The sequence below is a fragment of the Duganella rhizosphaerae genome, from assembly GCF_040364205.1.
In the GTDB taxonomy this organism is placed as follows: Bacteria; Pseudomonadota; Gammaproteobacteria; order Burkholderiales; family Burkholderiaceae_D; genus Rugamonas; species Rugamonas rhizosphaerae.
Map to the genome: position 1 here is coordinate 279,549 of NZ_BPWK01000004.1, position 55,533 is coordinate 335,081.

Consider the following 55,533-nt stretch of genomic DNA (forward strand, 5'->3'; position numbering starts at 1 on the left):
ACTGCGCGCCGCCAGGCCGAACTCAATGCGCTGGTCGCAGACATCGAACGTGACGGCGGCGAAGCAATCGCCATCGCCGGCGACGTCCGGGAAGAACAACTCGCGCGCGCACTAGTGGAAACAGCGGTCGGCCGCTTCGGCGGACTCGATATCGCCTTCAACAACGCCGGCACAACGGGCGACGCCGTACCAGTGTCCGACACTTCCATCGACTCCTGGCAGGCCACGCTCGACATCAACCTGACCAGCGCCTTCCTCGGTGCGAAATATCAGCTGCCGGCCATGATCAAGCGCGGCGGCGGCTCCATCATCTTTACCTCGACCGTAGTCGGCAGCACGATAGGCTTCCCGGGAATGGGCGCCTATGCCGCCAGCAAGGCTGGCTTGATCGGCCTGATGCAGGTCATCGCCGTCGAGTATGGAGTCCATGGCATACGCGCCAACGCGCTCCTGCCTGGCGGCACCGACACGCCGATGGGCCGCGCCACCGCCAACACGCCCGAAGTACGCGCCTTCGTCGAGGGCCTGCACGCGCTCAAGCGCCTGGCACTGCCGGAGGAGATCGCCCGCTCGGCGCTGTACCTGGCCTCGGACGCATCAAGCTTCACCACGGGATCGAACCTGAGGGTGGATGGCGGCTCGTCTGTCAACCGGACGTGAGTTGCACCGCCGAGTGATTGCGCAGGCAGGGGCAATTTGGGAATCCCGGCAAGTGGCACGTTGCCGGAACGGCCCCCGAAACTCCCGATTGATTTCCCGGCTAGTGGATGCTCCCATGCCCTTGAGTCACGGTTTGCCAAATTTCTCAGCAATTAATCTAATGACCAAAAGATAAACCACTACTATCAATAAAACAATAGTCCAATGAGGAGCCGCATCTTTCAAAACATCTTTAAAAAGACCAAGCAAGAAGATCCCGAAAGCATAGATGTAAATTTTTCTCATGATTATTTCTCACACCCACAACTATCGCCACCGGTAAAAGCTTTCGCGCCGGCAGAACCGGCCACATAGGCGGCTTGTGTTATAGCAATATCCCTCGCTGCAGCCTTGTGGCCAGCAACACGCCCCGCTATTTTTGCAGCTCGATTGGCAGTATTGGCACTTTGGGATGATAACGCTTTGACTGCGCCATGGGCTTTTAACCCCGCCTTCCCAACAGCAAGCAATCCAGGAGCAAACGCACCAGCGAGACCCGCGATTCCCACATCCAACCACTCATAATTGTCCAGATCTAAGACGTCGCAACCGTTCCGATAATTCTTGTATCCTTGGGTGGCAAGTTCCCCCCCCATACCGACTATGCCGCCAATACGGGGCATGGGGTCAGTTCCGGCAACGCGCCAAATGGCACTTTGCCGGAACTGACCCCGAAACGAGTTGGAATGTCGGTTAATCTCACTGCCAGCTAGGATATCTGCACCGCCGAGTGATTACGCGGCGTGGCGTCTTCATGGAACAGATCAGCCAGGTACTCGCACAGCTCATGCTCCGCAAGCTCGCCCGGCACGACGAAATCCGCCGGGCGGCGCTTGCCTTCGGCGCCGAAGTAAAACGCCCGCCACGCACCCTGCTCGCCGCTGACGGCGATCAGCCGGCCGAACACGTTGAAGCGCAGCTCCTTCACAGCGTCAGCGGCAGGCTGCGCAGGCGCTTGCCGGTCAGCTTGAACACCGCGTTGGCCACCGCCGGCGCGATCGGCGGCGTGGCCGGTTCGCCCATGCCTTCGGGATGCTCGGCGCTCGGCATGATGATGGTCTCCACCTCGGGCGCCTGATTCATGCGCACCACCGGATAGTCATGGAAGTTGGTCTGCTCGACCTTGCCGTCCTTGATCGTCACCGCGCCAAACAAGGCCGCCGACAGCCCGAACACCACCGCCGACTCCACCTGCTGCGCGATGATATTGGGATTGACGGCGATGCCGCAATCGACCGCGCACACCACCCGGTGCACGCGGATCTCCGCGCCTTCGACCGACACCTCCGCCACCTGCGCGACGATGGTGCCGAACGACTGGTGCAGCGCCACGCCATGCGCGCGGCCCGCCGGCGCCACGCCGGCCCTGGCCACCGCCGCATCCAGCACCGCCAGATGGCGCGGGTGCCGCTTCAGCAAGCCGCGCCGGAATTCCACGCTGTCCTTGCCCGCCGCATGCGCCAGCTCGTCGATAAAGCTCTCTTTGAAAAACGCGTTGTGCGAATGTCCGACCGAACGCCAATACCCCAGCGGCACCGGACTGTCGACGATCACATGGCGGACGCGCTGGTTGGCGAACTCGTACTGCATGTCGAACTCGCCCTCGGCCGTGGTCTTGTCCGGCCCACCGGCCGGCAAACCCAGGTTGCGCTTGAAGAACTGGTGCGACACCGAACCGCTGGCCGACTTGTTATCGTAGCCCAGCACATTGCCCGCCGCATCCAGGCTGGCGCTGAAGCGCGCCAGCGCCGCCGGGCGGTACACGTCGTGCGTGGTGTCGTCCTCGCGCGACCAGATCATCTGCACCGGCAAGCCGCCGGTCTGTTTGGCCAGCGCCACCGCCTGCGCCACCATGTCCACGTCCAGCCGCCGTCCGAAGCCGCCGCCCAGCAGGGTCACGACCAGCACCACCTTGTCCGCCGGGACGCCGGCCACTTTCGCCGCCGTCTCCACCGCAAAACCTGGCGACTGCGTCGGCGCCCACAGGAACACGTAGCCGTCCTTGATCTGCGCGGTGCAGTTGACCGGCTCCATCGCCGCATGCGCCAGATAGGGTGCGCGATATTCCGCCGTCAGGGTCTTGGAGACGCCGGCCACCTTGCCCTCCACCGCGTCCATGTCGCCGTCCTTGTAGTAGGCGTGGCCCGATTCCGCATCCAGCCTGGCCGCGAACTCCGCGTAGATGGCGGCGCTCGACATCTTGGCCCGCTCGTCGGTGGACCACTGCACCGGCAAGGCCAGCGCGGCCTGCCTGGCCTGCCACCAGGTCTTGGCCACCACCGCCACGCCGGCGCCGGCGCCGGTCCTGGGCTGCAGCGCGCTGGAAAAATCGACCACCCGCATCACGCCCGGCATCTTCAGCACCGCATTGGCATCGACGCTGGCGACGGTGCCGCCGATCACCGGCGACATGCGCACCGCCGCATACACCATGCCCTCGGGACGCACGTCAAGGCCGAACACCGCCGTGCCGTTCACCTTGGACGGCGTGTCGCGGCGCGGCTGCGCGCGGCCGATCAGCTTGAAATCCTTGGGCGACTTCAGGCGAATCTCGCCCGGCGCCGCGGTGGCGGCGGCCACCGCCAGCGCGCCGTAGCCCAGGCGCCGGCCGTCGGCATGGATGACCACACCGTCTTCGGTGCGGCAGTCCTGCACGCGCGCATTCCATTGTTTGGCGGCGGCGGCGACCAGCATCGCGCGCGCGGCGGCGCCGGCTTCGCGCATCGGCTGCCACGCATCCTTCACGCTCGACGAGCCGCCGGTGATGACCAGCCCCAGCTCGCGCGCCACCTTGCCGACGGTCCAGCTGACCACCGCCTTCAGGTTGCCCTTGTCGTCCGGGTGGAACGGCAAACCGTCCTTGAGCATCGCGATATTGCCGTAGATTTTATCGGCCGGCGCCTGCACCAGCCGCACCGCCGACAGCGGCACGTCCATCTCTTCGGCCACCAGCATCGGCAAGGCGGTATGCACGCCCTGCCCCATCTCGCTGCGCGCCATGGCCACGCTCACCGTGCCGTCGGGCGCCACGGCGACCCAGCCATTGAGCGCGATCGAGGCGCCCAGCTGCATCGGATGCGAAGCATGCAGGCGCTGCCTCGGCGGCAGCGCGCCCCAGCCCACCACCAGCGCGCCGACTGCGGCCACGCCGCCGAAAATAAAACGCCTGCGGGTTTTTTTTAACGATGGCACTGGGGTGTCCCTTGTTTATGGTTGATGCCAGCGTGTCAGCAGGTCTTGCGCTGCCACCGGCTTGCTGTAGAAGTAGCCCTGCGCCAGGCGGCAGCCATGGCGCAGCAGGAAGGCCGCCTGTTCTTCGGTCTCCACGCCCTCGGCGATCACCGACAGGTTCATGCTCTTGCCCAGCTGGATAATCGCGATGGCGATCGCCTCGTCGTTGACGTCGGTCGAAATGTCCTTGATGAAGGAACGGTCGATCTTCAAGGTCTGCACCGGCAGCTGCTTCAGGTAGGCCAGCGACGAATAACCGGTGCCGAAATCGTCGATCGCCAGGCCCACGCCGATCGAATGCAAATCGTTGATGAAGACCATGGCGTCGCCGGTGTTCATGATCACCGACTCCGTCACCTCCAGCTGCAGGCGGTCCGGCGCCAGCCCGGTCTCGTGCAGGATGTCGGCCACCATGTTGACGATGCTGCCGCGCTCGAACTGCTTGGCCGACAGGTTGACCGCCATCTTCGGCACATGCAGGCCGGCCTCCTGCCAGCGCATCATCTGGCGGCAGGCTTCTTCCAGCACCCACTTGCCCAGCTGGTTGATGAAGCCCGTGTCCTCGGCCAGCGGGATGAAGCGGATCGGCGGGATCAGGCCCAGTTCCGGGTGGTTCCAGCGCACCAGCGCTTCCACGCCGATCAGGCGGCCGGTGTCGATTTCCACCTGCGGCTGATAGTTGAGGAAGATCTCGTCCTTCTCGATCGAGCGGCGCAGGAAGGTCTCCAGCCGCAGGCGCTCGACGCCCTCGCCCGTCATCGACGGCGTGTAGAAGCTGTAGCCGTTGCGGCCGCGCGCCTTGGCCTGGTACATGGCCACGTCGGCATTGCGTATCAGCATGTTCAGGTCGACCGCGTCCTCCGGGAACACGCTGATGCCGACGCTGCAGGTGACGAACAGCTCGTGGCCGGCCACCATGAACGGTTGCTCGAACATCTGCACCAGCTTCTCGGCGACCTGGCTGGCGCCGAACTGGTTCTCGATATTCTCCAGCAGCACGATGAATTCGTCGCCGCCCAGGCGCGCCAGCGTATCGCCCTCGCGCAGGCGCTCGAGCAGGGCCTTGGCGACCTGCTTGAGCAGCTCGTCGCCGATGTGGTGGCCCAGCGTGTCGTTGACGTTCTTGAAGCGGTCCAGGTCGATGAACAACAGCGCCAGCTGCTCGCCGTCGCGCGCGGCGCGCAGCAGGGCGTGCTGCAGGCGGTCGTGGAACAGCAGGCGGTTCGGCAGCGCGGTCAGCGGATCGTGGTGCGCCAGGTGGTCCAGCTTTTCCTGCGACTCCTTGGCCTTGGTGATGTCGCTGAACACGCCGACGTAATGCGTGGTCTCGCCGCGGGTGTCGCGCACCGCGCTCACCGTCAGCCATTCCAGATACAGCTCGCCGTTCTTGCGCCGGTTCCAGATCTCGCCGCGCCAGAAGCCGGTTTCCACCTGCTCGGTCCACATGTCGGCGTAGAAGTCGGCATCGTGGCGGCCGGAGCGCGTCAGCGTGTGGTCGTGGCCGAGCGCCTCCTCCTCGGTGTAGCCGGTGATCTGCGTGAAGGCCGGATTGACCGCGACGATGGTGCCCTTGGCGTCGAGCACCACCACGCCGTCGGCGATGTGCTCGATCACGGTGGCCGACAGGCGCAGCTTCTCTTCCGCCTCCTTGCGCGCGGTGATGTCGGCATACACCCAGATGCTGCCCTCGTCGGCGCGCTTGTTGTCGAGCGCGTAGCCGCTGACCATGCACCAGAACAGACTGCCGTCCTTGCGGCGGTAGTGGCGCTCTTCGTTGAAGTAGTCGCCTTCCGACAGCGACGGATACTGGCGCGCGCCGGCCGATTCGAAATCGAAGGCGTTGGGGAACACGATGGCGGTCGAGGCGCCGGTCATGGCGCCCGGCTCGTAGCCGAACAGCTCTTCGCAGCGGCGGTTGACCGAGACGATCTGGCGGTTACGCACGAACATCACGCCGAACATCACGTTGTCCAGGATCGCGCTCTGCTCGGCCAGCAGCGCCTCGATGCGCATCTCGTTGTGCTTGCGCTGGCTGATGTCGGAGATGATGCCGTCCACCCAGGGCGCCAGGCCGACGCCGTCATGCGGCTGCGGCTGGCCGTTCTCGGCCACCCAGCGCTCGGTGCCGGAGGCGTCGAGAATGCGGTACTCGACCTCGTAGGACTGCGCTCCGCGGATCGCCTCGGACACGGCGCGGCGCTGTTTCTTGCGGTCTTCCGGCGCGATCAGGTTGGTCCAGGAATGGGTGGTGCTGCGCATGAACTGCGCGGCCGAGTAGCCGGAGATCTCTTCGATGGCGTCGGAGACGAAATCGATCGGGCCGTCGGGACGGAAGCGGAACACCGCGCCCGGCACCTGCGTGACGATGGTGCGGAAGCGCTCCTCGCGCTGGCCGATGTCCTCGAACAGGCGCTTGATCGCCACCCGCATCTGCTCCAGCTGGCCGGCCAGGCGGCCCAGCTCGTCGCTGCCGACCAGGTCCAGCCGGGTTTCGAAATCGCCGTGCGACAGGCGGTCGGAGAAGCGCATCAGCTTGCGCAGCGGCTTGATCAGGCGGGAATTGAGGAACAGCACGATCAGCAGCAGCGACACCATCAGCTGCCCGGCCAGCACGAACACATAGGACAGCTGCTTCTCGCGCAGCTCCTGCTGGCTGCGGGCATCGTCCATCTCGACCGTGATGCGGCCGATGCGCTCGCCGCGCACCAGGATCTCGCGCTCGGCGCGGAACACATTGCCGGTCGCCCGGCGCGGCGAATGCACGCTCATGAACTGGGTGTCGGCCTGGCCGACCACCTCCACCTGCAGCACCGACTGGTCGCGCATCACCGATTCGACCAGCGAATGGGCCGACTCGGCGTTCATATTCCACAGCGATTCCTGCATGCCCAGCGCCAGGATGTCGGCGTTGCGCTGCAGCGACTCCTTCAGCGTGGCGCGCGCCGACTGCTGCTCGTGCACGCCGATCAGCAGGTAGCTGCCGATGATGGCCGGGATCACCAGGCCGCCGAACACCACCAGCAACAGCGCACCATAGATCGATAGACCGTACAGGGCGCTGAGCCGGGTACGCATCCGCTGATAAAGGGTGCTAGTCATGCACCGGTACGTAGTCGTGATAAGTTTGCATCATCTGTCTAAAATTGGTTAGTCGCGCAAACTCTAAGCTTACTAACTGGAATTATGCACGGAAATGCATCGAAAAGTCATGGTCCAAGCAAAAAACCCACAGGCAGGCTATCATCGCGGCTCAATTCAACAGAGGGCCTTGCCATGACCACTTTCTCCATGTATTCCGCTTCCATTCCTGTGTTCAAGCAAATTCTGAACAGCCTGCTGGTCATCCTCGACAAGGCTGAAACCCACGCCGCCGAGAAAAAAATCGAACCTAACGCGCTGCTGCAATTCCGCCTGTTCCCGGACATGCTGCCGTTCACCCGCCAGATCCAGATCGCCTGCGACTTCTCGAAAGGCGCCGCAGCCCGCCTGGGCGGCCTGGAAGTGCCGTCGTACGAAGACACCGAAACCAGCTTCGCCGAACTGAAAGCGCGCATCGTCAAGACCCTGGTCTACATCGACAGCGTGCCGGCCAGCGCCATCGAAGGCAGCGAGACCCGCGAAATCACCACCGGCAGCGGCGAGAAGACCAAGCACTTCACCGGCCAGACCTATCTGTTCCACTACGCGCTGCCGCACTTCTTCTTCCACGCCACCACGGCCTACGACATCCTGCGCCACAACGGCCTGGACATCGGCAAGAAGAACTTCATCGGCACCTATTAATACCCACCCCCGAGCCACACCGGGGTCAGACCCCGTACGGGGTCTGACCCCATGCTTGCGGGGTTTACGTGTTCCGGCGCGGGTAGCCCTGCGCCAGGATGCGCTGCCACACCAGCTCCTTCTGCTCGGCGTTCATCGACACCCAGTGCGCCACCTCGACCACCGACCTGCCGCAACCGCGGCAGATCTCGTCGAAGGTGGTCGAGCACACCGCCACGCAGGGCGTATCCGGCCGTACCGGCAGGTCGGCCATCATTTCACCTGCATCAGCTTGTCCCAGCCGTCATGGCCGAGGGCGCGCAGCGTCTCGATGTTCTTTTCGAAGATGTCGCCCGCTTCCGGGAAAGCCTCCACCGCGCGTTCCACGCTGTCCTCGCGCAGCAGGTGCAGCGTCGGGTACGGCGCGCGGTTGGTGTAGTTCTCGATGTCGTTCTTGTGGGTGTCGGCGAACTGGTAGTCCGGGTGGAAGCTGGCCACCTGCAGGATGCCGTCCAGCTCCAGGTCTTCCAGCGCGGCGTCGGCCACGTCCAGGAACTCGTTGTAGTCCTCGAAGTCGGCCAGCACGTTGGGATGGATGATCATGGTCGTATCGACCTTTTCCGGCGAGGCCTCGGCCAGGTATTCCAGCTCTTCTATCAGCTTTTCCAGCAAGGCCTCCGGCGTGTCCGCCTCGCACACCACGTAGCGGATCTGCTGCTTCACATGCACGGCCTTGGCAAACGGACACAGGTTCAGGCCGATGACGGCCTTCTCCACCCAGTTGACGGTCTCGGCGACGACGGCGTCGTGATCGATGGCGGGCTTACTCATAGTTCAATTCCTTGGTGACTGCTCAAAAGCAGAATTGTACGCATTCTTTGCGGGAACTCATACTTCAGCCATTTTGCGGCGATCTCCGCCTTATTTACATGGAATTATTGCGGAAAAGAATTAGTCATCCAGCTGACATATTTCTTGACTCGCTAACCCGACCTTCGTACACTCCACGTTTATTCATAGTCCGCTCGATGTTGCTCGTCGATAACAATGGAAAACTATGCAAGCACGTATTTCTAAATCCGCCGCCTTGGCGACCCTGCTGGCCCTGATGGCGCCGGCGATCAGCCAGGCCTACGATGAAGCACCGGGCCTGCCGCCGGCGGCGCCGCTGCCGCTGTCCGCCCTGCCCAACGCCCTGCCCAAGTCGTCCGCCCTCGATGTCTCCTCCCTGAAAGTCAACAAACCGGCCAAAGCAGCCGAGGATGACGCTTTCCGCGAAAAAGACGTCTGGGGCCGCATCCGCAGCGGCTACGCCATTCCGGACATCAACAACGAGCTGGTGGCCAAGCACGTCAACTGGTACGCCGCCCGTCCCGAATACATCAGCCGCACCACGGCGCGCGCCTCGCGCTACCTGTTCCACGTCGTCACCGAGCTGGAAAAGCGCGGCATGCCGACCGAGCTGGCGCTGCTGCCCTTCATCGAATCCGCGTTCAACCCGCAAGCCCTGTCCAGCGCCAACGCCGCCGGCATGTGGCAGTTCGTGCCGGGCACCGGCCGCGACTACAACCTCAAGCAGGACGCCTTCAAGGACGAGCGCCGCGGCGTGCTGGCCTCGACCGACGCCGCGCTGAGCTATCTGCAGCGCCTGTACGACATGTTCGGCGACTGGCAGCTGGCGCTGGCCGCCTACAACTGGGGCGAAGGTTCGGTGCAGAAGGCCATCAAGCGCAACCAGGCCGCCGGCAAGCCGACCGACTTCGAAAGCCTGGCCGAGCTGATGCCGGCCGAAACCCGCAACTACGTGCCCAAGCTGCAGGCGGTGAAGAACATCATCGCCAATCCGGCCCAGTACGGCCTGAACCTGCCGGCCATCGACAACACGCCCTACTTCACCGCCGTCGACAAGACCAGCGACATCGACCTGACCATCGCCGCCCACCTGGCCGAGCTGTCGGTCGACGAGTTCAAGGCGCTGAACCCGCAGTTCAAGCGTCCGGTCATCACCGGCGACGAGCAGACCAAGATCCTGCTGCCCAAGGAAAACGCCGCCAAGTTCCACCTGAACCTGGCGCAATGGGGCAAGGAGCTGTCGACCTGGACCACGCACAAGATCACCACCGCCCGCGAAAGCATCGGCACCCTGGCGTCGCGCTTCCACACCACGCCGGAAGTGATACGCCAAGCCAACAACATCCCGCAAAAGACCCTGTTGAAAGCCGGCTCCACCATCCTGGTGCCGAAGATTTCGACCTCGGCCAGCATCGACATCTCGCCCGAAGTGGAGCGCAACGCCACCGTCGCCTTCGAGGCCGAGCGCGAGCGCACCACCAGCAAGTCCGGCTACAAACTGGCCAAGGGCGGCAAGGCCGCCAAGTCCAGTCCGGTGGCGCTGGTCAAGGCGCGCGTCTCGCGCGACGCCGTCAAGGGCAAACACCACAAAAACCGCGATTAAGCGAGGCCCGGCCCCGGTTTGAGCGCATGCCGCCGGGGCTGCGGCTGCGATCAAAGGTTGCAGTCGCGGCCTACTCGCCCTACAATCTTGGTCTTGCAGCGGCCGGCAACGCGCCTCTCACACACACACAACCCCACTGACGTCGCCAGCCAGCCCACCAGGGCAAGCCACGGCGCGCAGTTGCAATCGGAGTCACTATGGCGTTCTTGCAAGGCAAAAAAATCCTCATCACTGGTTTGCTGTCGAACCGTTCCATCGCATACGGTATCGCCAAGGCTTGCCATCGCGAAGGCGCCGAACTGGCGTTCACCTACGTTGGCGAACGCTTCAAGGACCGCATCACCGAATTCGCCGCCGAGTTCGACAGCAAGCTGGTCTACGACTGCGACGTCGGCAGCGACGAGCAGATCGCCGCGCTGTTCGCCGACCTGGGCCAGAGCTGGTCGCAACTGGACGGCCTGGTGCACGCGATCGGCTTCGCGCCGCGCGAAGCGATCGCCGGCGAGTTCCTGGACGGCCTGACCCGCGAAAACTTCCGCATCGCCCACGACATCTCGGCCTACAGCTTCCCGGCGATGGCCAAGGCCGCGCTGCCGCTGCTGAAGGAAGGCTCGTCGCTGCTGACGCTGTCGTACCTGGGCGCGGTGCGCGCCATCCCTTACTACAACACCATGGGCCTGGCCAAGGCATCGCTGGAAGCGTCGGTACGCTACCTGGCGGAAAACCTGGGCAAGCTGGGCATCCGCGCCAATGGCATCTCGGCCGGTCCGATCAAGACCCTGGCCGCGTCCGGCATCAAGGACTTCGGCAAGCTGCTGGGCTTTGCCTCGTCGCACGCGCCGCTGCGTCGCAACGTCACCATTGAAGAAGTGGGCAACACCGCCGCCTTCATGTTGTCCGACCTGGCCTCCGGCATCACCGGCGAGATCACCTACGTCGACGGCGGCTTCTCGCACGTCATGGGCCTGAACGCGGAAGACTACACCTAAGCCGCATCCTGCCCCGCCCAAGCAAAACGCCCTGCATGCAGGGCGTTTTTCATTGGGGGTCAGATCTGACATTCGGACACGGGCTCCGCCGTAACGGCCGCTACGGCGGAGCCCGTGTCCGAATGTCAGATCTGACCCCCGCGATTTTCAGGCGCGGCGGCGACGCAGCCAGGCCGCCATGCCCAGCAAGCCGGCGCCCAGCATCAGCGCCGACGAAGGTTCCGGCACCGCAGCCGTTACGCTGACGTTGTCCAGGCCGATGTACCACACAGCCTGGCCGCCGGCGAACGAGACGTCGGTGGTCGCGCCGCCAGCCACGAAGGACATCGTCACATGGTCCCAGGAGCTGGCCAGGTTGGAGGTCGACGTCCAGACCTGCTGACCCACCACGTTGCCGGCCGTCACGAACAGGCTGTCGTTGCTGCCGAAGTTGTAGTTGCTCGAATTGCCGATGTCGAAGCTCAGCGTGTAAGAAGCGCCCGCCGTGGTGGCGATGGTCTGCTTGACGCCGCCACCGGTGGAACTCTGGTCGTGCCAGCCCGTCAGGTCGAGGAAGTTATTGCCTTGCGATGCAGTGATCGAATACGGATTGCCCAGGCCGATCCAGGCGATATCGTTGCCGCCGATGACGGTCCAACCGGCCAGCGCGGAGCTATCGCCGCTCAGCAGCTGCTGCGCCCCAGGATCGCTATGATTGACGACGATGGCGCCGGCTTCAAAACTGCCGTTGGTGATCAGCTCGGCCGCCCCAGCGTGCGCGGCCAGCGCCAGCGCAGCGGCCAGCAAAGTCGATTTCAGTTTCATGGTTTCCCCCGAGATGATTGGTTACGTTGCGGCCCGCAACTGCCAGGCGACTTCCAACCTGAGCAGTATAAATTGCAATTTACACATCATCAAGCGTTGCATGCGAACTGTGCAGCCGCACGCACACTGTCATTTTGCAAGCCGGGCGCGACTAATTCGGCCGACCATGCGCACTCAGGGCAAATCCTTCAGGCCTGCGGCGATCTTGTCGCAATCGGCCATCGTCGGCGCTTTTTGCATCGACAGGCCCAGCTTGTCCGTATGCCAGGCTTGCATCGCCTTCTGCTCCGCGTCCACCAACTTGCCCATGGCTGCCGCATCGGCGCCGCTGGTGCGTGCCAGCATCAGCGTGGCGGCCTGCTTCAGCCCCGCCTGGCGGGCACCGCTCCAGGCTTGCAAGGCGTCCTGATACATCTTGGCGTGCTCGGTGTAGCGGCTGGCGCACATGCCGGTGACCAGCTTCAGGGAATCCCGCCGTATCATCTGCCGCAAGGCGCCCTGCTCGGCATCACTGAGCGGCGCGGACGGCGCTTCCGGCGTGGCGGCGGCCGGTTCGACCGCCGCGCGGTTGGCGGGAGGATCGGCAATCACCTCGTCGACCTTCGCCAGGAAGTCCTGCGCGCCCGCCGGCCGGCCGCTGACATCGCCCAGCAGCTTGCCCTGCTTGAACACGTACTGCATCGGCACGCCGTACACCGGCATCAGCTTGCCGAAATCGGGGATCTGGCGCCACGGCGACCACTGCACGCGCACATAGGCCAGCGCCGGCCGATGCGGCGCGGCGGCGGCCTGGTCGAAAATCTTGTCGGCGCCCTTGCAGTAGCCGCAGCCCGGATCGGGCGAGGTCAACTGGACCACCACGTACTCATGGCCGGCGACGTACACCGCCAGTTGATCCGGCTTCAACTCCGCCACCGGCGCCGCCGCAGCCTGCGCCGCCGCGCACATGAGCGCCATCCACCCCCATCGAATTTGCATCGTCCGCTCCACTCAAATACACAAAGTTATCACGAAAGTAACTGCGGCACTGCACAATAGACCGGGATTGACCTATACAGACCAGACTAACTGCTGTATAGTGTCGCCTGTGCGCTGCAGTGAGCGCGCTGCAACAAAAGCAGCGCCGATTGATCAGCCAGGTATTACTAGCAGCTTCGCAAGCCTTAGCGCATCACCCTGATGTCGCTATTAAAGCCCTCCCGCCTTTGGTGTCGCACCTGACACCGTCCCGGCGCAAAGCTTTTGTGCCGAAATTTCTTTCGATTTTGATTGAGTCATTTCGTTTTGGTAGGCGTAGCTATTTCGCGTTCGGCTTTTGCACGAACGCCGGTTTTTTACGAAAGAACAGCATGACATTTGAAGCACTTGGTCTCAACACGTCCCTCATTAAAGCCCTGACCGACGCCGGCTACACCGCGCCGACTCCAGTACAGCAGCAGGCCATCCCTGCCGCTATCGCAGGCAAGGACTTGTTGGTTTCCTCGCAAACCGGTTCCGGCAAGACTGCAGCGTTCATGCTGCCGTCGCTGCACCGTTTGTCCGAGATCGACCCGGCAGCCGCCGGCAAGACTCCGAATCAAGAAATGCAAGCCGCCCGTGCCCGTGGCGAGCGCCCACGTTTCAAAGCTGCACAGCCAAAAATGCTGGTGTTGACCCCAACCCGCGAACTGGCCCTGCAAGTGACCTCCAATACCGACAAGTACAGCGTCAACCTGCGTCGTCTGAAAGCAGTGTCGATCCTGGGCGGTATGCCTTACCCAAAACAGATGCAACTGCTGGCCAAGAATCCTGAGATTCTGGTGGCAACCCCAGGCCGTCTGATCGACCACATGGAATCGGGCAAGATCGACTTCTCGCAACTGGAAATCCTGGTGCTGGACGAAGCCGACCGTATGCTGGACATGGGCTTCATCGACGACATCGAAAAAATCGTCGACGCTACCCCATCGACCCGCCAGACCATGCTGTTCTCGGCCACGCTGGACGGCGTCGTCGGCAACATGGCGCGCCGCATCACCAAGGATCCGCAAGTGATCCAGATCCTGAGCGCCGCCAACAAGCACGAAAACATCACCCAGCGCGTCCACTTCGTCGACGATCTGTCGCACAAGAATCGCCTGCTGGATCACCTGCTGCGCGACGACTCGCTGGACCAGGCCGTGGTCTTCACCGCCACCAAGCGTGACGCCGACACCATCGCCGACCGTCTGAACATCGCCGGTTTCTCGGCCGCCGCACTGCATGGCGACATGCACCAGGGCGCCCGTAACCGCACGCTGGACAGCCTGCGCCGCGGCCAGGTCAAGATCCTGATCGCCACCGACGTCGCCGCCCGCGGTATCGACGTGCCGACCATCACCCACGTGTTCAACTACGACCTGCCGAAGTTCCCGGAAGACTACGTGCACCGCATCGGCCGTACCGGCCGCGCTGGCCGCAACGGTCTGGCGATCTCGCTGGTGAACCACGCTGAAGGCATGAACGTCAAGCGCATCGAACGCTTCACCAAGCAGCTGATCCCGGTCAACGTCATCGAAGGCTACGAGCCTAAGAAGACCGCGTCGGCATCCCGTTCGGCTCCACGTCCAGGCGGCTGGAAACCAGGCGACAACCGTGGCGGCGCCAAGCCATCCGGCCAGCGCACCTTCAGCAAGCCAGGCGCACCGCGCAAAGAAGGCAGCACCACCGGCGGCGGCTACAAGGGCAGCAACCCACGCAGCACCGACGGCGCACGCCGCAGCTACGGCGACCGTTAATCGGTAGTCAGCTGAATTAAAAAGCCCCCGTTGGCCTGATCGCGATCAGTGCCAACGGGGGCTTTTTGCATTGGGCTTACCGCTGGCGCCGCACCAGTTCGACGATGACTTGTTCTAGCGTCGTCGCTCCCGCCCATTCGACCGCGTGCGGATCGCTGTTGATGTCGATATGCGGGCCATTGAGGCCACGGGTCATTTCGACGAAACCAGCCAGGGCTGCCCTTGAGAACTCGGCGTCCGCCAGTGCATTGGCCCACGCTGTTTCCGGCAAGGCTGCCACGTCGACCGGCTTACTGAGCGCGGCTGAAATAATCGCGGCGACATCGCTCGGGGAGTAGTCCTGGGGACCCGCAAGCGTGACGACGCTAGTCCCCGTCCTTTCTTCTTGCAGCAAAGCTGCTGCGGCGCTGCCGACATCGACAGTCGCCACCATCGGGATGGTTCGCTGTGCCGGCGCCAGAAACGTCGGCAGCACGCCGCTGCGCACCGCAAAGCCGACCAACGGCATCCAGTTCTCCATGAAATAGGCCGCGCGCAGGAAGGTGGCAGGCACGCCGGTTGCGCCCAACCGCTGTTCGAACATGCGGTTCATCCCTATCCATCCGGTTCCGCTTTCACGGTCGGCGCCCACCGAAGAAAGCGCCACCAGCCTTGGCACCTCCGCCGCCAGCGCTGCGCGCGCCGTGATATCGGCAATCAAATCCGCCCGCTCGAACAAGTCTTCACGCTGGTAGTGCTGCGGACTGACGACATAGGCGCCCTGGACCCGACTGAGCGCCTTGACCATCGAGGCGAGGTCGGTCAGGTCGGCCACGGCAACTTCCGCGCCGCGTTTGGCCCATGGCCGGCCCTGGGCCGGATCGCGCACCACAACACGCACCGACTGGCCGGAGCGCAACAGCGCATCGGCGGCAGCGGCGCCGGTACGTCCGGTCACGCCGAACACAACGTAAGGAAGGGGGAAGGAAGCAGTCATACGGAAATCTCCTATTCAGATGAAACCGAATGGTGCATGATGGCCCGATATTCACCAATGACATAAAAGTGATAGCCAACATGCACCAAGTGGATTTATCTACAGTCGACCTCAACCTGTTAAAACTGTTCGAAGCGCTGGTTCGGGAGCGCAGCGTCACGCAGGCGGGTCTCCAGCTGGGCCTGAGCCAGCCAGCCGCCAGCCGCGCGCTGGCGCGACTGCGCACGATGCTGGGTGACCGCCTGGTGGTGCGCGGCAAGCTCGGCCTGGAACTGACGCCGCGTGGCGAGGCGCTGGCAGTTCCGGTGGCCAAGCTGCTGGACGATGCCCGGGGCCTGATCTCGCCGGCCGTTTTCGATCCCGCCTCGGCAACGGGACGCATCACAATCGCCGCCCATGATCACCTGAGCCTGATGGTACTGACTGGCTTGATGGCCCGCTTCGAGCGCCACGCGCCTGCGCTCAGTCTGCACATCGCCCAACCTGTCGGGGACAACGTGCGTCTGATCGAACAAGGGGGAGCAGATCTGGCGCTGGGCATATTCAAGGCACTGCCCGGCAGTTTCCATCGACGCGGCCTGTACGCCGACAACCTTGTGTGCGTGGCGAGGTCCGATCATCCCGGCCTGGCGGACGGACTCAGTCTGGAGCGCTATGTGAGCTTGCGTCACATTGCCGTGACCATTTCCGGCGTGGGCGAGAGCGCGGTCGACGTGGCGCTCTCGACACAAGGGCTCACCCGCCAGGTCGCGCTGCGGGTCCCCCACTTTCTTGCCGGTGCGATGCTGGTGGCGGACAGCGACATGATACTCACGCTGCCTGGCCGTCTGGCGCACCAGCTGGCGAAAACGCTGCCGCTAGCGCTACTGGATCTGCCGTTACAAGTGGCGCCCTTGTCGCCAGCCATGATCTGGCACGAACGCTTCCACCGCGACCCAGCCCATGTCTGGGTCAGGCAACAGCTGGTCGACGTCGTCGCGTCGTTCTAAAGCATGAACGTCAAACGTATCGAACGCTTCGCCAAGCAGCGGATTCCGGTCAACGTCATCGAAGACTACAAGCCAGCAGCAGCCCACGTAGCACCGACGGAACACGCCGCCGCTACGGAAACCGTCAATCGCTAGTTCGCTGAATTAAAAGCCCGCCCCCGCTGGCCTGATCGCGATCAGTGCCAACCGGGGCGCTTTGCGTTTGCAGCGACGCATTTCGAAAATTTGATCCAGAATGGTTACGACGTGGGCTCCGATTAGGTAGTAACCATGAAAATAGCCAGACAACATGTCCAGTCAATCATCCCTCCCTCAATTGTGAGCTTGGAACTACCTCGATTGTGGCCATGCTCCGAGGATGAAGATGAGGTGAAGTGTGCTTACTGTGGTAGCGGCACAGACGATTACCATGATCCGGACTTATGGGATGTACCGTTCTCCAAATTTGAAGCGGCTCATAGCTTTATGACTCACGACCCGGAATTTCCGGGAGCACCTGTAGGCAGTCCACAAACGGAACTCAGCGGCGAAATTTGCGAACGAAAAACCTGTCTTCATATCTGCCCTGAATGTGGTTGGTGGATTGCAGAAGACCGGGCGGTGCTGGCGGCCCAACAATGGCAGCATTGGGTCGTAACATTAGCATCAATGTCAACCCTACAAGACCTGGACCTCACCGATATCACTGCACCACTTCGGGAGGTGCGCCAGTATCTGCGATGGAAGTTTGATGCAAGGACAACGATGCATCCTAGATTGCTGGAATTAACTGTGGCAAGCGTCTTCAGTGATTTTGGGCGTCAGGTAGTTGCAACCGCATACACAAACGACGGTGGGATTGATGCAGTATTGGAGGATGCAGCAGGTAACCACGTAGGTATTCAGGTCAAAAGGCAAAAAAATACAGTAGAAGTCGAGCAAATCCGAGCGTTCTTAGGAGCCTTGGTTTTAGGGGGTTATACGCGCGGAGTATTTGTGTCCACCTCGCGCTTCAGCAAGGGGGCGGTCCGAGCTGCACAACAAAGTACGGAAACAGTCATCCCCATAAGTCTTGTGGATGCAAATCGATTCTTCGATATGCTTCGCTACGCTCAATTCGCCCACACTCCGGGGCCTGCCGACTGTCACATAAGCCGAACTAATCCACTGGAATTTCACCTGCAAGACCACTACCACCTGAACACACTGTAGTTCAGGACAAAATCCAGCACCCCTTACGCTGAATCTCGTCGTGCATAGCATCCGGCGCCAGGTCAAGCTCGCCCGGCCAGGTAACGACGCCATCCACCACGGCTACCTGGTCAAACAGTGCATGGTCACGCAGATGAGCAAAGACTCCCCGAAAAGCAGATGGGTTGAATTTAACGACACCCTCAACTCCATCCTTAAATCGCACCCAGAGAGTATGTTCAGCTTGTAGCTTCACATCGACGACATCCCATTCCATAGGTGTTACTCCAGTGGCGATATTGGGTTGGGAGCCTGCATGGATTCACAAAGACGCCAATTTTCCAATAGTTCATCTTGATGCAAGTCGGTCCAGTCCAGCACCAAACCTAGTGCTCTGGGAGGCAATCGGCCGCCCATCAGTTCCTGTTTCCGTATATCGATCGTGGCTTTAAATTCACCATACCTCACGTGAAAATGCGGTGGAAGATGATCCCGGAAAAACATCTGGATCACAAGTCCGTAAAAGATGCTAATCGTAGGCATGGCTCACCGCTCCGACGTATGAACTCAAAATCAGTATAGCAAAAGCTCGCTCACTTCCTTGACGTGATCCGTAAGATCCGGCGGAAGGTAGGGCACTCCATGTGGCTGGCGGCCTTGCACACGGCCGCATGCCGCAGGCCGTCGCGCATGGTGGTGAGTTTTTTGATGGTGCGGTCCAGGTCGTCCGCCTTGGCGGTCAGCAAGTGGCGGTCGATGCTCAGGTCGCCGTCGGCGCCGAACATGCCCGCGATCTCGTCCAGCGTAAAGCCGGAAGCGCGGCCCAGCGCGATCAGCGCCAGCCGTTCGACCACGCCCGCATCGAACAGGCGGCGCAAACCGCGCCTGCCAATCGCGGCGATCAACCCCTTTTCCTCGTAAAATCGCAGCGTGGATGCCGGCATGCCCGATATCCGCGCCACTTCGGCTATGTCCAGACTCGCCATCGCTTGACCTCAAGTTGACTTGAAGTGGCACAGTAGCACTTTCACTTTTTGAACACAAGCGAGAGGACACATCATGGATGCATCACTATGGAACGGCGTGGCCGGCAACACCTGGGTCGCCGCGCAAGACATGCTCGACCGGATGTACCAGCCCATCGAGGACTTGATCGTCCAGGCCATCCCTGCCGAAGCCCTGCGGGTGCTGGACGTCGGCTGCGGCACCGGCGGCATCGTCCACGCCATCGCGCGCCGGCTCGGTCCGGACGGCCACTGCACCGGCATCGACGTCTCCGCGCCGATGCTGGCCGCCGCAGCAGCGAGGGGCCAGCAGTCCAACATCAGCTACATCCAGGACGACGCACAACAGCATGCCTTCGACAGCGCCAGCTTCGACGCCATCGTCTCCCGCTTCGGCCTGATGTTCTTCGACGATCCCTTGGCCGCCTTCGGCAAGCTGCGGCAGGCCGCGCGCGAGGGCGCGACCTTGCACGCCGTCGTCTGGCGCAGTCCCGAGGAAAATCCCTTCATGACCGCCGCCGAGCGCAGCGCGGCCGGCCTGCTGCCCGGCCTGCCGGTCCGCCGGCCCGGCGAACCCGGCCAGTTCGGCCTGGCCAACCGGCAACGCCTGCACGCCATCCTCGAACAAAGCGGCTGGCGCGGCATCGGCATCGCGCCGCTGGACGTGGTGTGCAGCTTCCCCGAAAACCGTTTATACCAATACCTGACCCAGCTCGGCCCGGTAGGCCGCGCGCTGCAAACGGCGGACGAGCACACCCGCCAGCAAGTGGCGCAAGCGGTGCGCGCCGGCTTCGAGCCCTACGTGCACGGCGACCAGGTCCGCTTTACCGCAGCGCTGTGGAACGTCAGCGCCAGCGCCCGCTGAGCGTCACCTACGGCGGCGAGCCCAGGGTACTGGCCATCATGTCGGCACGCGCGACATGCGGCGTTTTCCCGGTCCATGCCTGGAATGCACGGGCAAAGGAGTTGGCATCCTCGAATCCCAGCAGGAAGGAAATTTCGGCACTCGACATCGCCGTGTTGCGCAGGTAGTGATGTGCCAGCGAATCGCGCAGCGCATCCAGGGTCTGCTGGAATGTAGTGCCCTCTTCTTGCAGCCGGCGTTGCAGCGTGCGGCTGCTGACTGCGAGCTTGCGGCACACCGCCTGCATGGAAACCTCGCCCGCCGGCAAGGCCTCCAGCAGCGTACCGCGCACCCGTTCGACCATGCCGGCCGTCCGCTCCAGATCGGCAAGCCGCTGGCGCAGCGAGGGTTCGAAGAACAGCCACATCTTGTGGTTCTCGGTCAGGAAAGGACGCTCCATGTCCTCGGCGGAAAATACCAGCGTTGCCAACGGCGAGTCGGTTACGGCAACGCCGAAATAGGACTGGTAGCGTGCCGCATCCGCGTCAGCGCCCGGCATCGCCGGCCAACCTACCCGCAATGGCTGCACAGGGCAGCGCGTCGCCAGGCGCGCCAGCTGCACAAAGAACACCAGCTTGAACGCCAGGAACACGCTGGACGCCGGCGTGGCGCGATCCAGGAAGTCGATGGTCACGGTGGCATGTTGCGCCGTGCGCTCGACCCGGATCACCATCGGTGCGATCAGCTTCACATACCTGGCCAGCCGCTCCAGCGCGCTGCCCAGGTTGGCGCTGCACAGCGCCGCGAACAGCTCCGGATCAAACCAGTCGGAAGACATCACCTGGGCGATGCGCAGCGGCGCCGGCAAATCAGGATCCAACGATAAAGCTTCCGCCCCCAGAGCCGTCCACAGCTTGAAGAAGTCCGTCGACTCCAGGCGCACGTTCTGCCGCGCGAACAGGTCTCCCGGCAACTGCGCGCGGCGCAGCACCGGGGATGTCGCCAGACCGGCGTCCTGCATCAGCAAGCGCCAGCCCGGCCACACCGCATAGTCCAGCACCCCGCCGCGCCTGGCAGACAAGGCGGCATTGTTTTTGATATCCATCGTCCCAGTCTATAGCGCAGATCGCGCCACAGCAATAGCGGATCGCGCCAACCCAAGCGCCTTCATTTTGGCGCGTTCCGCAGTCAGGTTGGCGCTTTCGGCGAGTGACGATCCAACGCTGCGCAGGCACAGTACCAGCCATGCCACTTTTTTTGGAAAACCATCGAAATGAATAAGACAATTTTAATCACGGGCGCATCGTCGGGTTTCGGACTGATGCTTGCTCATCACCTTCACCAGCAAGGCCACAACGTCATCGGCACCAGCCGCGAACCGGATAAGCATGCAGGCAAGTTGCCCTTCAAATTGCTGCGCCTCGACATCGACGACGAGTTATCCATCCAGTCCTTCGCCACGACCTTGTTTCAGCACGTCAAACAGCTGGATGTGCTGGTCAACAATGCTGGCTATATGGTCACCGGCCTTGCGGAAGAGACGCCGCTGGAACTGGGCCGGCAGCAGTTTGAAACCAACTTCTGGGGCACGGTGAAGGTGACGAATGCGCTGCTACCCCACTTCCGGGCGCAAAAGCACGGGCAAATCATCACCGTCAGCTCCATCGTCGGCCTGATCGGGCCGCCGAACCTGTCCTTCTACACCGCGTCCAAACACGCGGTCCAAGGCTATTTCAAGTCGCTGAGATTCGAGCTGAACCAATTCAACATCCAGGTCAGCATGGTGGAGCCCGTTTGGTTCAAGACCAATCTTGGCCACAACGCCGTCTCCGCGGGCAAAGGCGGCATCGCCGACTACGACACCTACCGCAGGCAGGCCAACGCCGCCACCCAAAAAGGCCTGGACGAAGCACAGGCTCCCGACGCCGTGGTCCACACTATCACCCGGCTGATCGGCGCCAAGGAGCCCAGGTTCAGCAATCCAGTGGGGAAAATGACCGGCATGATACTTTTCCTGCAAAGCTATGCACCCAAGATGTTCGAAGGCTCGATCCTGAAAAGCGTGGCGACGGCATGAAGTACTACCTGTGCAAATTTATTCCGCCGCGCGCGAACTTCCTGGCGACGATGTCCGCCGATGAACAGCAATGGATGAAGCAACACGGCGCCTACTTGAACCAGCTTCTGGCCCAGGGCGTCATCGTGGCCCACGGCCCCGTGCTGGATCCGTCGGGCGCCTATGGCGTAGCGCTATATCAGATCGGCGACGACGATGATATCGCCGCGTTGACGGCGACCGATCCCATCGTAAGAAATGGTGTCGGACACTATGAACACCATCCGATGCTGCATCTGACATCAAAGTAAGGGGCTGCACTTTTGCGGCGCGCGCCTTTCCTGTATAACATGCCTTCAGGCTTTATCAGGAGTAGCAGTGCGTGCCTTTCCCCATCGTCATCTCGCCGCCGGCATTTGCCTGGCCGCCACCGTCCACTGCTGCGCAGCAGCGCAGACGGCGGCCGCGCTGCTGGGGCAGGCCCGCAACGCCGTCGGCGGCGACGCCTGGCTGCGCGTGAGCACCCAGCACATGGACTTCGTCCGCAGCTACCCCGACCACGACGAAGCCGGCAGCAGCGACATCGATTATGCAAGCGGCCGCTACGCGCAGCGCATCCCTTCCTCCGCCATTGCCCGGCTGACGTCGCGCTCCGACGGCAGCAGCTTCTGGCGCCAGCGCCTGGGCCGTATGGAAAAGCTGGAAGGCGTTGCCGCCGACCCGGCGCAGCATCTGGGCCGCCAGAGCTACGCCTGGTGGTTCGCGCGCGGCAAGGAGCAACAATTGCAGCTGCTGGCGCCGCGCCACCATAACGGCATCGCCTACGACGTAGTGCACGTCGTGCTGGCGGACGGCAGCGCCTTCGACTACTGGATCAACCCGGCCACGCACCGCGTCGAGCGCCGCCAGGAGCTGGTCGACGGCAGGATCCGCACCGTCGACTACCGCGACTTCCGCCGCGTCGGCAACGTCACCCTGCCCTACGAAGAACGCGAGCGCGACGCCGACGACAGCAAGGACCTGGAAGTGCTGCGCATCGCCGCCATCGTGCTGAACCGCCCCGCCGCGCAGATGGATTTCTCGCTGCCGCCGCCGGCCGCCATGCAGGGCTTTTCCGCCGCGCGGCCGGCGGTGACGGTGCCGTTCGAGCACTGCCAAGGCCACATCTGCATCATGCTCAGCCTGAACGGACAAGGGCCGTTCCGCTTCGTGCTCGACACCGGCGCCCGCAACGTCATGAGCGACAAGCTCTACAAGCTGCTGCAACTGCCGGCCGAAGGGCGCGGCATCCTGTCCGGCGTCGGCGAGCAGGCCGAGCGCGGCGCGCTGACCACGGTGCGGCAAATCGCCCTCGGCGGCCTGACGCTGGCGCACCAGCCCTTCTTCACCAGCCCCACGCTGGACGAGCTGCCGATCGACGGCGCCATCGGCTACGAATGGCTGTGGAGCACGCCCACCTTGATCGACTACGCCCACCAGCAGCTGACCTTCTACGACCCGGCCACCTTTGTCTACCAGGGCGCCGGCAGCGCCATCCCCTTCTCCTTCCGCGACAAGACACCGCAGATAGCAGGCGTGCTGGACGGCCTGCCCGGCCAGTTCACCATCGACACCGGCAGCGACGATACGCTCACGCTAGGCAAGTCCTTCGTCGACCGCTTCGGCCTGATCGACAAATACCAGGCCGGCGGCGAGCTGCGCGTCAGCCGCGGCATCGGCGGCCACGCGCGCACGCTGGCCACGCGCGGCACGCTGTTCGAGATCGGCGGCGTGCGCATCGCCAACCCGGCGCTGGAGCTGTCGCGCCAGCCGCAGGGCGCGCTCGGCGCCGACCTGGCCGGCAACATCAGCAACGGCATCCTGCAACAGTTCAGCGTGCTGTTCGACTACCAGCGCGGCACGGTCTACATGACGCCCAATAAAATAGTCGATTAATCATAAAAAGTTGCAAATTGCCACAATATGCTCAGTCGTGAGCCGTCTACAGAGCCATGACACCACCGAATTCAACCACCGAACAGGACATCGCTGCCACCGTACTGCGGGAGCGGTCGCGTCTCGGGAATTTTATCCGGCGCCGCGTCAGCGATCCGACCGACGCGGACGACATCCTGCAAGATGTGTTCTACGAATTCGTCCAGGCCTACCGCCTGCCGGAGCCGATCGAGCAAGTCAGCGCCTGGCTGTTCCGGGTGGCGCGCAACCGCATCATCGACCGCTTCCGCAAGAAGAAGGAAGTGCGGCTCGACGACATGGCCGGCGAGGACGGCGAGGACTGCCGGCTCGACCTGCTGCTGCCGTCGGCCGACGGCAGCCCGGAAGACGCCTACGCGCGCTCGACGCTGCTGGCCGAACTGCAAACGGCGCTGGAGGAATTGCCGGCCAACCAGCGCGAAGTGTTCATCGCGCACGAACTGGACGGCGCCAGCTTCAAAGAAATGGCCGCGCAAAGCGGCTTGTCCATCAACACCCTGTTGGCCCGCAAGCGCTACGCCGTGCTGTATCTGCGCACGCGCTTGCAAACCCTGTACGACAACGAATGAAATGAAAGAAAGGAGTGACTGAAATGAAAAGGAAACTGCTGTTCCTGCCGCTGATCCTCGTGGGGGTGGCCGCGCTGGCCTGGGTGGTGATGATGTTATGGAACTGGGTCATGCCCGGCGTGTTCGCCGGCAGCCTGCAACTCGACTACTGGCGCGCGCTCGGCCTGCTGGTACTATGCCGTATCCTGTTCGGCGGCTTCCGCGGCCGCCACGGCGGCGGCCACTATGGCCGCGAACGCTGGCAGCGCTGGCAGGCGATGACGCCCGAAGAGCGCGCCCAATTCCACAAAGACCGGGGCGCCTACTGCCGCCCCAACAAAGAATAGACTCATGACAAAACCCGTACCGACGCCGTTCACCGGCTATCAAAAAACCGTGGTGGCGATGCTGGCCTTCCTGCAGTTCGCCGTCATCCTCGATTTCATGCTGATGTCGCCGCTCGGCGCGGTCATCATGCCGGCCCTGAACATCAGCCCCAAGCAGTTCGGCCTGGTGGTGTCGGCCTACGCCTTCAGCGCCGGCGCGTCCGGCCTGCTGACGGCCGGTTTCGCCGACCGCTTCGACCGCAAGAAGCTGCTGCTGTTCTTCTACAGCGGCTTCATCCTCGGCACGCTGTGGTGCGGCATGGCGCAAAGCTATGAATCGCTGCTGGCCGCGCGCATCGTCACCGGTCTGTTCGGCGGCGTGATCGGCTCCATCGTGCTGGCCATCGCCAGCGACCTGTTCCAGCCGCAACAGCGCGGCCGCGTCATGGGCTTCATCCAGACCGCGTTTGCCGCCAGCCAGGTGCTGGGCATCCCGGCCGGCATCTACCTGTCGAGCCACTGGAACTGGCACATCCCCTTCGTCGCCATGGCCGCCTTCGGCCTGACCGGCGGCCTGCTGGTGGCGTGGCAGCTGCAACCGGTCAACGCCCACCTCGGCAAGCCGCAGGAGCACAGCGCCTGGATGCATTTGTTCCACACCGTCACCGAGCGGCGCTATCTGCTGGCCTTCGCCACCACCGCGCTGCTGACCACCGGCGGCTTCATGCTGATGCCGTTCAGCAGCGCCTACATCGTCAACAACCTGGGCATCGACCTGTTCCACCTGCCGACGGTCTACCTGGTCACCGGCCTGTGCACCATCTTCATCGGTCCGCTGATCGGCAAGCTGGCCGACGCGGTCGGCAAGTTCCGCGTGTTCATGTTCGGCACCACGGTCACCATCACCATGGTGATGATCTACACCCACCTGGGTCCGACCTCGCTGCCGGTGTTCATCGTCATCAACACCGTGCTGTTCATCGGCATCTTCTCGCGGATGATACCGTTCCAGGCCATGATGGCCGGCGTGCCGGCGCAGACCCAGCGCGGCTCGTTCAACGCCATCAGCGCCTCGATCCAGCAGTTGTCGGGCGGCCTGGCCTCGGTGCTGGCCGGCCATATCGTCACCCAGGGCGTGTCCGGCAAGCTGCAGCATTTCGACGTGGTCGGTTTCGTCGTGGTCGGCACCTCGCTGGTCGGCCTGGCCTTGCTGTGGCGCCTGAACCGCAACACGATGGCGGCGGCCATGCCGCAGGCCGCCGCCATGACAAAATAGCCCCAAATCTTAAAATAGCTCAACATAGTTGCCACACAGCACTATTTTGAGCATATAATTGCGCTGAGACACCATCCCAACCAACCTGGAACCAATCGAAAGGGAATCAGCGCATGAACGCAAGGAATATGGACGCAGCCTGCTTACGCGCACTGCGCCGTCGCGGACACTCGGACGCCAGCATCACCGCCATGAGTCCGGAAGAAGCATTTTGTGAATACTGTGCCTATCACGGCATCATGAACCTGCTGCCTGCGACCTTGCAAATGCTGGACCGATTGCGCGGCGAACAGCCGGCGCAATAAGCAGCCACCATCCGGCCACAGACGGCCCGGTCGATTTTTCGGCCGGGCCGTTTTGCATTCAGCATAGCGGCACTATGCCGATTTCGATATCAAAGGCCTCGATAACCTCATTGAACGGCTATGACTCCGCCCCGTATAATTTTTTCATAATTACAACGGAGACGCCATGAACGCGCCAAATCCAAACTGGTTCCTGCGCGCGCGGCTGAAAACCCGGCAGTTGCTGCTGCTGATCGCGCTCGACGACGAAGGCACGCTGATGCGCGCCGCCGAAGTCCTGTGCATGACCCAGCCGGCCGCCTCCAAGCAGCTCAAGGAACTCGAGGACATGCTCGGCATCGCGCTGTTCGAACGCCTGCCGCGCGGCATGGAACCCACCATCTACGGCGAGAGCATGATACGCCACGCCCGCATGGCGCTCACCAGCCTGGCCCGCGCGCACGAGGACATCGTCGCGCTGCGCTCCGGCCTGGCCGGCCAGGTCGACCTCGGCAGCATCATGACGCCGGCCATGCGGCTACTGCCCTGTGCCATCACGCGCGTGAAAAAACTGGCGCCGCTGTTGCGCATCGGCGTGCAGGTCGAATCGAGCATGGTGCTGCTCGAACGCCTACAACGCGGCAACTTCGATTTTCTGCTGGCGCGCATGACCGGCCTGTCCGACAACGCTGACCTGCAGTACGAGGAACTGGCGGCCGAACCGGTGGTGGTGGTGGCGCGCATCGGCCACCCGCTGGCCGTGCGTGGGCGGCTCGCACTGTACGAGCTGGCGTCGGCGCCGTGGATCATGCCGCCGCCCGGCAGCATCCTGCGCCAGCGCTTCGACCAGCAGTTCCACAACGCCGGCCTGGAGCCGCCGGGCGACGTGGTCGACACCAGCGAGATCGTGCTCATCACCAGCATGCTGCAAATGAGCGACGCGCTGAACGTGATGTCGGCCGACGTCGCGCTGCGCTATCAGGAACTGGGCCTGCTGACGGTGCTGCCGATCGAGCTGGCCTGCCAGATGGACCCTTACGGCATCATCCGCCGGCGCGACCGCCTGCTGTCGCCTGGCGCCGAGCTGCTGCTGCAAGCGATACGCCGCCAGGCCTCGACCAGCCTTGCCGTATTCGATATGGCAGACGCATAAAAGGTGAATGGACTGCTATGGCCCCGCGCGCTTAGCATGCCAAAAACACCTAGATGGAGACTGCCATGAAACACCTATCCCTTGCACGCCGCCTGACCGGCGCGCTGCTCCTGATCGCGCCGCTGGCCAGCCAGGCCGCCAACCTGCTGGAACTGAATTCGCCCGACCGCCAACTGCGCGTTACCATCGACACCGGCGAGCAGCTGACGCTGGCGGTCAGCCACCGCGACACGCAGCTGGTACTGCCCACCACCATCGGCCTGAAGCTGAGCGGCATCGGCACCCTGGGCGACCATCCGCGCCTGACCAAGCAACAGCGCACCAGCATCGACACCACGGTGCGCCCGGTGGTGGCGCAGAAATCGCGCCAGGTGCGCGACCACTACAACGCCCTGCGGCTGGACTTCGCCGGCGGCTACACGCTGGAAGTGCGCGCCTACGACGAAGGTATCGCCTACCGCTTCCGCACCGAGCTGCCAGGCCAGGTGACGGTGGAGGACGAACTGGCGGGCGTCCACGTGCGGCCGCAGGACACGCTGTACTGGCCGCAGGAAAAGTCCATGCAGTCGCACAACGAGCACTATTACCAGCCGCTGGCCGTCAGCGAGGCGGCCGGCAAACTGGTCGGCGTGCCGGCGCTGGTGCGCAGCGGCGGCGCGCACCTGGTGCTGACCGAATCCGGCCTGCGCGACTATCCCGGCATGTATCTGCACGGCGAGGCGGACGGCCTGCGCGCCGTGTTCCCGAAAGTGGCGCTGGCCGACACCGCGCGCGACGACCGCAACGTGCCGGTGACGCAGGAAGCGCCCTACATCGCGCGCACCGCCGGCACCCGCGCCTACCCGTGGCGCATCATGGGCATCGCCGCCGACGCCGGCGGCCTGCTGCTGAACCAGATGCCCTACCTGCTGGCCGATGCCCAGGAGCTGAAGCAAACCGACTGGATCAAGCCGGGCAAGGTGGCGTGGGACTGGTACAACGGCAACCACCTGTACAACGTGCCGTTCAAGTCCGGCATCGACACGCGCACCTATCGCCACTACATCGACTTCGCGGCGGAAAACGGCCTCGAATATATCATCATGGACGAAGGCTGGTATGAGCTGGGCGACCTGCTGGCGGTCAAGCCGGCCATCGACATGCCAGCGCTGATGGCGCACGCCAAGGAACGCGGCGTCGGCATCATCCTGTGGGTGTCGTGGAAAACGCTGGATACCCAGATGACGACGGCGCTGGACCAGTTCGCGCGCTGGGGCGCGGCCGGCATCAAGGTCGACTTCATGCAGCGCGCCGACCAGTGGATGGTCAACTACTACGAGCGCGTGGCGCGGGAAGCGGCGGCACGCAAGCTGCTGGTGGACTTCCACGGCAGCTTCAAGCCCAGCGGCCTGCAGCGCACCTGGCCGAACGTGCTCACCTTCGAAGGCGTGAAGGGGTTGGAAAACGACAAGTGGACCGACAAGCAAACACCGGAGCACGACGTCACCGTACCCTTCATCCGCATGTTCGCCGGACCGATGGACTACACCCCCGGCGCCATGAGCAACGCCCACCGCAAGGACTTCGTGGCCAGCTTCGACCGCCCCATGAGCCAGGGCACGCGCGCGCACCAGCTGGCGATGTACGTGATCTATGAAAGCCCCTTGCAGATGCTGGCCGACAGCCCGTCCCAATACCGCGCCAATCCCTCGTCGCTGGCCTTCATCCGCCAGGTGCCGGTGGAGTGGGACGAAAGCCGCGTGCTGCACGCCGATTTGGGCCGCTACGTCGCCATGGCGCGCCGCCACGGCGACACCTGGTACGTGGGCGCCATGACCGGCGCCGACGGCCGTGAACTGGCGCTCGACCTGTCCTTCCTGGGCGAAGGCGACTACCAGATGAGCAGCATGGAGGACGGCCCGAACGCGGCGATCTTCGCCACCGACGTGCAGCCCGGCAGCGCCAGCGTGACCCGCGCCAGCCGCCTCACCATGCGCCTGGCGCCAGGCGGCGGCTGGGCTGCCATCATCCGCGCAGCCAAAACTGCGCAATAGGCACTCCGTCATTCCCGCGCAGGCGGGAATCCATAGGTCGCATGATTGGAAGCGGTGCATGGATTCCCGCTTTCGCGGGAATGACGGAATCTCGGGATTCCCATAAGGAGAACAACATGCAGAAAACACTACGCGCGCTGGCCGCGACGCTGTTCGCGGCCAACCTCGCGCAAGCCGCACCACCAACCTTCACGCCGCGCTGGCAGATCGACGGCAACGCGATCCGCTGGCAAGTCGGAGACACCCATCGCGACCAGCTGGAAATGAGCGGCCGCCAGGTATCAACGGTAATCGACTACGGCAGCCAGGCCGACGGCACGCTACTGCTGACGCGCACCGTGGTATGGCCGATGCTGCGCACCATCCCGGACGACACGCACGCCAGCCTGATACGCAAGTTCGGCCCCGAGGCCACGCCCGCCATCATGATCGACGGCGTGCCGGCCGCCGCCGAGCATCTGCAGCAAGTGCGCTTCGACGGCCGTCTCAGCCTGCAATCCCAGCTGGCGCCTGGCCTGCTTCTGACCCGCACGCTGACGCCTTCGCCGGACGAGCCGGCGCTGGTGGAGCGGCTGGAGCTGATCAACAACGGCAAGACCGCGCGCCGCTACAGCTTCGCCGCGCTGGACACCAGCGAGACCACGCCCGCCGACCGCGGCACGCATGGCGCCTACGTGATCGCCGTGCAGTCGGCGGCGCGCGAAGGCACGCTGGCGCCGGGAGCGCGCGTGCACGTCGACGTGATCGTCAGCGGCCGCCTGCAAAACGAAATGGTGTACGTGGACGGCGAAGAAGCCCTGCAGGCACGCGCCCGCAAGGTGGCGCAGTGGCGCGGGGACCTGGTACTCGAAACGCCGGACCCGGTGCTCGACGCCATGTTCGCCTTCTCCAAAGTGCGCGCCGCCGAAAGCGTGTTCGCCACGCGCGGCGGCCTGCTGCACGGACCGGGCGGCACGCGCTACTACGCCGCCGTCTGGGCCAACGACCAGGCGGAATACGTCAACCCCTTCTTCCCCTACCTGGGCGACCGCGCCGCCGTGCAGAGCGCGATCACTAGCTTCGGCCTGTTCGCGCGCTACATGAATCCGGAGTACAAGCCGCTGCCCTCCTCCATCATCGCCGAGGGACGCGGCTACTGGAACGGCGCCGGCGACCGCGGCGACTGCGCCATGATTTCCTACGGCGCCAGCCAGTTCGCGCTGGCGCAGGGCGACGCCGGCACCGCGCGCCAGCTGCTGCCGTTGATCGACTGGTGCCTGGAATTCACGCGCCGCCAGCGCGACGCGGAAGGCATCGTCCATTCCGACAGCGATGAACTGGAAGGCCGCTTCCCGGCCGGCAAAGCCAACCTCTCGACCAACGTGCTGGCCTACGGCGGCCTGACCGGCGCCGCGCGCCTAAACGCGGCGCTGGGCGACCGGCAGCGCGCCGCCTTGCTGCAGCAGGAGGCGCAGAGCCAGCGTGCCGCCATCGAACGCTACTTCGGCGCCAGCATGGGAGGCTACGACACCTACCGCTACTACGCCGGCAACGACAAGCTGCGCGCGTGGATCGCGCTGCCGCTGGCTTTCGGCATCACGGAACGCCAGCGCGGCACTATCGATGCGCTGCTGTCGCCGCAGCTGTGGTCTGAAAACGGCGTGCTGACCGAAGCCGGCGACAAAACCTTCTGGGACCGCGCCACGCTGTACACATTGCGCGGCCTGCTGAAGGCGGGTGAACTGGAACGCACCATGCCCTACCTGCGCTATTACTCCGGCCACCGCCTGCTGGGCGAGCACGTGCCGTATGCAGTGGAGGCGTGGCCGGAAGGTCAGCAGCGCCACCTGTCGGCGGAAAGCGGCCTGTATGCGCGCGTGATGACGGAAGGCCTGTTCGGCATCGAGCCGACCGGTTTGCGCAGCTTCAGTTTCGCGCCACGCCTGCCCAGGGGCTGGCCGCGCATGGCCTTGCGGCGCATACGCGCGTTCGGCGCGGGCGACCAGGGCGAAGGTATCGACCTGGTCACCACGCGCGTGCGTCCAGGCCAGCCGGCGCAGCGCGTGCAGGTGCGCCTGAACGGCAAGACCTTGTTGGATCAGGCGTGGGACGGCAAGGCGTCGTTGCAGGTCACGTTGCCCGACTCGCTGTCCAATTAATGCATATCGTTTTCAGCAATGGTGGTGGCTAAACATTCATTAGATTGCCATCCCCGCCTTGCCTAGTATGTCTCCATCGGCTGCCTGCGGCAGCCGATCATCAAAAAAACGATAAGGAGACATCATGAAGAACCCCACTCACCGCGCCCGGATGACGCTCGTCGCCCACGCACTCGCGCTGGCATTCGGCGGCGCCCTTCTGTCAGGCGGATTGGTCGCACCAGCCTACGCACAATCGAACGCCACCGGCACCATCTTCGGCCAGGTGGCCAATCCCAACGGCGCTAGCATCGTGCTGGAGAACATGGCAACCGGCGCGCGCCGCGTTGTCCATCCCGACGCCAGCGGACGCTATCAGGCCACCTCCATGCAGCCCGGCACCTACAAGGTCATGCTGATGCGCGGCGACGACGTCGAACGCACGCTGGAAGTGGAGGCCTTGATCGGCCAGGGTGTCGAAGCCTCGTTCGATGCCGTGCAGGCGGTCACCGTCAGCAGCCGTCGCCGCAGCATCGACGTCAGCAACACCAACAACGGCGCCGTGTTCACCGCGCGCGAACTGGATGCGCTGCCGGTGGCGCAAAGCCTGTCGGGCATCATCCAGCTGGCGCCCGGCACCTCGCGCGGCAATCCGCGCATCGGCGGCGACAGCTTCGGCGGCGCCGGCGTGTCGGAGAACTCGTACTACATCAACGGCTTCCCGGTCACCAATGTGTACAAGCAGATCGGCTCGACCACACTGCCCTTCTTCGCCATCGCGCAAGCGCAGATCCTGCAAGGCGGCTACAGCGCCGAATTCGGCCGCTCCACCGGCGGCGTGGTCAACATCACCACCAAGAGCGGCACCAACCACTGGGACGCCGGCGCGGTATTGCAGTACACGCCCAACTGGCTGCGCGCAAAACCCGAGGACACCTACTACCCGCAAACCGGCGCCAACCCGGCCACCGACGGCAAGCTGCTGACCTACCGCGGCGCCAACAACGCCACCGACGTTTTCGGCAGCGTGTATGTCGGCGGACCGCTGATCAAGGACAAGCTGTTCGTGTTCGCCAATCTGGAACAGGACCGCTTCAGCACCGGCTACATCAGCAAGGACTCCGATTCGACCAACAAGACCAACGGCTGGACCGAACGCGAAACCCGCACGCCGCGCTACCTGCTCAAGCTGGACTACAACATCAGCGACGACCACCGTCTCGAATTCACCCAGATCCACGACGAGTACAAGAAGACCCAGCAGAACTACGGCTTCAGCTACGCCACGCTCCAGCGCAACAACGTGCGTGCCGACGGCGTGACGGGCGACGGCGCCATCACCAACGACTCGATCCTGAAATACACCGGCTACCTGACCGACCGCCTGACCGTGACGGCGCTGGCCGGCCGTTTCAAATCGACCTATCCACAGAGCACGGAAGGCTATGTGCCGGGTGTGTACCAGGTCAGCGCCCCGGTGAACGCACAGGTGCCGGGACTGAGCTACAACAATCCGCAGACCATAGGCGGCACCATCCAGGTGGCCAACGCGGAAGACAAGCAATCCACGCTGCGCCTGGACGTCGAATACAAGCTGGGCGACCACGCGCTGCGCGCCGGCGTCGACCGCAACGACGTTTCGTCGATCAACGGTTCCTCGCTGGCCGGCGGGGGCAGCTGGATTTACTCGCGCGCAGCCAATCCGAATTCGAAAGTGCCGGGCGGTCGCTCGCCGGCATCCGGCGGGGGCTACGGCGCCCAGGGCTACTACGTGAACGAATACCACCAGAGCGATGCGGCCTCGCCGCAGACCGACCAGAGCGCGCAGTACCTGCAGGATCGCTGGCAGGTCACCGACACGCTGCTGCTGGACCTGGGACTGCGCAACGAACAGTTCACCAACAAGAACAGCTTCGGCGTGCCGTATGCCGAACAGCGCCACATGCTGGCGCCGCGCCTGGGCGCATCATGGGATGTGCGCGGCGACAGCAGCATGAAGCTGTTCGCCAACGCCGGCCGCTACCACCTGCAGATTCCGACCAGCGTGGCGCTGCGCCTGGCCGGCAATCCGGTGCACATCGACCACTACTTCACCTACACCGGCGTCGATCCCAAGACCGGCGTGCCGACCGGCCTGACCGAAATCAGCCCGCCTGTCTCGGGCGGTAACGAGTGGGGCCAGGCCAAGGATCCGCACCAGGTGGCGGCCAGCAGCCTGGGCGCCACCTACCAGGATGAACTGGCGCTGGGCATCGAGGCGGCGCTGACGCCGGCCTACACCGCCGGCGCCAAGTTCACCTACCGCACGCTGCGCAACACCATCGAAGACTGGTGCGACCAACGTCCGGTGGACGCCTGGGCCCAGCGCAACAAGGTCGACGCCAGCAAGTACAACATGCCCTGCCTGCTGATCAATCCGGGTCGCGACAACACGCTGGAGCTGGACCTGCGCCGCGACGGCAAGCTGGTGACGATCCCGCTGACGGCCGACGACATCGGCCTGCCAAAAGTGCAGCGCATCTACACGGCGCTGGACTTCTTCCTTGAGCATCCGCTGCGCGATGGCTGGTACGGCAAGGTCAACTACACGCTGTCGCGCAGCCGGGGCAATATGGAAGGCCAGGTGGCGTCCGACATCGGCCAGGCCGACCTGGCCGCCACTACCGCCTTCGATTATCCGGAGCTGATGACCGGCGCCAACGGCCTGCTGCCCAACAACCACACGCAGGTGCTGAAGGCGTATGGCTACTATGAGCTGACGCCGGAATGGCGCGTGGGCGGCAATCTCAACGTCGCCACCGGCGCGCCGAAGTCCTGCATCGGCAACCTGCCCAAGGCGCTCGACGTCAACAACAACCCGGCCGGCTGGTACGGCTCCGCCACCTTCTATTGCGACGAGAAGTTGGCGCCGCGCGGCACGGCCGGCACGTTGCCGACCGACGTACGGCTGGCGTTGAACGTGACCTACATGCCGCGCTGGCTCAAGGGCCTGAGCCTGAAGGCGGATGTCTTCAACCTGCTGAACCAGCAGACCGACCTGGCCACGCAGCCGGGCTACAACTCGGGCCCGGGTACGATCAGTGCGTACTACAACCAGGTGCTGGGACGCGCGCCGGAACGCCAGGTGCGCTTCACGGCGGAGTACAACCACCGGTTCTGATCGGTCCGCAAAAAAAAACCACCTGGGCTGAACTCGTTCAGGCAGGTGGTTTTTTATTGCATCGGATGGATTAACGATAGAAGGCTTCGACTTTGCCCTTCAGCTTGATCAGCATCGGGTTACCGAAGCGGTCCAGGCTCTTGCCGGCCGGGACTTTGATCCAGCCTTCGCTGATGCAGTACTCATCAACGTCCAGGCGTTCTTTATCGTTAAAACGGATGCCCACATCGTGTTCAAACACGGCGGCAACGTGGAATTTGCTGCGCGGATCAATCGACAGACGATCCGGCAATGGAGGGAGTTGGGTAGTATCGTTCATCCCGCCATTATATCAGCTGGTTTTGAAGATCAGCTGCGCAACCCGCTGCAATTTTGGATAGACCATCGGCACCGTCAGCATGGTGCTGGCTATCGCCATCAGCAACAGCGCGGTAAAGGTCTCGCTGGTGATGATCTGCTTGTCGAGCAAAATGTTGACAAAAATGATCATGATCAGCGCCTTGGTCTGCAACAGCCAGCCGATGATGGACGCCTCGCCCGGCCCCCACTTGAGGATCTTGCCGGCGATGTGGATGCCGGCCAGCTTGCCGCTGACCGACGCGACCAGCATCATCGCCGCCACGATGAACACCGCCGAACCGCCCACCGCCCAGTTGGTCCGCAGGCCGGTGCTGAGGAAAAACACCGGCATGATGGCCATCAGCACGTTGGCGCGCATGAAATCCATCTTCTCCTGGTTGAACCAGTCCGCATCCATCACCGCGCCGGCCAGGAAGGCGCCGACCATGAAGTGCAGGCCGGCCCAGTCGGCGGCGAAGGCGCAGGCGGCCAGCCAGATGAAGGAGATGTACCAGCGGTCGCGCTCTTCGAGGCGCACCATCATCATGCGGAACAGCTTGGTCGCCACGGCAAACACCACCAGGAAGCCCAGCTGGCGGCCGACCCGGTCCCAGTCCAGCAGGATCACCGCCAGCACGCCCCAGATCGCGATATCGTCCAGGCTGGCGTAGCGCAGGATGCGCTGGCCGATCGGCTGGCGCAGGATGTCCAGCTTTTCCATCAGCAGGATCAGGATGGGCAGCGCGGTCACTGCGCAGGCCATGCCTATGCCCAGCACGAACTGCCAGGTCTGCGCCTTCGGGCCCATCCAGCCGGCGTAGCCGACCAGTCCCAATGCGGCCACGCAGCCAAACACCAGCGGAGTGCCCAGCGCCAGGCCGGCGGTGATGGTGCTCTCGCGGCGGTGCTCCCAGGCCTTTTTCAGGTCCAGCTCGATGCCGGCGATCATCACGAAGATCATCACCGCCCACCAGGCGATGCCGTTGAGCGACTGCACCACTTGCGGGTTGAACACGAAACTGTAGTACTCGGGATAGGCGCGCCCCATGATCCCCGGCCCCAGCAGGATGCCGGTGATAATCTGCACCACCACCAGCGGCGCGTAGTAATCGGTGTTGCCAAAGCGCCAGATCAGATACGGCACGCTGAAAATGATCAGCATGGCGATCAGGAAGATCTCAGTGGTTCCCATGTGCATCGTGTCCCCTGCTATTTTTTGGAATTGGAAACGATACCATAACTAATTGGTAAAAACTACTTGCGCAGTCAAGCAATTGCTATATACTTGCTCACTCAAGCATTAATCAAGAATTAATTGATAACGGAGCATAGCATGAACGAGATTATTGACGAGACACCGGACGAGACTCCGGCCAACACCCCGGCCGATATCAGTCCCAGCCTGGAATTTGCGCTGCGGTTGGCGCGCGCGCAGGCCGCGCTGGTGCGCAGGCTCGACCAGGTGCTGGGCGGCTACCACGGCATCAGCTTCGGCGACTTCATGCTGCTGCACTACCTGAACCGCGCCCCCGGCGGCCGTTTGCGCCGGGTCGACCTGGCCGAGCGCCAGGGCCTGACCGCGTCCGGCGTCACCCGCACGCTGCTGCCGCTGGAAAAAATCGGCCTGGTCGAACGCCAGCAGGATCCGCGCGACGCCCGCGTGGCCTACGCCGCCATCACCGACACCGGCCGCGAACTGCTGAACAACGCCGTCGTGGTGGCGGAGCAGATCAGCAAGGACCTGCTGCGCAACTGCCCGACCGCGCATTTCGATGAACTGAGCACCGCGCTCGGCCTGATCGCCGGCATGAACGCCACCAACTCCTGACAGGCATAGAAAAGAGAACCATCATGGACGATCCAAAAAAACTGCAACGCGCGGCATTGAAGCGCGACCCGAACTTCAAATGGCTGCTGCGCGGCGGCGTGATCTCCATGCTGGGCGACCAGCTGACCATGATCGCCCTGCCCTGGCTGGTGCTCAAGCTCACCGGCGACACGCTGGCGCTGGGCTTCGTCATCGCGCTGATGAGCATCCCGCGCGCCGTCTTCATCCTGATCGGCGGCGCCGTGGTGGACCGCTACTCGCCCAAGCGCGTCCTCATGCTGAGCAAGTACGCCAACGCCGCGCTGCTTGGCCTGTTGACCTTGCTGGTGCTGCACAACCAGCCGACACTGACGTTCTCGCTGAGCGATTCGACATCGCTGACCATCGACCTGAACGCGCACCTGACGCTGATGATCATCTATGTGCTGGCTTTGGGCATCGGCCTGGCGCAGGCTTTCGGCATCCCGTCCGGCACCTCCATCATGCCGCAGGCGATCGCCGCCGAGCATCTGCAAGCGGCCAACGGCGTGTTGATGGGATTGCGCCAGGTGTCGATGCTGATCGGCCCATTGATGGCGGCCGGCCTGCTGGCAATGTCCGGTGACAGCGGCGGCGTGGTGGCCGACGCGCGCGGCCTAGCGTTCGCCTTCGGCTTCGACTGCTTCAGCTTCCTGGTCTCGGCATGGACCCTGTCCAAGGTTGGCCCGCTGACGGCGCCGGCGCAAGCGGAAGCGCCGCAATCGGTGCTGCGCTCCGTCGGCGCCGGCCTGATGATGGTGTGGAACGACGTGCCGCTGCGCCTGTGCTTCATCTACTGGGGCACGGTATCGCTGTTCATCGGCGGCTCGATGCAGGTGGCGATCCCGGTACTGGCCAGCGAAAAACTGCACGGCGCCTCCGCCCTCGGCATCCTGATGGGCGCCAACGGCGCCGGCATGCTGTTCGGGATGGCCGGCGCTGCAGTGCTGGGGGCGCGCCTGCGCTTCGCCAGCTTCGGCACCGTGCTGCTGGTGGCGGACGCCATCGCCGGCTTCCTGGTGATGCCGCTCGGCGCGGTGCACGCGCCATGGCAGGCTTGCGCGCTGATGCTGGCGCTTGGCCTGCTGTCCGGCTACATGCAGATCAACGTCTTCACCTGGATCCAGCGCCGCGTGCCGCCGCACATGATGGGCCGCGCCATGAGCATCTTCATGTTCATCTTCATGGGACTGGCGCCGTTGTCGGCCGCCGTCACCGGCTGGGTACTGACGATGATCTCGCTGTCGCAATTGTTCCTCGGCGGTGGCATCATACTGGTGGTGTTTGCGACACTGGCGTATCTGCTCACGCCTATCCGCAGCATCAGCAGCGACAATCCCGCTAAGACCCCGCAACCGCAGTAAAAGGAAACGTGCATGGAAACCAAATGGCTGGAAGACTTCATCTCGCTGGTCGAGACCAATAATTTCAGCCGCTCGGCGGCGCTGCGGCACGTAACGCAGCCCGCCTTCTCCCGCCGCATCCAGTCGCTGGAAAACTGGCTGGGCACGGACCTGATCGACCGCACGTCATATCCAACGCGATTGACGCCGGCCGGCATCGTGTTCTACGAGCAGGCGCTGGAGATGCTGGCGCAGATCAACGGCGCGCGCGACATGCTGCGTTCCAAGCGGGCCGCAGCGCAGACCAGCATCGACCTGGCGGTGCCGCACACGCTGTCGCTGACCTTCGTGCCGAAATGGCTGACCGCATTGGAGCAGGACTTCGCGCCGATCAGCAGCCGCCTGATGGCGCTCAACGTGCACGACGCCGTGATGCAGCTGGTCGAAGGCGGCTGCGACCTGCTGCTGTGCTACCACCATCCGCGCCAGCCGGTGCAGCTCGATCCGGGCCGCTACGACATGCTGGTGCTGGGCCGCGAATCGCTGCGCGCCTACGCCCGCTGCGACAAGAACAAGGCGCCGGAATTCACGCTGCCCGGCACCAAGAAGGAGCCGCTGCCATTTTTGTCGTACACGAATAACGCCTACCTGGGCCGCATGGTGGAGCTGATCCTGACCGACGCCAAGACCACGCTGCACCTGGACCCGCACTACGAAACCGACATGGCCGAAGGCCTGAAGATGATGGCGCTGGAAGGCCGCGGCGTGGCCTTCCTGCCCGAATCGGCGGTCACGCGGGAGCTCAAGCAAAAGCAGCTGGCGCGCGCCGACGGCGGCGCCTCGGAATGGGAAATCGAAATGGAAATCCGCCTGTACCGCGAGCGCCCGTCGGCGCACCGGCGCGGCAAGGCCATCGTCGAACGGCTGTGGGAATTCCTCGAACAGCAGCAAAAAGATAGCGGCCGCAAACGCCGTATTCCAGCCTCCGAACGATAGCCACGTCATTCCCGCGAAGGCGGGAATCCATGCTGAGTATGGATTCCCGCCTTCGCGGGAACGACGGCGGCGCATAACTATGCATTTTTTGCATAGCCGAATGCGCATACAGCATTGGCCCGTTTTCAGTCTCCCATCCTATGATTCGCTCCACTTGAAGAGCGCCACGAGCGGCCTTCAGCCACGAATTCAAACGGAGACTTGAGCATGACCACTGTACAAGCACACGCACTGCCTTCCTACCTCAATCCAGAAGACCTGGGCCCTTGGGGCGTCTACCTTCAACAGATCGACCGCGTCACCCCGCACCTGGGCAGCCTGTCGCGATGGGTCGAAACCCTGAAGCGCCCGAAGCGCATCCTGACCGTCGACGTGCCGATCGAGCGCGATGACGGCTCCATCGCCCACTACGAAGGCTACCGCGTCCAGCACAATATGTCGCGTGGTCCAGGCAAAGGCGGCGTACGCTTCCACCAGGACGTGACCCTGTCCGAAGTGATGGCCCTGTCGGCATGGATGACCGTGAAAAACGCGGCCGTGAACGTGCCATACGGCGGCGCCAAAGGCGGCATCCGTGTCGATCCGAAGACCCTGTCCCGCGGCGAACTGCAACGCCTGACCCGCCGCTACACCAGCGAAATCTCGCTGATCATCGGACCAAACAAGGACATCCCTGCACCGGACGTCAACACCAACGAACAGGTGATGGCATGGATGATGGACTCCTACGCCATGATCGAAGGTAACCTGTCGACCGGCGTCGTCACCGGCAAGCCTATCTCGCTGGGCGGCTCGCTGGGCCGCCGCGAAGCGACCGGCCGTGGCGTGTTCGTGGTGGGCCGCGAAGCCGCCGCCAAGCGCGGCGTGGCGATCGAAGGCGCTCGTGTGGCGATCCAGGGGTTCGGTAACGTCGGCGGCGTGGCAGCGACCATGTTCGCGGAAGCCGGCTCCAAGATCATCGCCGTGCAGGATCACACCGGCACCGTCGTCAATCAAGGCGGCCTGGATGTGGCACGTCTGCACCAGCACGTCGCCGAATGCGGCAGCGTAACCGGTTTCGCCGGCGCCGAAGCCTTCCTGGACCGCGACGCGTTCTGGGGCATCGAGTCGGACATCCTGATCCCGGCCGCGCTGGAACAGCAGATCACCGCCGCCAACGCGCCGACGATCCGCACCAAGATCATCCTGGAAGGCGCCAACGGCCCGACCACGCCGGAAGCGGACGACATCCTGACCGACAAGGACGTGCTGATCGTGCCGGACGTGCTGGCCAACGCCGGCGGCGTGACCGTGTCGTACTTTGAATGGGTGCAGGATTTCTCCAGCTTCTTCTGGAGCGAGGACGAGATCAACGCCCGCCTGACCCGCATCATGCAGGACGCCTTCAACGCCGTATGGTCGGTGTCGCAGGACAAGAAGGTCACGCTGCGCACCGCCACCTTCATCCTGGCGTGCACCCGCGTACTGCAAGCGCGCGAAGTTCGCGGCCTGTATCCATGATGTACTGATCCCCAGCAGTTTGCGCCTGCACCGGCTTCGGCCCGTGCGGGCGTTTTTCGCATTCAGAGCCAATAAAATAACGAGGACACCCATGAGCACCATCGAACAAAAAGCGCTGGCCTACCACCGCGCAGGAAGCGCCGGCAAGATCGCCATCGAAGTGACCAAGAGCGTCGCCACCCAGGAAGACCTGGCGCTGGCGTATTCGCCGGGCGTGGCCGCGCCGTGCGTGGAAATCCAGCGCGATCCGGCCAAGGCCTACGAGTACACGGCCAAGGGCAACCTGGTCGGCGTGATCACCAATGGCACGGCGGTGCTCGGCCTCGGCAACATCGGCGCGCTGGCCGGCAAGCCTGTGATGGAGGGTAAAGTGGTGCTGTTCAAAAAATTCGCCGGCATCGACGCCTTCGACATCGAGATCGACGAAACCGATCCCGACAAGCTGATCGACATCGTCGCCGCGCTGCACCCGACCTTCGGCGGCATCAACCTGGAAGACATCAAGGCGCCGGAATGCTTCTACATTGAGCGCAAGCTGCGCGAGCGCCTGTCGATCCCGGTGTTCCATGACGACCAGCACGGCACCGCCATCGTGGTCGGCGCCGGCATGCTGAACGCGATCGAGATGACCGGCCGCGACATCGCCACCGTGAAGATCGTCTGCTCCGGCGCCGGCGCGGCAGCCATCGCCTGCCTGGAACTACTGGTGGACCTGGGGGCGGAACGTCGCAATATCTTCGTCTGCGACAGCAAGGGCGTGCTGACCACCGCACGCAACCTGGACGGCGAAAAAGCCGCCTGGGCGCAGGACACCAGCGCCAGCAAGCTGTCCGACGTGATGGAGGGCGCCGATGTATTCCTGGGTGTGTCCGGTCCCGGCGTGCTGTCGCCGCTGGACATCGAGCGCATGAAGCCGCAGCCTATCGTCTTCACGCTGGCCAATCCGGAGCCCGAGCTGCGTCCGGAACTGGTGCGCGAAGTGGCGCCGGACGCCATCATCGCCACCGGCCGTTCGGACTATCCGAACCAGATCAACAACGCGCTGTGCTTCCCTTACCTGTTCCGCGCGGCGCTCGATTGCGGCGCCTCGACCATCAACCAGGAAATGAAGCGCGCCTGCGTGGTGGCGCTGGCCGACATGGCGCGCAGCGACGCCCGCTTCGGCAAGGACTACGTGGTGCCTGGCCTGCTGGACCCGCGTCTGCTGAGCGGCGTCACGCCGAAGATCGCCACCGCGGCATGGCGCAGCGGCGTCGCCCGCAAGGAGTTGATCGAACTGGAATACGCGGAAGACCTGCGCGACCTGGCGGAATCGCTGATCTAACTACGCATAGCGCACATTAAAGCCTTCCTCGTCCGTCGGCGCCACAAAAAATTGCGTGATCAAATCAAATTCAGCCTCGCTGGTACTGAATTGGTGAACGCCTTCTTCATTACGGCGCCTCAGCCGCCGCTTGCACTCTTCGTCGCTGACATCGAGGTAGTGCAGGCAGTGCGCGGCCGGGGTATCTTCGATGAGCGTCTTCATCCAGCTTCTCGTTGCGATCGTATTCGCCGGGAAGTCCAACACCACCGAACTGCCGGCGGCCAGGACGTCCCTGATCAAGCCTTGCAGGGCCGCCCGCAATTTCGTCGTGCAGCGCACGTAGTCGGCCAGCGACTGGATTTCTCCGGGGTAGAGGGTCGCCAGCATCTTGTCCTCGCTGATCAGCACAGTACTCGGCGCGCGCGCCAACTCGCTCATCAACGTGGATTTTCCAGCGGCGATTTTTCCGCATACCAGATGCAAGGTTACAGCGGGTACTTGAACTTCTGTTTTCATGGAACTCTCCTTGGTTCAAAAATCCCAAAGGCGAGCTTCCAAAAAAAGAAACCCGCCTCCAGGGCGGGCTTCTTCGACAATAAAAAGAGCTAACCCGCCATCGGAATAATGGCGGCAATAATCGCAAGCTTCGAGAATTGGCGTGGGGTCAGCATCATGCTTTGAGCATCCCATAGCCTGCAGATTGTGTCAACAACAGGCGCATGCGGCTCAATTGCGAGTGACGCGCACTGCCTCCAGGTGGTTCTCATCGCCGAACAGCAGCGTGGCGTGATCCGCAAACAGCATTTGCCGCATCACCGGATAGCTGCCCAGCACTGAGCCAGCGCCGGTCACCTTGATGCGGAAAATCAGCTCCTTCTGCGCCGACAGCGCCGCCGTGCCGACGGCATAGTCGGCCAGCACCATCACATCCGTCACCGGATCGCCGGGAGCGTACGAGCCGACCGCCACATCGGCCAGCAGCAGGCTGCCCTTGTACACGCGCGCGTCCACTTCTGCCATCCGCCCGTTGCCCGGCCAATGGCTGGACAAGGTTTCCTTGCCAAGGTCGATGCGGTCGGCGGGCAGCACCGCAACGCCGTTCTTGTCGATCGCCACGCCCATCACGCCACCTGGGCTGGTCTGCGTGGCCTTGCCGTTCCATAGCACACCCAATTTGCCGTCGGTGTCGAGCATGATCGGATATGGCTGCGCGCCGCCGGTGCCCAGCGAATGCAGGACCGGGGCGCCCAGACCCTTCGGCCACATCGCCACCATCGCGCCGCCGCCCTCCAGCCATCCGGCCAGCACGGCGCCGCCCGACGCCGCGATGTGCGGATGCAGGGCCGCTGTCGAAATCTCGAACGGAGGCGTCAACTGCCGGCCGTTGAAATCGAACTTGCACAGTTTGAGCAGGTATTGCGTCTTGTCGGTGATCGGCAGCAGCGAAAAGGTGGTGACCAGCCAAAAGCCGTTGCCGTCCACCGCTCCGCTGCTTTCCGCCGACGCCAGCTCGGTGGTGGATGTGGCGGCGACGGCCGGATACAGGTCCAGCGGTTCGCCGACCAGCTTGGCCTGCGCGTCGAAGTGCAGCAGCCGGGTGCCGGGTCCCGATTGCACCATGATGAAGCCACCGTCCGGCGCGGGCAGCATCTGCCACTCGCCGGTGTAGCCGGCGGCCAAAGTGAAGCCGTAGTCGGTGCTGGAGACCAGCGTGCCGTTCTGGTCCAGCACACTCAATCGCGTGCGCGGGCGCACCTTGTTGCCGCTGACGGTGATGCTGGAGTCGGAGAAGGAGCGCACTACGATATGGTCGCCGACGACCATCGCATCGCCCATGCCGGCCAACGCCGCACCGCCCGGCAATTTGACCGCCTGCGCCACTCCGCCGATGACGATGGTGCCGGTGGTGTCCGGCGTGGTGCCGGTAAAGGTGGCGGCGGCGGTGGTGCCCGTGGTGGGAACAGAAGAAGCGGAACTGCCGCCGCCGCAGGCGTTCAACGCGGCGGCCAGCGCCAACAAGGCCAGATGGCGGGGTAAGGCTGGAAAACTCATACTGGCTCGCAGTGCACGGTTTGAAAGCGAAAAGTATATAGAAAAACAATCCTTTTCCCTTACCATCCACACCACAACGGCATGGCCCCGCGAGCCAGCAGGATGACCTGGCAGGCCTTTATTTTCGAATGACTTCGCCGCCCTTCATGACGAAGGTCACCTTGGTCAGTTCCGTGGCGTTTTCCGCCGGGTCGCCCTTGACGGCGATGATGTCGGCGAACTTGCCGGCGGCGAGCGAACCGACGCGGTCCTTCCAGCCCAGCAGGTCGGCCGCGTTGATGGTGGCCGCCTGGATCGCCTGCATCGACGTCATGCCGTACTTGATCATATAGGCGAACTGCCTGGCGTTGTCGCCGTGCGGATAAACGCCGGAGTCGGTGCCGAAGGCCATTTTGGCGCCGCCGTTGAAGGCCTTGCGGAAGTTGTCGCGCTGGAGCTGGCCGATCACCTTTTCCTTGGCGATCGATTCCGCCAGCATGCCGGCCTTCTCGCCCTCTTGCAGGATGAAGTCGTCGTTGTAGATGTCCATCACCAGGTAGGTGCCCTTCTCGCGCGCCAGCTTGATGCCCTCGTCGTCGATCAGGCTTGCGTGCTCGATCGAATCGACGCCGGCCAGGATCGCATCGCGGATGCTGCTGGCGCCGTGCGCATGCGCGGCCACCTTGCGGCCCAGCTTATGCGCCTCGCCGACGATGGCCTGCATCTCTTCCAGCGTGTACTGCTGCGCGCCCGGCTCGTCGCCCTTGGACAGCACGCCGCCCGATGCGCAGATCTTGATCACGTCGGCGCCGTACTTGGCCATCTCGCGCACCTTGGCGCGCGCCTCCCACGGGCCGTCGGCCACGCCGCGGCCGGTGAACTTCATATCGGGCGGCAGCAGGTTCTCGTCGCAATGGCCGCCCTGGATGCCGATGGCGTAACCGGCGGTGCGCATGCGCGGGCCGATGAAATCGCCGTCGTTGATGGCGTCGCGCAGCGCCACGTCGCCGAAGCCGCCGGCGCCGACGTTGCGCACGGTGGTGAAGCCCGCTTCCAGCGTCTTGCGCGCGGCGCGCACGCCATACAGCGCCGCGCGGGTGTCGGACACGCCCAAGGCGTTGTAGCCGCCCAGGTAAGGGTCGCTGGTCAAATGAGTATGCATGTCGATCAGGCCTGGCAGCACCGTCTGCGACGACAGGTCGATCAGCTGCGCGCCGGCCGGCACCTTGGCCGTAGCGCTCGGGCCGACCGAGCTAATGCGCTCGCCGGTGATGATGATGGTCTGGTCCTTGAGCACCGTGCCGGCGACCACGTCGACCAGCTTACCGGCGCGTATCGCCACCACTTTGGCGCCGTCGGCAAACGCCGGCGCGGTCGCGCCCACGGCGCCAAGGACGGTGGCGGAAATCAGGAGATGCTTGAGTTTCATTGGGTGCGCCTTTTTCTTCGAAAAGAAAAGGATAGCAGAGCGCACGCAAAAAAGCGTTCTGATTGTTGAACTATCCCGGCCAGGCGCAGGTGCGGAATCCGGCATAGAAATCGTCGCGCTCCGGCAGGAAGAAATTGCGAAACCTGGCCGAGTCGAAGCGCAGCGGCGTGGCGAACGAAGCGCCGCGCAAGGTCTGGTGCGTAGTGAACCACGGCTCGGAATATTCGCGATACCGGTCCGCCTTGAAGCCGGGGTAAGGCTCAAACGGCGACGCCGTCCACTCCCACAGCTGGCCCCAGCGGAACGCCGGATGGCCGGACAGCGCGGCATACTCCCATTCCGCCTCGGTCGGCAGGCGGCGACCGGCCCAGGCGCAATAGGCCTGCGCTTCGTACAGGTTCACATGGCGTACCGGCTCGGCGCCGGCCAGCGTGGTTGGCTGGCCGAAGCGCACGGTGCGCCACTGGGCGCCTTCGCGCTGCCAATAGCGCGGCGCCGAGCGCTCCTGGCGCATCAGCCAGTCGGCGCCGGCGCTGCTCCAGAACTGGCGGTTGTCGTAGCCGCCGTCGGCGACGAAATCGGCATACTGCGCATTGGTCACCAAGGTGCTGTCGATGGTGAACGCCGCCACGCGGAAGCTGTGCGCCTGGCGCTCGTTGTCGAACACGAAGCCTTGGCCCTCGGCGCTGCCCAGCTGGATGGTCCCGCCGGGGAAGCCGATCTCCGACGGCGCGAACAGCGGCTGCTCGTTGTGCACCGCCTGCGCCGGCGCGGCCAGTCCCAGGGTCTGCAAGGTGTAGAGCAGCGCTTCGCCGTGCATGTCCTCGTGCGCCAGCGCCAGCCGGTAGGGATACAGCGCCGCGTCGTCATTCGGTTCGCGCGACAGTTTGTCGAGCACCCGGTCCAGCACTTCGCGGCAGTAGGTCTTCAGCGCGCCGGTGCTGGGCAGGTCCAGCGTCCAGCGGGCGCGGTGCGGCACCGTCGCCGAATCGAACCAGTCGTCGCCTTTGCTCAGCAGGCAGTTGCCGTGGGCGTCGGCCGGATGGCTGGAGACGGCTTCGCGCAGGATGAACCATTCGGCGAACCAGGCGATGTGGCCCAGCTCCCACAAGGGCGGATTGACGATGCGCAGCTGCGGCACCCGCGCTGGCGCGTCCATGCCGGCGGCGGCGAAGCAATCGAACAGCGACAGCGTATAATCCCGCGCATGCCGCAGCGCCAGCGCCAACTGCTGTGGCGTAGCGTTCCTGAACGAAGTTGGGCTTGATATCATGAGCCGATTGTAACGATTTTTAGCCAAAACACCAGTGAGCGCCCCCCATATCTGGATCGTCAGTCCCGCCTCTGCCCGCGCCAACAACGGCAACTGGCAGAGCGCAAGCCGCTGGGCGCGTTTCCTGCGCACGCGCTACCGGGTATCGATTTCACAACAGTGGCCCGAATCTGGCAAACACGCCGCGCCCGACCTGCTGATCGCGCTGCACGCGCGCCGCTCCGCGCCGTCGCTCGACGCCTTTGCGCGCGTCTTTCCGCAACGGCCGTCTATCCTGCTGCTGACCGGGACCGATCTGTATCGCGACATCCAGACCGACGCCAGCGCCCAGCAGGCGCTGCGCCAGGCCAGCGCGCTGGTGCTGTTGCAACCGGCCGGCATGGACGCCCTGCCCGCGCCGCTGAGCGCCAAGGCCAGCGTGATCTTCCAGTCGGCGGCCACGCTGAAGCCGGCGGCTCGTGCCGACAAGCGCCACCAGGACGTGGTCATGATCGGCCACCTGCGTTCCGAAAAAGATCCGCTGACGTTCATGCGCGCGGCCGCGCTGGTCGCCGCGCCCAAGGCGCGCCTGATCCACATCGGCGGCGCGCTGGAACCGGCGCTGGAGCAAGCGGCGCTGGCGACGGCGGCCGCCCATCCGCGCTACCGCTGGCTGGGCGCACTGCCCCACGCGGCGACGCGACAGCGCCTCAAGCGCAGTCACCTGATGGCGATCGCCTCGCACATGGAGGGTGGCGCCAACGTCATCATCGAAGCGGTGTGCAGCGGCGTACCGGTGCTGGCCAGCGACATCAGCGGCAATCGCGGCATGCTGGGCGACGACTACGCCGGCTATTTCCCGGCCGGCGACGCCGCAGCGCTGGCGCGGCTGATCGACCGCGCGCTGGCCGAGCCGGACTTCTACACCTTGCTGCGCGCCCAGTGCGACGCGCTGCTTTCCTTATTCGCACCGGCGGCCGAGCAGACGGCACTGCTGGAGTTGGTGGATAATCTGCTACACAAGGCTAATCAAGGCTAACCAAGGAATGACCAAATGAATAACGAAGCTATCAACCCTGCCGCTATCAAACTGACCTCCTTCTCCCACGGCGGCGGCTGCGGCTGCAAGATCGCGCCCGGCGTGCTGTCCGAAATCCTGAAGAATTCGTCCGGCTTCCCGGTGCCGAAGGAACTGATGGTCGGCATCGAGACCGCCGACGACGCCGCCGTCTACAAGCTCAATGACGAACAGGCGCTGATCGCCACCACCGACTTCTTCATGCCCATCGTCGACGATCCGTACGATTTCGGCCGCATCGCCGCCACCAACGCCATCTCCGACGTCTACGCCATGGGCGGCACGCCGATCATGGCGCTGGCGCTGGTCGGCATGCCGATCAACAAACTGCCGATCGAAACCATCGGCCAGATCATCAAGGGCGGCGAATCGATTTGCGCCGAAGCCGGCATCCCCATCGCCGGCGGCCACACCATCGACTCGGTCGAACCGATCTACGGTCTGGTGGTGCTGGGCCTGATCCATCCGTCCAAGGTCAAGCGCAACGCCGACGCCAAGGCAGGCGACGTGCTGGTGCTGGGCAAACCGCTGGGCGTGGGCGTGCTGTCGGCCGCGCTGAAGAAGGACAAACTGGACGCCGCCGGCTACCAGGCCATGATCGCCAACACCACCAAGCTCAATAAGCCGGGCAAGGCGCTGTCGGAGATGGCGGGCGTGCACGCGCTGACCGACGTCACCGGCTTCGGCCTGCTGGGCCACCTGCTGGAACTGGCGCGCGGCGCCAAGCTGGCGGCGCATCTGGAAATGTCGCAAATCCCGCTTCTGCCCGGCGTGGAACAGCTGGCGCACGACGGCTACTTCACCGGCGCCTCGGGCCGCAACTGGGAAGCCTACGGCAAGGACGTCGACCTGTCGCCGTCGGTATCGCAGGCGCAGCAGATGCTGCTGACCGATCCGCAGACCTCGGGCGGCCTGCTGGTGTCGTGCGACGCCGCCAGCGTCGATGAAGTGCTTGAACTGTTCCGCCGCGAAGGCTTCGGCGAGGCGGCCGTCATCGGCCGCATGGCCGAAGGCGCGGCGCGCGTGACGGTGGCCTGATCAACCAGCCATCCGGGCCGACAACGCCGCGCCGCGCTTCAGCAGGAAGGCACGCAGCAGGTCCGGATAGTTGGCCGGCACCGCTTGCCGCACCGACGGCCGCGCGGCAAGTGCGGCGCGCCATGCGGCCGTTCGCGGCAGCCCGGCCAGCATGCCGAAGTCCGCTATCGTGTCGAACACGTCGACATAGCGGAACACCGGGCCAAATACCGCGTCGACCATGCCGAACTGCCCACCCATGAAGTAGGGTCCCTCCCCCAGCGCCGCCTCCACCTGCTCGAAGCGCGCATGGATCTCGGCGGCCTTGGCGGCCAGTGCCTGCTGATCGGCGGCGTTATAAAATCCTCCGATCAGATTCAAAAGCGCCGAGCCGAACTCCATCCAGGAGCGCTGCTGCGCGCGCAGCAAGGCGTCCGACGGATGCAGGCGCGGCGCATGGGTCTCGTCCAGGTACTCGCAGATCACGGCCGATTCAAACAGCGCTACACCGTCGGTCAGCAGCACCGGCGTCTTCCCCAGCGGCGACATCGCCAGGAACCAATCCGGCTTGGCCGCCAGATCGACATCGCGCCGCTCGTAGGGCACGCCCTTCTCGGCCAGCACGATCGCCGCCCGCTGTACATATGGGCACAGCGGATGACTGACTAATACCGGCATCATGCCGGCACCAGCCAGCGGCTGCGGCGCAAGGCAAACGCACCGTCGCCCATCAGCCACAGCACCAGCGAGGCCGCCACCAGAAACACCGGGTACTCCCAGCCGCCGCCGGCACTGGTGTGCACCCAGCCGTTGGACATGTGAACCCAGGCCGCGCCGGCCATCACCGGCGTCAACGCCAGCGACACCTGGCGCGCGTAGATGCCCAGCACCAGCGCGGCCCCGCCCAGCAGTTCGAGCGCAAACACCGGATACGCGAGCACGCCTGGAAAACCCACGCTGGCAAAGAACTGCGCGGTCCCCGGCAGCGTAAAGACCAGCCATTTGAGCATTGCATGGGCGATCCACATCACGCCCAGGCTAACGCGCAACAGCGCTGCGCCGTAGTCGGCCCCATTCAGATTGCTATCCATTTTTTTACTCCTCTCGAAAGTCGATGGGGTTAATATACGATTTCATACTCGCAATGAAAATAGGCGATCAGGCAGATGATCTATGCAAAAACGCAATACAGACTCAGTTCACAGGACCTGGAAATCATCCTTGCGCTGGTGCGCGGCGGCACTTTGGCAGATGCCGGCGAACGGCTGGCGATAGACCCCTCCACCGTGTTCCGTTCGGTGCAGCGGATGGAAAAAGGCTTGGGAACGCGCCTGTTCGAGCGCTCGCGACTGGGCTATCAGCCGTCGGAACTGGCGCAATCCCTGGCACGGCATGGTGAACTGGTGGAGGCGCAACTGGACGCGGCACGTTCGGCGGCGCTGCTAAGCCCCGAGCAGGTGGCCGGCACGGTGCGCATCACCAGCACCGACACGATACTGCATGCCCTGGTCGCGCCGGCGCTGCGCGATCTGCAGGCCAGCCATCCGCTGCTTTCCTATGAACTGGATACCGGCAACGAACTGGCGAACCTGAGTCGCCACGAAGCCGACATCGCGGTACGCGCCACCAACCGGCCGCCGGCTCATCTGGTCGGAAAACACGTCGGCCCGATCCGCGTCGCGCTATTCGCCGCGCGCGGTGGAAAATGGAAGAAAGCCAATGTCGGCAAGGCGCCGTGGGTCGCACCGGATGACGCGCTGCCGGAGCATCCGTCGGTCCTCTGGCGCAAAAAGAATCATCCGAAGATCACGCCGCAATTCCGCGTCAACAGCATCCTGAGCGTGGCCGAGATGGTGGCGCTGGGACTGGGCGTCGGCATCCTGCCGCTGTTCCTGGCGCGGCAGCGCACCGACCTGGCGCAACTGGGCGGCGTGCTGGACGAAGCCCAAACCGAGCTATGGCTGCTCACCCACGCCGAATCGCGCCACCTGCGGCGCGTCTCGACGGTCTTCGGCCACCTGTCGCGCAGCCTGGCATTGGATTGAGCGGCGTGCCGGTGAAAGCCCGCAGCGATTGCCGTGGCATCCGCCACCATGTGCGCTAAAGTAGATCCATCATCAACCACCGAAGGAAGATCATGCTGGTCACTACTACCGAAAACGTCGCAGGTTATCGGGTGCTGGAAGTGAAGGGCCAAGTGTTCGGCGTCGTCGTGCGCAGCCGTGGCCTGGCGGGCAACCTGATGGCCGGGCTGCGCTCCATCTTCGGCGGCGAGATCCTGGAATACACCCAGCTGCTGGAAGAAACGCGCCGCCATGCACTCGACCGCATGGTGAAAAACGCGCAGCAGATGGGCGGCAACGCGGTCGTCATGATGCGCTTCGACTCTTCCGAAATTGGCCAGACCATGAGCGAGATCGTCGCCTACGGCACGGTTGTCGTGCTCGAGAAAGCCTGACATGTTGCGCAACGTGGTACTCGCCATCGCCTTGTTGGTCGCCGCCGGCGGCGCGATCGCACTGGCGACCGGCCACCCGCAGGCGATGCCGGCGGCGATTTGGGGCGGCATCCTCACGGTGGCGGTGCTGTTCGAACGCTCGCGCTATCAGCCGCCGCCGGCCGCCGGCGGCAACTGGCAGCCGACCGGCGAGCAGTTCATCGACCCGGAATCCGGCGAGGCGATGGAAGTCCTGTACGACGCTGGCACCGGCGAACGGCGCTACGTCAGCAAGGCCGCCAAGCCGTAGCGGCTATCGCAGCGCGGTCAATACAGGCGCCAGGGCGGCGATCAGGTGTGCCGGTGACACCGGCTCGCCGCCCTCTTCCCACGCATTCTGGAACTCCGCGATCTCCAGGCCGATCACATCCGATTCCGCCAGCGCCACGCAGGCGGCGCGCAAGTCCTCCAGCGACAGCCCGTCTTCATGCACATAATCGGTCGGCACGATGCCGGGGTTGAGCACATCGCAATCGAGGTGCATGTAGACGGCGCGCCCGCCTACAGCGGCGCGCAACCGGTCGGCCAGCGCCGGCCCCGGCGCCACATGCACCACCGCACCCGATGCGATCAGCCCCACCTCCGCCGGATCGAGGGAGCGCTGCCCCACCAGCACAACATTGGACAGCGCCAGGCCCGCCCCCAGTCCGGAATCCCACAAGCCCGCAGGCCCGGACAGCGCCATGCCACCCAGATAGCCGCTGCCGGAGGTGGACGGCGTATTCAGGTCGGCATGCGCGTCGAACCACACCACGCAGGCGTCCGGACGATAGCGCGCCACCACCGGCAGGGTCGCCAGCGACGCGGCGCAGCGGCTCGTCGCGCTCAATGGCTTGGCCCGGCGGGCGAACACCTCGACCATCTGCGCGGCCAGCGCATGCAGGCCTGGCATGGCCTCGTTCAATTCCGTCTGCCATCCTGCGCCGAGCGCCGGCGCCGGCGTGCCGACGACTGTGATGCCTATGCCCAGCTGCCCGGCCAGCATGCGCGCCACCGATTTCGCACCGGGTATCGCCAGGTTGTTGTGATCCGCCACACGGCCCTGAAAAAGGGTAATCGCCACATCGGTCATAGCCTGCCTCCTTGAAAACAGAGACTGTAGCCGTCCTGGCATGCGTAGTAAAATTAATCAATTTCAGGAATGATAAGAATTTCTTATGCAAGACTACAAACTGTTCGCCGCCCTCACCGCGGTGGTCGACACGGGCAGCTTTGAGCGAGCTGCGGGAAAGCTGTTCATCACGCCTTCGGCCGTCTCGCAGCGGATACGCCAGCTGGAAGAGCGCATGGGCCAGACCCTGGTGGTGCGCAGCACGCCGGCCATCGCCACCACGACCGGCATGCGCCTGCTGCGCCACGCGCGCCAGGTCGCCCTGCTCGAACAGGAATTGCAGGACGATTTGCAGGGCGACGATCGCGAACGGCTGGTCGAACTGCCGATCGCCATCAACAACGACTCGCTGCACACCTGGTTCATCCCGGCGGTGACGGAGATCCTGATAGCGGAACGCCTGCTGCTGCAGCTGAAGGTTGAAGACGAGGCACACACGCTGGGCCTGCTGAAGAACGGCGATGTGCTGGGATGCGTGACCAGCGTCGAACATCCCGCCAGCGGCTGCACCAGCACGCGCCTGGGCGAGATGCGCTACCGCTGCATCGCCACGCCGGCCTTCGCCGCGCGCTACTTCCCGCGCGGATTGGACCGGGAAGCGCTGCTGCGCGCGCCGGCCATCACATTCGGCAGTTCCGACACGCTGCACACCAACTTCCTCGCCAGCCGGTTCGCGGTGGCGGCCGGCGAGTTCCCATCGATGACCGTGCCCTCGGTGCATAGCCTGCTGCACTGCATACAGGGCGGCCTGGGCTACGGCATCTGCCCGGAGCTGCAATGGGAAGAAATGCTGGCTGCCGGCGAACTGGTCGACCTGATGCCGACGGACCGGCCGGCAGTCCAGCTGCATTGGCATGCCTGGGAACTGCAAAGCCCACGCATCGGCCGCTTCATCGAGCAGATGGTCGCGCAGGCGCGCACCCGGCTTCCCCAATAAGTCCCGCAGTTAGTCCGCAGTCTGCCGCAAGGTCGGGTCGCCGTTCAGGGAAAACGGCATGGACCTGGCCCAGCGATTGGAAGACAGCGAGAACGTCAGCGCCCGCACCTGGTGATACCAGCCGGCCGGCACGTACAGCATGTCGCCCGGATTGACGATGACTTCGACCGTGGCCGCCTGGCGCGCCAGCGGAAACTTCTCGAAGTCCGGCGCTTCGGGATCGAACGGCGATCCAAACAGGATGGCGTTCGCCTCGTTCGGATACAGGAATTCGTCGTGATGCGGCGGCGCCAGGAAGATGCGCTTGGTGCCCCAGATCTGCGCGAAGATATTGTCGTCGTAGTCGCAATGCAGCGGCGTCACTGTGCCTGCGGGGCCGAGCCAGAAACGTGGCGGCCCCATTTTGTCGAAGTACGTAGGCCAATGGCACAAACGGTTCAATTCGCGTAGCTCAAGATTGCCCAGGTACGGCGGCAGGTCGTGCGTGCCCGCCGCCACCAGCTCCAGATACTCCAGCATCGACATGTCCTGCATCGCCCGGTCGGGCGCGAAAGCCGTGTTGATATAGTCCCCCACCCGCGCCCGCACCGGCAGATGGCTGTAGTGGTCGCGCAGCGCCTGCGGCGTCAGGCCGCACAGCGGCCAACGGTCGACCAGTCCGGTCATCAGGAACGGCAGGCCTTCGGCGGCGCGCTTGCGGAAAGCGGCGGCATCCAGAGCCCGCATGCGCGGCACTTCGGTCATCGCCGGCAGCGTGCGGGACACGCGCTTGATCGCCTCGCGCATTTCCTGGATCGACGTGACGCCGCGCACCTGCGCATCCTTGCGCTCGCGCGCCTGCTTTTGAGCGGCAGGGTCGGCGGCCCACGCAGACTCCGATTCCTGCCGGGTAGGCGGCAGCCGAGGCGCTTCCGCCGTTTTCTTCTCTTTCGACATATTCCGAACTTAACTATTTGCAGGGCGATAGTATAACTGCCCGCCCTCAAAACAGTTCGTCAAGCTGCTCGAAGAACTCGCGCTTTGCGGGCGCGTCGGGCACGCCCGGCACATCGAGAAATTGTGCCGCGCTGTGCTCCGATACATCGTCGCGCAGGTTTCGGTGGACGAAAGCGATGTCCAGCCAGCGGTCTGCCAGCCCTCCCCGTCCGGCGTCGATGAAATGCAGCTCGCCGCGATGGTCGACAAACACGTTGTTGTCACACAGGTCGCCATGCGAGAACACCAGGTCCTCATTGGGGATAGTGGCCCGCAAGCGCGCCAGCAGGTCCGCCGGCGTGGCCAGCCCCGGCCACTGCTCGAAATCATAGTCCTCGTCGATGAGCCCCTTGCCGATCAGGTAATCGAGCTCTCGCAGCCGCACCGCCACGCCGGAGTCGAACGGGCAATCGGCCACGGACACCGTTTGCAGCTGGTGCAGCGCTTCGCGAAACAGCTCCAGCACCGGGCGGCCCTCGGCGATCAGCGACGACAGCGGCACGCCCGGCACGGCGCGCGTGACCATGCATTCGCCATCATCGGCCGCCTCGGCGAAGACCACCTCCGGCACGTTCACCCGTCCGGCCAGCCATTGCAGCACCGCCGCCTCGCGCATCACGCTGTAGGTGGTGGACGCGTACACCAGCGGTGACTGCTTCAGAAAAAAGACTTCATCACCGCGGCGGAAGCGATGGACCTGGCAGGGCGACTCGCCGATCGCGTCCCTCTGTAGAACGGCATCGCCGATAAAACCCGCGATGGCGGATGGCAGCTTGAATGACATACACCCTCTTTTCAGATATCAAAAATGCCACGATATTATGCATTCGTTGTTACCTGGTCAAATTTCCTTGACAGCGACGCCATCGATCTCGTACATTAAAGGCCATGACCTCGCATCTGCACCTATCCGCTTTCCTGCTGCCGTCTGCTAGCGCCCTATCGCTAGCAGCGCGCCTACTAGCACGCGCTTAATCCGCGTTCCAGCTGTACCCCAGTGCCGGCCACAAGCCGCACCTGTCTACAAATCCCAGGAAAGTTTGCACCGATGTTCCCAGCCTTGTCGCTACTGCTAAAACTACCGATCGGTTGCCGAGCCTAGTATCCCGTGGCCGCACGGCAGCCCCTCGCCACTACAGAGCGCCAGCACCCGATACGTCGGACCGCGGCATCCAGCATTTCCCAATTTGAGACTCAGGAGCACCCCATGATGTTGCAGAACCCAGCAGCGAAGTACCGCGCCTTCCCACCCGTACAATTGTCCGACCGC

General features: G+C 64.0%; 56 protein-coding genes and 1 pseudogene (2 of these 57 running past the window's edge). 32 read left to right on the forward strand and 25 right to left on the reverse strand.

The features are described 5' to 3' along the window. Nucleotides 1–660, forward strand: partial view of an SDR family oxidoreductase gene (locus RUGAMON1_RS11200; RefSeq protein ID WP_445230579.1) — the 3' portion only. It extends 105 nt beyond the left edge of the window; 660 of the gene's 765 nt are visible here — the last part of the coding sequence; its start codon lies beyond the left edge, outside the window; it ends in the stop codon at nt 658–660. Between the two features lie 126 nt (nt 661–786). Here RUGAMON1_RS11200 and RUGAMON1_RS11205 read toward each other — a convergent pair whose 3' ends face one another. The 5 genes from RUGAMON1_RS11205 to RUGAMON1_RS11225 all read right to left on the reverse strand — a co-directional run bounded on the left by RUGAMON1_RS11205 (nt 787) and on the right by RUGAMON1_RS11225 (nt 7,029). Continuing rightward, the gene (locus RUGAMON1_RS11205; RefSeq protein WP_445230580.1) at nt 787–945 is read right to left on the reverse strand and encodes a hypothetical protein; all 159 of its coding nucleotides are present in this window, start codon (nt 943–945) and stop codon (nt 787–789) included. Between the two features lie 2 nt (nt 946–947). Then, complete coding sequence (locus RUGAMON1_RS11210; RefSeq protein WP_445230581.1) at nt 948–1,322, reverse strand: hypothetical protein; 375 nt, start codon at nt 1,320–1,322, stop codon at nt 948–950. Between the two features lie 86 nt (nt 1,323–1,408). After that, nucleotides 1,409–1,627 carry a DUF7661 family protein gene (locus RUGAMON1_RS11215; protein WP_445230582.1) on the reverse strand — a complete coding sequence of 73 codons (219 nt, stop codon included), beginning with the start codon at nt 1,625–1,627 and terminating at the stop codon, nt 1,409–1,411. Then, a complete protein-coding gene (locus tag RUGAMON1_RS11220) occupies nt 1,624–3,846 on the reverse strand; it encodes a xanthine dehydrogenase family protein molybdopterin-binding subunit (protein ID WP_445230780.1) in 2,223 nt (740 codons plus the stop codon). Before RUGAMON1_RS11220 ends, RUGAMON1_RS11215 begins: the two co-directional genes overlap by 4 nt. Nucleotides 3,847–3,906: 60 nt before the next feature. Beyond that, nucleotides 3,907–7,029, reverse strand: a complete 3,123-nt coding sequence (locus RUGAMON1_RS11225; RefSeq protein WP_445230583.1) for an EAL domain-containing protein — start codon at nt 7,027–7,029, stop codon at nt 3,907–3,909. Nucleotides 7,030–7,203: 174 nt separating this feature from the next. Between RUGAMON1_RS11225 and RUGAMON1_RS11230 the strand changes: the two genes are divergently transcribed. Beyond that, entirely contained in the window at nt 7,204–7,713 is a 510-nt protein-coding gene (locus RUGAMON1_RS11230) for a DUF1993 domain-containing protein (protein ID WP_445230584.1), read from the forward strand. A 64-nt stretch (nt 7,714–7,777) separates the two neighbouring features. On the opposite strand, the gene RUGAMON1_RS11235 is transcribed toward RUGAMON1_RS11230, so the two are convergent. Together RUGAMON1_RS11235 and RUGAMON1_RS11240 are read right to left on the reverse strand one after the other, a co-directional pair. Then, a complete protein-coding gene (locus RUGAMON1_RS11235; protein WP_116989744.1) occupies nt 7,778–7,966 on the reverse strand; it encodes a DUF1289 domain-containing protein in 189 nt (62 codons plus the stop codon). Further along, entirely contained in the window at nt 7,966–8,523 is a 558-nt protein-coding gene (locus RUGAMON1_RS11240) for a DUF1415 domain-containing protein (RefSeq protein WP_445230585.1), read from the reverse strand. Before RUGAMON1_RS11240 ends, RUGAMON1_RS11235 begins: the two co-directional genes overlap by 1 nt. Nucleotides 8,524–8,749: 226 nt before the next feature. Between RUGAMON1_RS11240 and RUGAMON1_RS11245 the strand changes: the two genes are divergently transcribed. After that, on the forward strand, nt 8,750–10,147 hold the full coding sequence (locus RUGAMON1_RS11245) for a transglycosylase SLT domain-containing protein (RefSeq protein WP_445230586.1): 1,398 nt from the start codon (nt 8,750–8,752) through the stop codon (nt 10,145–10,147). A gap of 197 nt (nt 10,148–10,344) precedes the next feature. Then, nucleotides 10,345–11,136, forward strand: a complete 792-nt coding sequence (fabI, locus tag RUGAMON1_RS11250) for an enoyl-ACP reductase FabI (protein ID WP_332855625.1) — start codon at nt 10,345–10,347, stop codon at nt 11,134–11,136. Nucleotides 11,137–11,283: 147 nt separating this feature from the next. Here fabI and RUGAMON1_RS11255 read toward each other — a convergent pair whose 3' ends face one another. Both RUGAMON1_RS11255 and RUGAMON1_RS11260 read right to left on the reverse strand, forming a co-directional pair. Continuing rightward, nucleotides 11,284–11,940 (reverse strand): DUF642 domain-containing protein, encoded by a 657-nt coding sequence (locus RUGAMON1_RS11255; RefSeq protein WP_445230587.1) that lies wholly within the window; start codon nt 11,938–11,940, stop codon nt 11,284–11,286. 174 nt (nt 11,941–12,114) lie between these two features. Beyond that, a complete protein-coding gene (locus tag RUGAMON1_RS11260; RefSeq protein WP_445230588.1) occupies nt 12,115–12,918 on the reverse strand; it encodes a thioredoxin family protein in 804 nt (267 codons plus the stop codon). 371 nt (nt 12,919–13,289) lie between these two features. On the opposite strand from RUGAMON1_RS11260, the gene RUGAMON1_RS11265 reads away from it, so the two are divergent. Beyond that, complete coding sequence (locus RUGAMON1_RS11265; protein WP_445230589.1) at nt 13,290–14,696, forward strand: DEAD/DEAH box helicase; 1,407 nt, start codon at nt 13,290–13,292, stop codon at nt 14,694–14,696. Between the two features lie 76 nt (nt 14,697–14,772). Here RUGAMON1_RS11265 and RUGAMON1_RS11270 read toward each other — a convergent pair whose 3' ends face one another. Next, nucleotides 14,773–15,672 carry an NmrA family NAD(P)-binding protein gene (locus RUGAMON1_RS11270; protein WP_445230590.1) on the reverse strand — a complete coding sequence of 300 codons (900 nt, stop codon included), beginning with the start codon at nt 15,670–15,672 and terminating at the stop codon, nt 14,773–14,775. A gap of 29 nt (nt 15,673–15,701) precedes the next feature. Between RUGAMON1_RS11270 and RUGAMON1_RS11275 the strand changes: the two genes are divergently transcribed. The 3 genes from RUGAMON1_RS11275 to RUGAMON1_RS11285 all read left to right on the forward strand — a co-directional run bounded on the left by RUGAMON1_RS11275 (nt 15,702) and on the right by RUGAMON1_RS11285 (nt 17,852). After that, the gene (locus RUGAMON1_RS11275) at nt 15,702–16,661 is read left to right on the forward strand and encodes a LysR family transcriptional regulator (RefSeq protein ID WP_445230591.1); all 960 of its coding nucleotides are present in this window, start codon (nt 15,702–15,704) and stop codon (nt 16,659–16,661) included. A gap of 3 nt (nt 16,662–16,664) precedes the next feature. Then, complete coding sequence (locus RUGAMON1_RS11280) at nt 16,665–16,796, forward strand: hypothetical protein (RefSeq protein ID WP_445230592.1); 132 nt, start codon at nt 16,665–16,667, stop codon at nt 16,794–16,796. A 135-nt stretch (nt 16,797–16,931) separates the two neighbouring features. Continuing rightward, nucleotides 16,932–17,852, forward strand: coding sequence for a restriction endonuclease (locus RUGAMON1_RS11285; RefSeq protein ID WP_445230593.1), 921 nt, complete (start codon nt 16,932–16,934; stop codon nt 17,850–17,852). Between the two features lies 1 nt (nt 17,853). On the opposite strand, the gene RUGAMON1_RS11290 is transcribed toward RUGAMON1_RS11285, so the two are convergent. The 3 genes from RUGAMON1_RS11290 to RUGAMON1_RS11300 are packed head-to-tail and all read right to left on the reverse strand — an operon-like array spanning nt 17,854 to nt 18,817. Beyond that, nucleotides 17,854–18,108, reverse strand: coding sequence for a DUF2442 domain-containing protein (locus RUGAMON1_RS11290; protein WP_445230594.1), 255 nt, complete (start codon nt 18,106–18,108; stop codon nt 17,854–17,856). 5 nt (nt 18,109–18,113) lie between these two features. Beyond that, nucleotides 18,114–18,374 carry a DUF4160 domain-containing protein gene (locus tag RUGAMON1_RS11295; protein ID WP_445230595.1) on the reverse strand — a complete coding sequence of 87 codons (261 nt, stop codon included), beginning with the start codon at nt 18,372–18,374 and terminating at the stop codon, nt 18,114–18,116. Nucleotides 18,375–18,424: 50 nt separating this feature from the next. Beyond that, nucleotides 18,425–18,817 carry a helix-turn-helix domain-containing protein gene (locus RUGAMON1_RS11300; protein ID WP_445230596.1) on the reverse strand — a complete coding sequence of 131 codons (393 nt, stop codon included), beginning with the start codon at nt 18,815–18,817 and terminating at the stop codon, nt 18,425–18,427. 73 nt (nt 18,818–18,890) lie between these two features. Between RUGAMON1_RS11300 and RUGAMON1_RS11305 the strand changes: the two genes are divergently transcribed. After that, nucleotides 18,891–19,700 (forward strand): class I SAM-dependent methyltransferase, encoded by an 810-nt coding sequence (locus tag RUGAMON1_RS11305; protein WP_445230597.1) that lies wholly within the window; start codon nt 18,891–18,893, stop codon nt 19,698–19,700. A gap of 7 nt (nt 19,701–19,707) precedes the next feature. On the opposite strand, the gene RUGAMON1_RS11310 is transcribed toward RUGAMON1_RS11305, so the two are convergent. Then, nucleotides 19,708–20,784, reverse strand: a complete 1,077-nt coding sequence (locus RUGAMON1_RS11310) for an AraC family transcriptional regulator (RefSeq protein WP_445230598.1) — start codon at nt 20,782–20,784, stop codon at nt 19,708–19,710. 168 nt (nt 20,785–20,952) lie between these two features. On the opposite strand from RUGAMON1_RS11310, the gene RUGAMON1_RS11315 reads away from it, so the two are divergent. From RUGAMON1_RS11315 to RUGAMON1_RS11365, 11 genes are all read left to right on the forward strand, one after another. Then, nucleotides 20,953–21,756, forward strand: coding sequence for an SDR family oxidoreductase (locus RUGAMON1_RS11315; protein ID WP_445230599.1), 804 nt, complete (start codon nt 20,953–20,955; stop codon nt 21,754–21,756). Next, nucleotides 21,753–22,046 carry a YciI family protein gene (locus RUGAMON1_RS11320; protein ID WP_445230600.1) on the forward strand — a complete coding sequence of 98 codons (294 nt, stop codon included), beginning with the start codon at nt 21,753–21,755 and terminating at the stop codon, nt 22,044–22,046. Before RUGAMON1_RS11315 ends, RUGAMON1_RS11320 begins: the two co-directional genes overlap by 4 nt. 67 nt (nt 22,047–22,113) lie before the next feature. Then, entirely contained in the window at nt 22,114–23,670 is a 1,557-nt protein-coding gene (locus RUGAMON1_RS11325; protein ID WP_445230601.1) for a pepsin/retropepsin-like aspartic protease family protein, read from the forward strand. A 56-nt stretch (nt 23,671–23,726) separates the two neighbouring features. After that, nucleotides 23,727–24,278 (forward strand): RNA polymerase sigma factor, encoded by a 552-nt coding sequence (locus RUGAMON1_RS11330; RefSeq protein WP_445230602.1) that lies wholly within the window; start codon nt 23,727–23,729, stop codon nt 24,276–24,278. A gap of 23 nt (nt 24,279–24,301) precedes the next feature. Further along, entirely contained in the window at nt 24,302–24,604 is a 303-nt protein-coding gene (locus RUGAMON1_RS11335; protein WP_445230603.1) for a hypothetical protein, read from the forward strand. Nucleotides 24,605–24,608: 4 nt separating this feature from the next. After that, nucleotides 24,609–25,859 carry an MFS transporter gene (locus RUGAMON1_RS11340; RefSeq protein ID WP_445230604.1) on the forward strand — a complete coding sequence of 417 codons (1,251 nt, stop codon included), beginning with the start codon at nt 24,609–24,611 and terminating at the stop codon, nt 25,857–25,859. A gap of 128 nt (nt 25,860–25,987) precedes the next feature. Next, the gene (locus RUGAMON1_RS11345) at nt 25,988–26,164 is read left to right on the forward strand and encodes a hypothetical protein (protein ID WP_445230605.1); all 177 of its coding nucleotides are present in this window, start codon (nt 25,988–25,990) and stop codon (nt 26,162–26,164) included. Between the two features lie 166 nt (nt 26,165–26,330). Next, nucleotides 26,331–27,296: a LysR family transcriptional regulator gene (locus RUGAMON1_RS11350; RefSeq protein WP_445230606.1), complete on the forward strand. Its 966-nt coding sequence runs from the start codon at nt 26,331–26,333 to the stop codon at nt 27,294–27,296. 65 nt (nt 27,297–27,361) lie between these two features. Next, a complete protein-coding gene (locus RUGAMON1_RS11355) occupies nt 27,362–29,329 on the forward strand; it encodes a glycoside hydrolase family 97 protein (RefSeq protein ID WP_445230607.1) in 1,968 nt (655 codons plus the stop codon). A gap of 116 nt (nt 29,330–29,445) precedes the next feature. Next, nucleotides 29,446–31,467: a glucosidase family protein gene (locus tag RUGAMON1_RS11360; protein WP_445230608.1), complete on the forward strand. Its 2,022-nt coding sequence runs from the start codon at nt 29,446–29,448 to the stop codon at nt 31,465–31,467. A 124-nt stretch (nt 31,468–31,591) separates the two neighbouring features. Further along, a complete protein-coding gene (locus tag RUGAMON1_RS11365) occupies nt 31,592–34,606 on the forward strand; it encodes a TonB-dependent receptor (RefSeq protein ID WP_445230609.1) in 3,015 nt (1,004 codons plus the stop codon). Between the two features lie 70 nt (nt 34,607–34,676). Here the strand turns inward: RUGAMON1_RS11365 and RUGAMON1_RS11370 are convergent, their stop codons facing one another. Beyond that, entirely contained in the window at nt 34,677–34,925 is a 249-nt protein-coding gene (locus tag RUGAMON1_RS11370; RefSeq protein ID WP_026335271.1) for a DUF3297 family protein, read from the reverse strand. A 12-nt stretch (nt 34,926–34,937) separates the two neighbouring features. After that, on the reverse strand, nt 34,938–36,143 hold the full coding sequence (locus RUGAMON1_RS11375; RefSeq protein ID WP_445230610.1) for a cation:proton antiporter: 1,206 nt from the start codon (nt 36,141–36,143) through the stop codon (nt 34,938–34,940). Nucleotides 36,144–36,278: 135 nt separating this feature from the next. Here RUGAMON1_RS11375 and RUGAMON1_RS11380 point away from each other — a divergent pair, with 135 nt between their 5' ends. The 5 genes and pseudogenes from RUGAMON1_RS11380 to RUGAMON1_RS11400 form a co-directional block, all read left to right on the forward strand. After that, a complete protein-coding gene (locus tag RUGAMON1_RS11380; protein WP_445230611.1) occupies nt 36,279–36,773 on the forward strand; it encodes a MarR family winged helix-turn-helix transcriptional regulator in 495 nt (164 codons plus the stop codon). Between the two features lie 23 nt (nt 36,774–36,796). Further along, a complete protein-coding gene (locus tag RUGAMON1_RS11385) occupies nt 36,797–38,155 on the forward strand; it encodes an MFS transporter (protein ID WP_445230612.1) in 1,359 nt (452 codons plus the stop codon). 12 nt (nt 38,156–38,167) lie between these two features. Beyond that, nucleotides 38,168–39,130: a LysR substrate-binding domain-containing protein gene (locus tag RUGAMON1_RS11390; RefSeq protein WP_445230613.1), complete on the forward strand. Its 963-nt coding sequence runs from the start codon at nt 38,168–38,170 to the stop codon at nt 39,128–39,130. Nucleotides 39,131–39,337: 207 nt separating this feature from the next. Then, a complete protein-coding gene (locus tag RUGAMON1_RS11395) occupies nt 39,338–40,630 on the forward strand; it encodes a Glu/Leu/Phe/Val family dehydrogenase (RefSeq protein ID WP_445230614.1) in 1,293 nt (430 codons plus the stop codon). Nucleotides 40,631–40,721: 91 nt separating this feature from the next. Continuing rightward, a pseudogene (locus RUGAMON1_RS11400) lies at nt 40,722–41,933 on the forward strand (malic enzyme-like NAD(P)-binding protein); the annotation flags it as partial. A gap of 21 nt (nt 41,934–41,954) precedes the next feature. On the opposite strand, the gene RUGAMON1_RS11405 reads toward RUGAMON1_RS11400, so the two are convergent. From RUGAMON1_RS11405 to senA, 4 genes are all read right to left on the reverse strand, one after another. Next, nucleotides 41,955–42,452 (reverse strand): P-loop nucleotide/nucleoside kinase family protein, encoded by a 498-nt coding sequence (locus RUGAMON1_RS11405; RefSeq protein ID WP_445230615.1) that lies wholly within the window; start codon nt 42,450–42,452, stop codon nt 41,955–41,957. 210 nt (nt 42,453–42,662) lie between these two features. Then, complete coding sequence (locus tag RUGAMON1_RS11410; protein ID WP_445230616.1) at nt 42,663–43,988, reverse strand: hypothetical protein; 1,326 nt, start codon at nt 43,986–43,988, stop codon at nt 42,663–42,665. Nucleotides 43,989–44,106: 118 nt separating this feature from the next. Next, nucleotides 44,107–45,396, reverse strand: a complete 1,290-nt coding sequence (locus RUGAMON1_RS11415; RefSeq protein ID WP_445230617.1) for a Xaa-Pro dipeptidase — start codon at nt 45,394–45,396, stop codon at nt 44,107–44,109. Nucleotides 45,397–45,466: 70 nt separating this feature from the next. Further along, the gene (gene senA / locus RUGAMON1_RS11420; RefSeq protein ID WP_445230618.1) at nt 45,467–46,669 is read right to left on the reverse strand and encodes a selenoneine synthase SenA; all 1,203 of its coding nucleotides are present in this window, start codon (nt 46,667–46,669) and stop codon (nt 45,467–45,469) included. 34 nt (nt 46,670–46,703) lie between these two features. On the opposite strand from senA, the gene senB reads away from it, so the two are divergent. Further along, a complete protein-coding gene (gene senB / locus RUGAMON1_RS11425; RefSeq protein WP_445230619.1) occupies nt 46,704–47,687 on the forward strand; it encodes a selenoneine biosynthesis selenosugar synthase SenB in 984 nt (327 codons plus the stop codon). Between the two features lie 15 nt (nt 47,688–47,702). Then, the gene (selD, locus tag RUGAMON1_RS11430) at nt 47,703–48,764 is read left to right on the forward strand and encodes a selenide, water dikinase SelD (RefSeq protein ID WP_445230620.1); all 1,062 of its coding nucleotides are present in this window, start codon (nt 47,703–47,705) and stop codon (nt 48,762–48,764) included. Here selD and RUGAMON1_RS11435 read toward each other — a convergent pair whose 3' ends face one another. Further along, nucleotides 48,765–49,424 (reverse strand): glutathione S-transferase family protein, encoded by a 660-nt coding sequence (locus RUGAMON1_RS11435; protein WP_445230621.1) that lies wholly within the window; start codon nt 49,422–49,424, stop codon nt 48,765–48,767. It abuts the gene before it with no gap. After that, nucleotides 49,421–49,834: a DoxX family protein gene (locus RUGAMON1_RS11440; RefSeq protein WP_445230622.1), complete on the reverse strand. Its 414-nt coding sequence runs from the start codon at nt 49,832–49,834 to the stop codon at nt 49,421–49,423. The genes RUGAMON1_RS11435 and RUGAMON1_RS11440 overlap by 4 nt, the downstream gene beginning before the upstream one ends. A 78-nt stretch (nt 49,835–49,912) precedes the next feature. Between RUGAMON1_RS11440 and RUGAMON1_RS11445 the strand changes: the two genes are divergently transcribed. The 3 genes from RUGAMON1_RS11445 to RUGAMON1_RS11455 all read left to right on the forward strand — a co-directional run bounded on the left by RUGAMON1_RS11445 (nt 49,913) and on the right by RUGAMON1_RS11455 (nt 51,490). Continuing rightward, the gene (locus tag RUGAMON1_RS11445) at nt 49,913–50,788 is read left to right on the forward strand and encodes a LysR family transcriptional regulator (RefSeq protein WP_445230781.1); all 876 of its coding nucleotides are present in this window, start codon (nt 49,913–49,915) and stop codon (nt 50,786–50,788) included. A 92-nt stretch (nt 50,789–50,880) separates the two neighbouring features. Continuing rightward, nucleotides 50,881–51,201: a YbjQ family protein gene (locus tag RUGAMON1_RS11450; protein WP_116989709.1), complete on the forward strand. Its 321-nt coding sequence runs from the start codon at nt 50,881–50,883 to the stop codon at nt 51,199–51,201. Between the two features lies 1 nt (nt 51,202). After that, nucleotides 51,203–51,490, forward strand: coding sequence for a hypothetical protein (locus RUGAMON1_RS11455; protein WP_445230623.1), 288 nt, complete (start codon nt 51,203–51,205; stop codon nt 51,488–51,490). 3 nt (nt 51,491–51,493) lie between these two features. On the opposite strand, the gene RUGAMON1_RS11460 is transcribed toward RUGAMON1_RS11455, so the two are convergent. Beyond that, entirely contained in the window at nt 51,494–52,312 is an 819-nt protein-coding gene (locus RUGAMON1_RS11460; RefSeq protein ID WP_445230624.1) for an arginase family protein, read from the reverse strand. Between the two features lie 85 nt (nt 52,313–52,397). Between RUGAMON1_RS11460 and RUGAMON1_RS11465 the strand changes: the two genes are divergently transcribed. Beyond that, entirely contained in the window at nt 52,398–53,288 is an 891-nt protein-coding gene (locus RUGAMON1_RS11465; RefSeq protein WP_445230625.1) for a LysR family transcriptional regulator ArgP, read from the forward strand. Between the two features lie 9 nt (nt 53,289–53,297). Here RUGAMON1_RS11465 and RUGAMON1_RS11470 read toward each other — a convergent pair whose 3' ends face one another. Beyond that, nucleotides 53,298–54,224, reverse strand: coding sequence for a cupin-like domain-containing protein (locus tag RUGAMON1_RS11470; RefSeq protein ID WP_445230626.1), 927 nt, complete (start codon nt 54,222–54,224; stop codon nt 53,298–53,300). A 46-nt stretch (nt 54,225–54,270) separates the two neighbouring features. Then, nucleotides 54,271–55,047: an APH(3') family aminoglycoside O-phosphotransferase gene (locus tag RUGAMON1_RS11475; protein ID WP_445230627.1), complete on the reverse strand. Its 777-nt coding sequence runs from the start codon at nt 55,045–55,047 to the stop codon at nt 54,271–54,273. 423 nt (nt 55,048–55,470) lie between these two features. Here RUGAMON1_RS11475 and leuA point away from each other — a divergent pair, with 423 nt between their 5' ends. Beyond that, nucleotides 55,471–55,533: the 5' portion of a 2-isopropylmalate synthase gene (gene leuA, locus RUGAMON1_RS11480; RefSeq protein ID WP_445230628.1), read on the forward strand. The gene runs 1,638 nt beyond the window's last position; 63 of the gene's 1,701 nt are visible here — the first part of the coding sequence; it begins with the start codon at nt 55,471–55,473; its stop codon lies beyond the right edge, outside the window.

Excerpts from the sequence above, each read along its gene's own strand:
- RUGAMON1_RS11205 (WP_445230580.1), bottom strand. The coding sequence starts at position 945 with ATGAGAAAAATTTACATCTATGCTTTCGGGATCTTCTTGCTTGGTCTT.
- RUGAMON1_RS11210 (WP_445230581.1), bottom strand. The coding sequence starts at position 1,322 with ATGCCCCGTATTGGCGGCATAGTCGGTATGGGGGGGGAACTTGCCACC.
- RUGAMON1_RS11225 (WP_445230583.1), bottom strand. The coding sequence starts at position 7,029 with ATGACTAGCACCCTTTATCAGCGGATGCGTACCCGGCTCAGCGCCCTG.
- RUGAMON1_RS11230 (WP_445230584.1), top strand. The coding sequence starts at position 7,204 with ATGACCACTTTCTCCATGTATTCCGCTTCCATTCCTGTGTTCAAGCAA.
- RUGAMON1_RS11235 (WP_116989744.1), bottom strand. The coding sequence starts at position 7,966 with ATGGCCGACCTGCCGGTACGGCCGGATACGCCCTGCGTGGCGGTGTGC.
- RUGAMON1_RS11240 (WP_445230585.1), bottom strand. The coding sequence starts at position 8,523 with ATGAGTAAGCCCGCCATCGATCACGACGCCGTCGTCGCCGAGACCGTC.
- RUGAMON1_RS11245 (WP_445230586.1), top strand. The coding sequence starts at position 8,750 with ATGCAAGCACGTATTTCTAAATCCGCCGCCTTGGCGACCCTGCTGGCC.
- fabI (WP_332855625.1), top strand. The coding sequence starts at position 10,345 with ATGGCGTTCTTGCAAGGCAAAAAAATCCTCATCACTGGTTTGCTGTCG.
- RUGAMON1_RS11255 (WP_445230587.1), bottom strand. The coding sequence starts at position 11,940 with ATGAAACTGAAATCGACTTTGCTGGCCGCTGCGCTGGCGCTGGCCGCG.
- RUGAMON1_RS11260 (WP_445230588.1), bottom strand. The coding sequence starts at position 12,918 with ATGCAAATTCGATGGGGGTGGATGGCGCTCATGTGCGCGGCGGCGCAG.
- RUGAMON1_RS11265 (WP_445230589.1), top strand. The coding sequence starts at position 13,290 with ATGACATTTGAAGCACTTGGTCTCAACACGTCCCTCATTAAAGCCCTG.
- RUGAMON1_RS11270 (WP_445230590.1), bottom strand. The coding sequence starts at position 15,672 with ATGACTGCTTCCTTCCCCCTTCCTTACGTTGTGTTCGGCGTGACCGGA.
- RUGAMON1_RS11275 (WP_445230591.1), top strand. The coding sequence starts at position 15,702 with ATGGTGCATGATGGCCCGATATTCACCAATGACATAAAAGTGATAGCC.
- RUGAMON1_RS11280 (WP_445230592.1), top strand. The coding sequence starts at position 16,665 with ATGAACGTCAAACGTATCGAACGCTTCGCCAAGCAGCGGATTCCGGTC.
- RUGAMON1_RS11285 (WP_445230593.1), top strand. The coding sequence starts at position 16,932 with ATGAAAATAGCCAGACAACATGTCCAGTCAATCATCCCTCCCTCAATT.
- RUGAMON1_RS11290 (WP_445230594.1), bottom strand. The coding sequence starts at position 18,108 with ATGGAATGGGATGTCGTCGATGTGAAGCTACAAGCTGAACATACTCTC.
- RUGAMON1_RS11295 (WP_445230595.1), bottom strand. The coding sequence starts at position 18,374 with ATGCCTACGATTAGCATCTTTTACGGACTTGTGATCCAGATGTTTTTC.
- RUGAMON1_RS11300 (WP_445230596.1), bottom strand. The coding sequence starts at position 18,817 with ATGGCGAGTCTGGACATAGCCGAAGTGGCGCGGATATCGGGCATGCCG.
- RUGAMON1_RS11305 (WP_445230597.1), top strand. The coding sequence starts at position 18,891 with ATGGATGCATCACTATGGAACGGCGTGGCCGGCAACACCTGGGTCGCC.
- RUGAMON1_RS11310 (WP_445230598.1), bottom strand. The coding sequence starts at position 20,784 with ATGGATATCAAAAACAATGCCGCCTTGTCTGCCAGGCGCGGCGGGGTG.
- RUGAMON1_RS11315 (WP_445230599.1), top strand. The coding sequence starts at position 20,953 with ATGAATAAGACAATTTTAATCACGGGCGCATCGTCGGGTTTCGGACTG.
- RUGAMON1_RS11320 (WP_445230600.1), top strand. The coding sequence starts at position 21,753 with ATGAAGTACTACCTGTGCAAATTTATTCCGCCGCGCGCGAACTTCCTG.
- RUGAMON1_RS11330 (WP_445230602.1), top strand. The coding sequence starts at position 23,727 with ATGACACCACCGAATTCAACCACCGAACAGGACATCGCTGCCACCGTA.
- RUGAMON1_RS11335 (WP_445230603.1), top strand. The coding sequence starts at position 24,302 with ATGAAAAGGAAACTGCTGTTCCTGCCGCTGATCCTCGTGGGGGTGGCC.
- RUGAMON1_RS11340 (WP_445230604.1), top strand. The coding sequence starts at position 24,609 with ATGACAAAACCCGTACCGACGCCGTTCACCGGCTATCAAAAAACCGTG.
- RUGAMON1_RS11345 (WP_445230605.1), top strand. The coding sequence starts at position 25,988 with ATGGACGCAGCCTGCTTACGCGCACTGCGCCGTCGCGGACACTCGGAC.
- RUGAMON1_RS11350 (WP_445230606.1), top strand. The coding sequence starts at position 26,331 with ATGAACGCGCCAAATCCAAACTGGTTCCTGCGCGCGCGGCTGAAAACC.
- RUGAMON1_RS11355 (WP_445230607.1), top strand. The coding sequence starts at position 27,362 with ATGAAACACCTATCCCTTGCACGCCGCCTGACCGGCGCGCTGCTCCTG.
- RUGAMON1_RS11360 (WP_445230608.1), top strand. The coding sequence starts at position 29,446 with ATGCAGAAAACACTACGCGCGCTGGCCGCGACGCTGTTCGCGGCCAAC.
- RUGAMON1_RS11365 (WP_445230609.1), top strand. The coding sequence starts at position 31,592 with ATGAAGAACCCCACTCACCGCGCCCGGATGACGCTCGTCGCCCACGCA.
- RUGAMON1_RS11370 (WP_026335271.1), bottom strand. The coding sequence starts at position 34,925 with ATGAACGATACTACCCAACTCCCTCCATTGCCGGATCGTCTGTCGATT.
- RUGAMON1_RS11375 (WP_445230610.1), bottom strand. The coding sequence starts at position 36,143 with ATGCACATGGGAACCACTGAGATCTTCCTGATCGCCATGCTGATCATT.
- RUGAMON1_RS11380 (WP_445230611.1), top strand. The coding sequence starts at position 36,279 with ATGAACGAGATTATTGACGAGACACCGGACGAGACTCCGGCCAACACC.
- RUGAMON1_RS11385 (WP_445230612.1), top strand. The coding sequence starts at position 36,797 with ATGGACGATCCAAAAAAACTGCAACGCGCGGCATTGAAGCGCGACCCG.
- RUGAMON1_RS11390 (WP_445230613.1), top strand. The coding sequence starts at position 38,168 with ATGGAAACCAAATGGCTGGAAGACTTCATCTCGCTGGTCGAGACCAAT.
- RUGAMON1_RS11395 (WP_445230614.1), top strand. The coding sequence starts at position 39,338 with ATGACCACTGTACAAGCACACGCACTGCCTTCCTACCTCAATCCAGAA.
- RUGAMON1_RS11405 (WP_445230615.1), bottom strand. The coding sequence starts at position 42,452 with ATGAAAACAGAAGTTCAAGTACCCGCTGTAACCTTGCATCTGGTATGC.
- RUGAMON1_RS11410 (WP_445230616.1), bottom strand. The coding sequence starts at position 43,988 with ATGAGTTTTCCAGCCTTACCCCGCCATCTGGCCTTGTTGGCGCTGGCC.
- RUGAMON1_RS11415 (WP_445230617.1), bottom strand. The coding sequence starts at position 45,396 with ATGAAACTCAAGCATCTCCTGATTTCCGCCACCGTCCTTGGCGCCGTG.
- senA (WP_445230618.1), bottom strand. The coding sequence starts at position 46,669 with ATGATATCAAGCCCAACTTCGTTCAGGAACGCTACGCCACAGCAGTTG.
- selD (WP_445230620.1), top strand. The coding sequence starts at position 47,703 with ATGAATAACGAAGCTATCAACCCTGCCGCTATCAAACTGACCTCCTTC.
- RUGAMON1_RS11435 (WP_445230621.1), bottom strand. The coding sequence starts at position 49,424 with ATGATGCCGGTATTAGTCAGTCATCCGCTGTGCCCATATGTACAGCGG.
- RUGAMON1_RS11440 (WP_445230622.1), bottom strand. The coding sequence starts at position 49,834 with ATGGATAGCAATCTGAATGGGGCCGACTACGGCGCAGCGCTGTTGCGC.
- RUGAMON1_RS11450 (WP_116989709.1), top strand. The coding sequence starts at position 50,881 with ATGCTGGTCACTACTACCGAAAACGTCGCAGGTTATCGGGTGCTGGAA.
- RUGAMON1_RS11455 (WP_445230623.1), top strand. The coding sequence starts at position 51,203 with ATGTTGCGCAACGTGGTACTCGCCATCGCCTTGTTGGTCGCCGCCGGC.
- RUGAMON1_RS11460 (WP_445230624.1), bottom strand. The coding sequence starts at position 52,312 with ATGACCGATGTGGCGATTACCCTTTTTCAGGGCCGTGTGGCGGATCAC.
- RUGAMON1_RS11465 (WP_445230625.1), top strand. The coding sequence starts at position 52,398 with ATGCAAGACTACAAACTGTTCGCCGCCCTCACCGCGGTGGTCGACACG.
- RUGAMON1_RS11470 (WP_445230626.1), bottom strand. The coding sequence starts at position 54,224 with ATGTCGAAAGAGAAGAAAACGGCGGAAGCGCCTCGGCTGCCGCCTACC.
- RUGAMON1_RS11475 (WP_445230627.1), bottom strand. The coding sequence starts at position 55,047 with ATGTCATTCAAGCTGCCATCCGCCATCGCGGGTTTTATCGGCGATGCC.